A 57,671-nucleotide genomic window follows, 5' to 3' on the forward strand; every position below is an offset into this window, starting at 1 on the left:
GCGTGCTCGGGAGCGAAGAGCGTAGCGGTCACTACGGTCGAGCGAGCATGGATGGGCTGAGGGGAAAAGGACAAGACAGGGCATGCCCAGCGCCGTGTGTCACCGCAAGGCATCCCAATCGGGGGAACGAGTTCCAGAAAATAAATGGCCTTTCATCATGACTCCGGCGACCTGGTGAGAAATGCGGGTTACCGAATGCCGGCGGAATGGGAGCCTCACGAGGCAACCTGGATCGCCTGGCCGCACTATCGGGCCGATTGGCCCGGGAAATTCGCGGCCGTCCCCTGGGTCTTCGGCGAGGTGGTGCGCCACCTGCACCGCCACGAGCGGGTCAGGATCCTGGTGGAGAACGGGTGGCTGGAAAGACGGGCCCGCCGGCTGCTTTTGCAGGCCCAGGTGGATTTGGCTGCCGTTGAGTTCCACCAAGTGGCCACCAACCGCAGCTGGCTGCGCGACACCGGTCCGATTTTTGTCCGGGGGGGCGATTCCGGGCCGGCCGAGATGGGGATTCTGGACTGGCAATTCAACGGCTGGGCCAGGTACTCCAATTGGCGGCGGGACGATGTTGTTCCCGCCGCCATCGCTCGTCTGCTCGGCTTGAAATGCCGTCAGCCAAGGATCTCACCAGGCGGACGCAGGATCGTACTGGAAGGAGGCGGCATCGACGTGAACGGCCGGGGAACCCTGGTCACCACCGAGGAGTGCCTGCTCAGCCCCATCCAAGCCCGCAACCCGGGAGTTTCCAGGCCGGAGATGGAGGATATCTTCCGGCACTACCTTGGGGTCGCCAAAGTCATCTGGCTGGGTCGAGGGATTGCCGGCGACGATACCCACGGCCACGTGGACGACATCGCCCGCTTCGTGAACCCGACCACCCTGGTGGTTTCCGTGGAATCCGATCGGCGGGACGCCAACTACGAGGCGCTACGGGAAAACCGGAGGCGGCTGGCCGAGGCCACCGACCAGGACGGCCGGCCCCTTCGGATGGTTGAGCTTCCCATGCCGCGGCCCCTGATTTTCAGAGGGCAGCGCCTGCCCGCCAGCTATGCCAACTTCTACATCGCCAACCGGACGGTGCTGGTCCCCACCTTCAACGACCCCAACGACCGCCTGGCGCTGAGCCGGCTCAGCCGGCTATTCCCGGAGCGGTCCGTGGTCGGCATCCACAGCGTCGATCTGGCATGGGGTTTCGGGACCCTTCACTGCCTCACCCTGCAGCAGCCCCTCCATGGATCATCTGGCGGGCGGCCTGCGAGATGGCCTTGACCCCGATCTGGTAGTGGTCGTAGAGCTCCTCGGCCTGACCCGACTGACCGAATTCATCCACGCCCAGACACAGCGCCTGGCTGCCGAACACGCTCCCGATGAAGGAAAGAGCATGCGAGTGGCCGTCCAGTACGGTGACAACGGGGACCCGGCGCTCGGCGGGTGGAATCAGGCCCTCCAGGTGGAAGGTGAACCGGTTTCCGGGGTTCTTCATCTTGAGCTTGCCGGCCTGCTGCCAACCGCGGAAGAGCAGGTCCGGACTGGTGACCGCGATCACGTTGGCGAAGATGCCTTCTCGAGCGAGGCTTCGGCTGGCCTCCAGGGCGTCGACCGCCATCACCCCGCAGGTGAAGAGGTTGAGGACGTTCCTGCCGGGAGAGTACCCGGGGGCGGACCGGTGATCCAGGAGTCGATATCCGCCCCGCAGGACGTCCCGGCGCAACTGCTCCATCCGCTGGGGAGCCGTTCTCCGGTCGGCCGGAAAGAGACTCTGCGGCACCGGACGGGTGGAGAGCCGCAGGTATAGAATCTGACCCCGCTTGCGGTCCAGCAGGTTCCGCAGGCCGGCCAGGAAGATCCATTCCAGTTCCTGGGCGAAGGTGGGTTCGTAGTAGACCAGGTTGGGCATTTCCATGCCGATGGAGGGCGTGATCAGGGATTGATGAGCGCCCCCCTCGGGACTCAGGGTGATTCCCGACGGGGTGCCGGCAAAAATGAACTTGGATTCGGTGTAAGCCGCGTAGGTCAGCGCATCCAGCCCCCGTCCGATAAAGGGGTCATAGACCGTTCCGAAGGGAAGCAGCACCTCCCCGGAGAATTCCTGCGACAGTCCGAGCATGTTCAGCAGGAGAAACAGGTTGTTTTCCGAGATTCCCAGCTCGATGTGGTGTCCCTTGGGGGACTGCTCCCAGTTGAGCATGGAGGCCACGGCATTCTCGCGAAAGAAATTGATCTTCTCCTCGGGGCTGTAGACCCGCATCTTGTGAATCCATCCCCCCAGGTTGGTCGAAATGGAAACGTCGGGGGAAGTGGTTACCATGCGGGCCGCCACCTCCGGGATGCGGCTCAAGGCGGTGAGCAGGCTGCCCAGGGCTTGTTGGGTGGAGAGGTCGCCCCGGTAGCCGGACCCCAGGCTGGCGGGAATCGAGAGGGGAGCGGGCGCAGGTGCGGTGTCGGCCTTGGCGTTGCCGTTGAGAAGCTTGAGGCGTGACTGGATGAACCGGTCTTCGGGGCTGCCGGGCGGGAATGGGGCGAATTCTTCTCCGGAAACAATCCCCAGCCGGGACTGAAGCTCCGCCATCTGATCCGATGTCAGGAGCTTGGCGTGGTTCAGGGGGTCTCCGGCGATCGGCAGTTCCCAACCCTTGATGGTGTAGGCGATGATGACGACCGGCTGGTCGGTAATCCGGTCGGCCTCGTCCAGTCCCTCCAGAATCTTGCGCAGGTCATGGCCTCCCAGATCGGCCAGCAGAGGCTTGACTTCGTCGGTGGAGTAATCGCTCAACAATTCCAGCAGCTCTTTGTCCTGACCCTCGGGAGTGTTGACCAGGCGACGCCGGATCCTCTCGCCGTCCTCGATACGCAACAGGCTCTGATACTCGTCGTTGCTCATCAGGTCGATGCATTGTCTCAGTTTCTCGCCGTGGGGACGCCTGAAGACCTCTTCCAGCTTCCTGCCATACTTCAACTCGAGCACTCGCCAGCCGTTGATGCGGAACATCTCCTCGATCTTCTGGGCCTTGCCGCTGGGGACGACGCGGTCCAGGCTTTGACGATTGAGATCGACGATCCAGAGAACCTGCCCCAACTCCTGCAGCGTTTCTTCGCCCAGGGCTTCCCAAACGTTTCCCTCATCCAGCTCCGCGTCCCCCATGAGGGCGATGAAGCGGTTGCGCCGTGGATGCCCGAAATGGTCGCGCACGAACTGTCGGGTCAGCCGGGCAAAGTTGGGAACCACGGCTCCCAGACCCACCGACCCAGTGGAAAAGTCGACCTGGTCCACGTCCTTGGTGCGGCTGGGATAGGATTGCAGTCCCTTGAAACTGCGGAACTGGCGGAGCTTCTCCTCGGGCAGATTGCCCAGGAGATACTGGATGGCGTGGTACACCGGAGAGCCGTGGGGCTTGACGGAGACCCGGTCTCCGAATCGCAGCGAGTGGAAATAGAGGGCCGTCATCAAGCTGACCATGGAGGAGCAACTGGCCTGGTGACCCCCCACTTTGGCGCTGGCGCCGCTGCCGTTTTCCCGCAGGGAATTGGCGTAGTGCACAATCTGCATGCTCAGCCAAAGAACCCGATTTTGAATCTGCTCCAGGATGGCGACCTCGGAATCCGCGAGGTTCTCGGCAAGCTCGACGCCGAGCTTGGCCCCCTGGTCGTTGCTGGTGAGTTCCGGGGAATTTCCGGTCATGCCTGCACCCGTTCGCCCTGAAACAGGCTTCTATTCGCCGACTCGCTGGATTGCTCCGACGCAATCCCCCTGTGGCCGGTCAGTGGTAGGGTTTCAATCGCTCTACGCAGTGAGCAATTTGCTGCAGGATCGGTGGCGGAGGCGGGGCGTTGAACGGCCCTCCTTCTCCCAGGTCGATGTCCTGGAATCCACCCAGTTGGCTGGCGGCAACCACCGCGGAGTAGTTGTAGATTCGATCCTCCATGAAGCGAATCTCTTCGAGACCTGAGACCACTTGCTCCAACTCGGCGCAGGCCTCGAAGTCCTGGCGCCGGCAGGCGTTGTTGATGGCATCGCAGAGGCTCGGGCAGATCAGGGTCAATCCGGAGGTGTGGCCCCGTGCGCCCAGCCGGGCGGCCGCCGTCACCCGGTCACCCACTCCCCAGAGGACCCGTTTGGAGGGGGGCACCGATGCCTGCAGCACCTCCACATCTCCGGGATGGGTGCCCACTTTAATGCCGGCAATGTTGGCAAGTCTGGAGGCGAGTCTAGCATAGGCGGCGTTCAGGCGACCAGTACGCAGGTATAGGACAAAGCGCCCCGCCCCTTGCTTTTCGAAGAATTCCGACAACGCGGAAAGCTCGGCTTCAACACCCTCGGGATTGAACAGACCGGGAATGGGCATGAGCAGAAAGTAGTCGGGAGGCCTCTTCAGTTCCAGGCATTCCTGGATGAATTGCCTGGCTTCGGACGGGGGCGTAGGAATGACCCCCGCCATGAAAAGCGCCTCGGAGCCCAACTGCCGGCCGGTCGACTGGACCAGTTTCAACTGGGTCTCCCGGTCGAGGTGGTGAATCAGGCTGGTCCCGCCGATTCCCATGACCCGCCGGCGCCCTTCGTCGAGAAAACAGTTGCCCAGCAGGTAATCCACGTTTCTGGCATGTGCCCGCCCGTCCAGCCGCCCTCCACGGAAGGGCATCGGCATCAGAACGGTGACGGTGTCGAGTTCGCCGAAGGGGCCCGGATCGGTCCCCGTCTCAAGACTCTGCTTGGATTGTGTCTCCATAGCCAGTTCCTCCCAGGTTGACCAGTTGTTTTGCCTCGCGCCCGAGGCTTTCTCCCCTGAATCAGTCGGCTTCTCGGCTACTGTAGGGCCAAATCAGCCACCTTGCCTTGGACCAGGAACGCGAAATCAGGAAAATCAGCGTCGAGCAAAACACAAACAGGCCCGCCACCGTAAAAATCCAGAGGTACCCCCATTGGTTCCCTACGTATCCCCAAACCGGAGACCCCAGAAACATCCCCAGACTGAACGCGGACATGTACAGACTCATGGCGTTTCCGGTGTGAAGAGGATGGAAACGCGCGGCGGCAAAGGAGCTCAGGGCGGGGTAATAGAGGCCATGGCTCACCCCGCAGCCGATCCCAATCATACCCAAATGCCAGGCATGATCCGCATGTGGAATCAAGGCAAGCCCCACCCCGTAGAGGGTCAGGCTGGAGATGGCGATCAGGCGCCGCTTGCCTCTGTCCAGCTTTTGACTCAGGCCGAGGCGACTCACCAGGGCTCCTGAACCGTAGCCGAGGCCGAAGGCCGAGATGGCGCCGCTTCCGATCTCGCTCACCGCGGGGGCCAGGAAGCTGTTCCAGGCGGACAGGCCGAAACCGAAGCAAAAGGCGAAGAAGATGACAGGCCTCAAGTTGGGGAAGCTCTTTCTGAAGGCCCGGCTGAACGGTTCCCGTCGAGTGCCCTTGGGGGCCAGGGGGCGCGGCAGGCAGCGGAGGAGGACGCCAACCGCCACGAAGTTGACCAGAATGAGCGTGAACACCCCGGCCATCCCCCAGGAATGACGCAAACTCTCGGCAATCCAGGGCCCCACGCCCATCATCACGAACCCGGGCAGGCCGAAATAACCCATCACCCGCCCTTTGAGGTTCTGGGGCACCGATCTCACCAAGTGGAAGAGAGCGCCGGCGCCGACCATGGCAGCCCCGGCACCGTGAAGGGCGCGAGCCCCAAAGATGGCATCCGGCCACCTGAGGGCGACCCAATAGCAGATACATCCGCTCAAGGCGATGCCGGTGCCGATCAGGGCCGTGGGAACGTTCCCGATGCGGTCGGCCAGATGGCCTGAAGAAATCTGAGAGATGAGAGCAACAACGAAAAACAGGCCCATGGCCCAGCCGATCTTCTGCGCCGACCAGCCCTGGTGAGCCAGGTAATCCGGGACCAGGATCATGGTCCAGACGGTGAAGCTCAGCAAAGCGCTGATGCTCAGATAGGCGAATAGCTTGAATCCGTCTCGACTCAATAACATGCCGTCTGCATTATAGTGCGAGCCCTTTGCAAAATTCCGCAGATAGGGGCCGCGAATAGGGGACGTTGTTGAATTACTGGAATAACTTGCAAAGAGCGCGTAGGAGACGAGATTGAATCAAAGCGATTCAGGAGCGGCTGATCGAAGTTATTCCAGTAATTCAACAACATCCCCAGCGCCGCACGACGAATTTTGCAAGAGGCTCGTTCAGCGTTCAGTTTCCGAGCCTCTGTTCCGGCAGCCGGCCGGCTTCTTCGCCTTGCCGTCCAAAACCATTGAAGAGCCGGTTGGGCAGGGATAAACTATCGCAGCATAAGACCTCGATGGGCGAATCGGCCGCGGGCTCCGTGGCGGCTCGAGCAGGATGGTTTCAGTCGGAGCCGGAAACGAAGAGGTCTCGGCGATGAGGCGCTGTTCCAAGGGGAGGATCATGAACATGAAACTGTCCCGATTCGTTGTCATCACCCATCTGCTGCTATTGACGGCGACGGCCCCGGTCATTGTCTGTAGAAATTCCAAGAACCTGACCAGCAAGGACGTCGACCGGATGATGACCTCGCTTTCCAACTGGGGTCGTTGGGGGGCGGACGACCAGTTGGGGACGATCAACCTGATTACGGCCGAAAAGCGCAAGCAGGCGGCTGCCCTGGTGAAGGAGGGCTTCTCCGTTTCGATGGCGCACGACGCTGTCAAGGTTGAGCAGGACGGCTCGCCTCCCTTCGAGCACGAGATGTTGCCGGAGAGCTTCAAGCCCGACTCCGTGGGGGCAAACGACAGGTTCGCGGTGAGCTACCACGGATTTACCACCACCCATGTGGATGCCCTGTGCCACTTCTTCTATGAAGGGAAGATGTACAACGGTTTCTCCAGGGACGAAGTCACCCGGAGTGGGGCCGACAAGCTTTCGGTCCTCACCCTGAAGGACGGTATCTTTACCCGGGCTGTCCTTATGGATATGCCCCGCCTGTGGGGCTTGGACTATCTACCGGGAGACAAGGCGATCTATCCTGAAGACCTGGAAGCCTGGGAAAAGAAGGCCGGCGTCCGGGTGGGCTCGGGAGATGCCCTTCTGCTCCGGACCGGCCGTTGGGCCAGGCGGCGCGCCGAGGGGGGGTGGGACATCATGCAGAATTCGGCGGGTCTGCACGCGTCCTGCCTGCCCTGGCTGAAAGAGCGCGACGTGGCCATCGTGGGCAGCGACCTGGCCACCGACGTCATGCCCTCACAAGTGAAGGACTCCTTCCTGCCGGTTCACATGGTCCTGATCGTGGGCATGGGGACGCCCATCCTGGATGTCCTTGATCTGGAAGCTGTTGGCGAGGCCGCCCAGGCCCGCCAGCGTTGGGAGTTCCTCATGACCATGGCCCCGCTGCCGGTACCGGGGGCCACCGGCTCCCCTCTGAATCCCATTGCTACTTTTTAGACACCCGGAGCTTCGTCGTGAAGGCCATGGTTCTGGAAACTCCGGGGCGGCCCCTGGTTGAACGGGATCTGCCCAGACCCCGGATCGGGCCGGGCCAGGTGCTCCTGCGGGTGAGTGCCTGCGCGGTCTGCCGCACCGATCTCCACATCCTGGACGGCGAGCTGCCGGATGCCAGGCTACCGCTGGTTCCCGGACACCAGATCGTGGGAACGGTGGACGGCTGCGGTCCAGGGGTCAGCCGTCTGAGACCGGGCGACCGGGTGGGGGTCCCCTGGTTGGGCTGGACCTGCAACCGATGCGGCTACTGCCGGTCCTCCAGAGAGAACCTGTGCGATCGGGCCCGGTTCACGGGGTATCATCGGGACGGAGGCTATGCCGAATACGCGGCGGCTGACGAGCGCTACTGTTTTCCCATTCCCCCCAACTATTCCGATGTTCAGGCGGCCCCGCTCTTGTGCGCAGGCCTGATCGGCTTCCGATCTTTGAGGATGACGGGCGAGGCCCGGCGGGTCGGCTTTTACGGCTTCGGGTCTTCGGCGCACCTGCTGGTTCAGGCGGCTCTCCACCAGGGCCGGCAGGTCTATGCCTTCACACGGGCCGGAGACAGGGCGGGCCAAGAGTTTGCTCTCCGCTCAGGGGCGGTCTGGTCGGGTGAATCAGGGCAGGCGCCGCCGGTACCTCTGGATGCCGCCATTATCTTCGCCCCTGTGGGCGAGTTGGTTCCAGCCGCCCTGAAGGCGGTGGCCAAGGGGGGCTCGGTGATCTGTGCCGGAATCCACATGAGCGATATTCCAGCCTTTCCCTACTCGATTCTATGGGGAGAGCGTGTGGTGCGCTCGGTCGCCAATCTCACCCGGGGCGATGGAGAGGAGTTTCTGCAGCTGGCGAGCCGGGTCACCATTGGAACTCACGTCAATCCCTTTGCTCTGAGCGACGCCAACCAGGCCCTGTCGGCGCTGCGGTCGGGAACGATTCAGGGCACGGCCGTTCTGGTGGTCGATTGACCTGAAGCACCGACGTTTCGCCCTGTATCAGCCGCGCCGTCCCACGGTCCGGAGCCGAGACTTGGCCCCCACCGCATCAGCCTTCGCCTGCGGCTCGGCTTCTGCGACTCCCCCCTTGAGGGGGAGTCGGTGAGACAAGGGCTCCGCCCGCAGTCGAACCGGTGGGGGACCCCAGTCTCGGAGGTTGGTAACAGGCCCCTGTTTCACTCTCGGATGATCTGCCCGGCAGGCAAGGGGCGGCACTTTTCTGAAGCACTCCTGTTTCAGCCCATACGATCCGCACGGCAGGGCGATGTCGGGGCCAATCACCTACTGGGCGCAGGCCATTGGAAGCGGTAAATATGTGTTATGATGGAGCTAATCGAGTTCGATGGTGTTAGGCTGGAATGGATGGAAGATGCAGGGTTTGAAGCCATGAGCGTAGAGTTGACCCTACGCGAGACCAAAATTCGGCACCTGCAGCTGAAGGAGATGGTTTGTGTGGCCCCGGATACAAGTCTGGGGGACACGATCTCAACCATGCAGCGACGGCGCAACGGTTGCGCCTTGGTGGCGGTGGGCTCCAACCTCCTGGGAATATTTACCGAAAGAGACCTGATTCGCAAGGTGGTCGGACGCAGCCAGCCGGGTCTGGAACGGCCGATTCGCGACCTCATGACGCCGGAGCCGGCGGTCCTGAGTCCTGACGATTCTCTTCTGGATGCGGTTCGTTTGATGAACGAGGGCGGTTACCGCCATATTCCGCTGGTCGATTCGGCCAATCGGGTCTGTGATTGTCTCTCCGTGATCAATATCGTCGACTATCTCTTGGAGTGCTATCCTCAGGAGGTACTGGCCCTTCCTCCCACGCCCGATCAGAATTTCAGCGAGCCGGACGGAGCCTGAAGAGGAATTCCGCCAGTATCGGGGTCCTATTGGGAAGTTGAGCTTCTAAGGAGCGAAAATCTCAACCACCGTGCCTGCCACAACCACCGAAAAAGACCACAAGCCGGACCGGGCCATCGTCGAGATCGAGAACGCAACCATCCGGTTTGCCGGAGACTCCGGCGACGGCATGCAGTTGACCGGAACCCAGTTCACCAACACCTCGGCGATCTTCGGGAACGACATCAGCACCCTCCCCGATTTCCCGGCCGAGATTCGCGCGCCTGCCGGGTCCCTGCCGGGTGTGAGCGGTTTCCAGATAAACTTCAGCAGTCGAGACATTCGGACTCCCGGTGATCAGCCCAACGTTCTGGTGGCCATGAACCCGGCGGCTCTCAGGGTGCACTTGTCGGATCTTGAGCCCGGGGGCATTGTCATTGCCAATTCCAATACCTTCTTGCCCTTGAATCTGAAAAAGGCGGGCTATGGGTCAAACCCCCTGGAGGACGGGAGCCTGTCGGGTTATCGCCTGATTGCGGTTCCCTTGAGCGAATTGAACGGCAAGGCGCTCCAGGAGTTGAATCTTCCCAGGAGGGATGCGGACCGGTGCAAGAACTTTTTTGCTCTCGGAATTACCTACTGGCTATACGATCGTCCCCTGGAGCCGACGCTCTCCTGGATCGAATCCAAGTTCAAAATGAGGCCGGAGATCCTGGCCGCAAACAGTCTGGCTTTGCGAAGCGGCTACAACTACGCCGACACCACCGAACTCTTCACCAACCACTACAGGGTTCGCACCGCCAAGTTGGCTCCAGGCAAGTACCGCAATATTACGGGCAACGAGGCCACGGCTTTCGGCTTCATCGCGGCTTCTCAGAAGTTGGGATGCCCCCTCTTTTATGCCAGCTATCCCATCACTCCGGCCAGCGATATTCTGCACGAGTTGGCCCGCCACAAGAATTTCGGAATCAAGACGTTTCAGGCGGAAGACGAGATTGCGGCTGTGGGCGCCGCCATTGGCGCTTCCTTTGCGGGTCACTTGGGACTGACCGGAACCAGTGGGCCGGGAGTCGCCCTGAAATCGGAGGCGATCGGGCTGGCCGTCATGACGGAACTGCCACTGGTGATCGCCAACATTCAGCGCGGCGGTCCCAGCACGGGTCTGCCCACCAAGACCGAACAGGCGGATCTGCTGCAGGCACTGTTCGGGCGGAACGGGGAGTGTCCCGTGGCCGTGGTCGCGCCAAGCACGCCATCCGGCTGCTTCCGCATGGCTTTCGAGGCTTTTCGATTGGCCACCCGGTTCATGACCCCGGTCTTCTTCCTCTCCGACGGCTACCTGGCCAACGGGTCGGAACCGTGGAAGATTCCTTCGGTGGAGGACCTTCCCGACATTGAAGTCCGTTTCCGGACCGACGCCGAGGGGTTTGAACCCTATCTGCGGGATGAGGAGACACTCTCCCGGCCTTGGGCCATCCCGGGCACTCCGGGGCTGGAGCATCGCATCGGAGGGTTGGAGAAGCAGAACATCACCGGGAACGTCAGCTACAACCCCGAAAACCACGACCGCATGGTGCGTCTGCGGGCCGAGAAAATTGCCCGGATAGCCGACGATATCCCCCCGGTCGAGGTGTTTGGGAGTCCGGAAGGAAAGGTTCTGGTGGTTGGCTGGGGTTCGACCTACGGGGCAATCACCTCGGCCGTGGAGGGTATGCAGGAGCAGAACCATCCCGTCTCCAGCCTACACTTGCAGTACCTGAATCCTCTCCCCAGGAACCTGGGAGAGGTTCTCTCTCGATTTGACAAGGTTCTGGTGCCCGAGCTTAATCTGGGCCAGTTGCTGATGATCTTGCGGTCGCGCTACCTGGTGGATGCCATCGGTTTCAACCGGGTGCGGGGCCTGCCCTTTAAGATTTCCGAACTGCGGGAAACTATTGGAGAGATGCTCTGATTCCAGAGGGTTGACAGTGGGCAAGTCCCTCTGGAGAAACCAGCCAGGAGCAGTCAGCCATGAGCCATGACGGCGACAGAGGACAGAAGGGGTCGGCAGTGCTTCCCTTGAGACGGCGGGATTTCGTTAGCGACCAGGAGGTGAGATGGTGTCCGGGTTGCGGGGACTACTCCATTCTGGCCCAGACTCAGAAGATGCTGCCCGATCTGAATATCCCCAGGGAGAACTTTGTCTTTGTTTCAGGCATCGGTTGCTCCAGCCGCTTCCCCTACTATGTGAACACCTATGGTTTTCATGGAATTCACGGCCGGGCTCCGACCCTGGCGACCGGCATCAAGGCCTCCCGCCCCGAGCTGTCGGTCTGGGTGATTACCGGAGATGGCGATGCCCTGAGCATCGGGGGCAACCATTTCATGCATGTGGTTCGCAGAAATCTGGACGTGAACATCATTCTCTTCAATAACAGGATTTACGGCTTGACCAAGGGCCAGTATTCTCCGACTTCCGAGTTCGGCAAGAAGACCAAGTCCACTCCGCTCGGGTCCATCGACTACCCGATCAACCCCTTGTGCATTGCGATCTCCAACGAGGCCACCTTCGTGGCCCGGTCCATCGACGTGGATGTCAAGCACCTCTCTTCGGTCCTTACCCAGGCTGCCCACCACAAGGGAGTTTCCTTCGTGGAAGTATTTCAGAATTGCAACATCTTCAACGACGGGGCCTTCAATCATTTCTCGGAGCGGGGGTTTCGAGACGATCGCACCATCCGGCTGGAGCACGGGAAGCCGCTGGTATTCGGCAGGGACCGGGACAAGGGAATTCGACTGAACGGCCTCAAACTGGAAGTCGTCGATCTTCGCCGGGGCGATTCCGAAAAGGATCTGCTGATCCACGATATTCATGCCCCGGAACCCAATCTGGCGAACCTGCTGGCCCGCATGGATTATCCTGACTTTCCCGTGCCTCTGGGAGTTTTCCGCTCGGTGGCCAAACCGACCTACGACGAGCTGATGGAGGCCCAGGTGCAGGACGCAATCAGCCGTTCGGGAGATGGAGACCTGGAGCGACTGCTCAACAGCGGGGATGTCTGGGTGGTGAACTGAATCCCCTCTTCCGATCGAACCGCCGTTAGGGCTTTGCCGGCCTTCGGCAAGAGTGTCAGCGGGGGTAAGCCACAGACCTGCCTTCTTGCGAGGAATCTCATGATCTGTCCTGCTTGCGGCTCGGTCAATCTTCCCGGGGCGGACCGATGCGAAGACTGCCTGTTTCCTTTCAGCAAGCTGGACATCCCCTTGCCGATCGAGGGGCTGCAGAAGCGGCTCATGGAGGACACCATTGCCGACCTGAAGCCCACACCCGCGGTCACCGTTTCGCCCGGGGCTCCGGTCGAGAACGCGGTCCAACTCCTGAAGGACAAGAGCGTGGGGTGCGTCCTGGTCATGGAAGAGGAGATCGTGGTCGGAATCTTGTCAGAACGAGACGTGCTCTACAAGCTCGGGGGAATGGAAGGCTCCGTCAGCTCGGTCAAAGTCTCCGATATCATGACTCCCAATCCGGTGACCATGGAGGCAGAAGAATCCATTCGCTTTGTTCTCCACCAGATGTCGGTGGAGGGATTTCGCCACATCCCCATTGTCAGCCTCGACCAGCCCCCCAGGATCGTCTCCGTGCGGGCCGTGCTTGACTATCTCCACCAGTCCGCGGAAGATGCCTCTCCGGACCCGGCGTCCCGGTAGAACCAACCGCAGTTATCACCGCTTGGCTACTCTAGGTTTCAGCCGGGGCTTCGCGGTACTCGGTGGGGGCCCGGCAGCACATGCAAGGTCCTGGAGTGTAGGTGGTGATGTTGCAGATCTCGCAGAAGTAGTGAAAATCGTAGACTTTGCCGGCCCGGATCAATTGGGTCTTGACGATTTGAAAGGTCTTGCCGCCATCCAGGCTTCTCAAGGTCAGCCGGAATTGTCTTGTCTGCAGTCGTTTTTCCTGGAGGAGGGTGTTGGCGGCGTCGCCCGCGGCCAGAGTAAAGAGCTGTCCGGTATCCGCTTTGAGGGCTAACCGGGCGGGGGCGTCTTGGCAGGAGGTTTCCTTCAGGTCCGACCCCAGGCACACCAGGCGCCCGCTGGTCACCAGGTTCTTGTCTCCCGAAGTTGCCGGCGCGGAATGAGCCAGCAGCGCCAAGGCCACAAAGGCCACCCGGCTTGCCGCTGCCCCCAGACGCTTGCCGACCGCTTCGCTCATGGCGCCGAATTATACCATTGCGTGCGGTGCCTGCAGTGGGTGGACCGGCAGGCTCAGCGGCGGAGCCTTTCCGGCTGACGATGGATCGGTCCCCGCTGTAATGGTGAATTTAATTGAGGATTTTGGATTTGAGGCAGGATCAGGCATCAAGGACACTCGCCCATACAATCATGTAGTGCGGCTCGACGGGTAGCATTGTTCGCGGCAAATCCACAATCGAAAATCAGCAATCTGCAATTATCCGATCCCTTGAGGTGAAACGTGTCCGATCGGCAGGATAGCAACGAGCTTCCTCCCCATTCAAGGACCCTGGCGGTTGAGGTGGAAGACTTCTCCTATCAGACCGTAAAGCAGCAGAATGGGCGGGCCTCGGTAATCCGGTTCGAGCTCAGGAACCCTGAAGTCGAGCCGGGAGACGTGCTGGTGGTGCTTTCCGGAAGCGACATCCTCTTCCATGGTCTCATTATGAAAGTCGATCAGGGCTGGGCCACCTGCGGCGACCGCACCAGCCTGCTGCTGCCGGGCACGGTCCATTAAGTCCATTGGCCCACCGCCGGAAACTGAATATTTCGTTTGTATCCCGGGTTTTCAGGGGTGTCGGATCTCCGCTGCAGGGAGTGTTTCTCCTCCGGTTGCCCCCCTTTACAGGCGAAGCGATTTCCTTATAATTATCTGTTCGAGCGCCCCTCGGACTCACGCCAATGCCGGTTTCGGCGGCGATTGCGCGGGGCTCGCTCAGGATCGCGTCTTTGAACTCGGAAAGGGAGAGCTCTTGTGATTGAAGTCGATCGACTGACCAAGAGATACGGGAACCTGAAGGCTGTCGATGACGTGTCCTTTCAGGTGGAAAAGGGAGAAATTCTGGGGTTCCTGGGACCAAACGGAGCCGGCAAGACCACGACCATGCGCATTCTGACCTGTTTCCTGCCCGCCACTGAAGGCACGGCTCGGGTAGCCGGGTTTGATGTTTTCGAAAATGCCATGGAAGTGAAACGTCGCATCGGCTACCTTCCCGAACACCCTCCCCTCTATGACGAGATGACGGTGGATGGCTACCTTAAATTCGTAGCCAGGATCAAGAGCGTAGCTCCTGAAGACCTCAAGAGGCGCCTTCAGGAGGTCAAGGAGACCGTGCGTATCGAGGGCTACGGGAGCAAGCTGATCAAGCACCTGTCCAAGGGCTTCAAGCAGCGGCTCGGCTTGGCCCAGGCATTGATCCACGACCCGGAGGTGTTGATCCTGGACGAACCCACGGTCGGCTTGGACCCCAATCAGATCAAGGAGGTGCGAGAGCTTATCAAGAGCCTCTCCGGGAGCCACACCATTATTCTTTCAACCCATATCCTGCCGGAGGTCAGCATGACCTGCCAGCGCGTGGTCATTATCTCCGACGGGAAGATCGTAGCCGTGGACACCCCCGAGAACCTGACCCGGCAGCAGCAGGGGGCCGCCCATATTTACATGGAAGCCAGGGGCTCAGATGTCGAGATGCAGCAGCGGTTGCACCAGATCGAGGGAGTGCTGAGCGTCGAATCCAAACCGCTGGGGGAAGGGGAGGTATCCTCCTACCGCATAGAAACGGAGCTGAAGCAGGATGTCAGAGGCCGGATAGCCCAGAGTGTCATCGAGGGAGGCTTTGAGCTACGGGAGTTTCGGTCGCTGCAGTTGAGCCTGGAGGAAGTCTTCACCCAACTCACGACTCAGGAGGAGGTGCGTAGTCAATGAGAAACCTTTTGGCTGTGATTGACAAGGAGATGAAGGTCTATTTCGCCTCTCCGGTCGCTTACGGCGTGCTGACGGTATTCCTCCTGGTGAGCGGTTACTTTTTCTACAATATCCTGTCGGTCTTTATCCAGCGGTCCATGATGATGGCCGTCCAGGCCCAGCAGTTCGGCGGCGGCGCCCCGGCCATGGATGTTCCTGCGCTGGTGGAAAGAAATTTCTTCGGCATCGTCAGCACCATCATCCTGTTCATGGTGCCGATGATCACCATGGCGACCTTTGCCGACGAAAGACGCCGGGCCACCATCGAGCTTCTCCTGACCTCTCCTTTAACCCATTTCCAGCTCATCCTGGGAAAGTTTCTGGCAGCCATGGGTTTTTTCGTGGTCATGCTGTTGCCGACCCTGGTCTACCATGCCTTCCTCTATCTCTACAGTTCTCCCAAGATGGCTCTGGAACCGGTCCTTTCCGGATATCTGGGACTGCTGCTGCTGGGAGCCGCCCTGATTTCCCTGGGCATTTTCATTTCCACCCTTACCGAAAGTCAGATGGTCGCCGCCAGCGTCACCTTTGGCGTCCTCCTGATTCTCTGGGTGATCGACCTCTCGGCCCAGGCTGCCGGCCCCCTGGTGCAGGAGATCCTCGGTTACGTTTCCATTCTCAACCACTTTGACGACTTTTCGAAAGGAGTGGTCGACAGCTCGAGCCTGGTCGTTTACCTGAGCTTCGTCTTTCTCGGACTCTTCCTGACCTATCGATCCATTGAATCCTGGCGGTGGAGGACATAACGGGATGAACATTCTGAAGAACATCGCCTCCTTTGGTCCGGTACTGATCATACTGGCCTATGTCTGGTACTCCATTCAGGGGGTCTGGGACTACCGGGTGCAGATCGCCCTCTACGGAGGACTGGTTCTTACACTGGCCATGATTGCCTGGAGCTTCGAGCAACTCAAGGCCGGCTTTCGGCGGCGGTCTGCCCAGTATGGGGCCAACACGGTCTTGATGGTGGTGATGGTGGTGGGCCTCCTGGGGATGATCAACTTTCTGGCCAGGAAATACCAGGAGCGTTGGGACCTCACCAGCAACAAGCTCTACAGTCTGTCCGACCAGACGGAGAAACTTGTCAGCGGGTTGGAAGTGGACGTGGAAGTCATCCACTTCGACAAGGACCCCAATCCAAGTCTGGACGACCTGATGAAGGAGTATGTGGCGCTCAACCCCTCGGCCCTCAGCTACCGCAAGGTGGACCCCCAGGCCGAGCCGGGTCTGGCCCGGAAGTACGAGGTGAACCGCTTTGGAGAAATCGTGGTGGTTTCGGGGGAAAAGCGGGAGAGCGTGGAGGCTGCCCAGGAAGAAGACATTACCAACACGATCCTGAAGGTCACGCGGGAGCAGGACAAGGTCATCTACTTCACCAAGGGGCACAACGAGGCTGACATCGAAAACAGCCAGGAGGAGAGAGGATACGCGGCCGCCAAGCAGGCCATCGAGAGTCAGAACTACCGGGTGCAAAGCATCAACCTGGCCGAGGCCGGAAACATCCCCCAAGACTGCTCCGCCCTGGTGATCGCCGGTCCGGCCGTGGCCTTGCTCCCAACGGAGACGGCGCTCATCGATGGATATGTCGACGCCGGGGGGAAAGTTCTCCTGTTGCTGGACCCCGACCTCGACTCCGGCTTGAAGGAACTTCTTGAGAAGTGGAAGATCGGAGTGGAGGACGACATCGTGGTCGACTCCAGCGGGTTGGGGCAACTGTTCGGGATGGGCCCCGCGGCTCCTCTGGTGACCTCCTACGAGTCGCACCCCATCACCGAAGATCTCGACAATACCATGACCGTGTTCCCTGAGGCTCGCTCGCTGAAGGCGGTCGACCACGAGGATTCTTCCTTCACCTCCAGGGAGCTGTTTCGCACCTCGGAGCGAAGCTGGGGAGAAAAGAATCTGGTGGACGGATCGGCGGAATTCAATCCGGACGTGGATATCGAGGGCCCGGTGGTTCTTGGGGTGGTCAGCACCCTTTCGGTGAGTTCGGCGGCTGCCGATTCCAACGGACTTCAAGACGAGAACGAGGGCGATGATTCGGGTGAGAAGGAAGCGCAGAAGGATGGATCCTTCGGCAAGGAAGCCCGGGTGGTGGTGATCGGCGATTCCGATTTTGCCAACAACGCCTTTCTGCGGCTCCAGCGAAACGGGGACCTGTTTCTGAACGCGGTGAGCTGGCTGGCCGAGGATGAGGACCTGATTTCGGTTCGACCCAAGGATTCGGAAAACCGCGGTGTCCACATGACTGCTGCCGACTCCAGGATGCTGTTCTGGGTGACCATGGTCGTGTTGCCGGGGGCGGCGCTGGGCCTGGGTGTCCTGGTTTGGTCAAGGAGGCGCAAGTCATGATCTGGAGAAACCTGGGCGTCGTGGCTGTTCTCTTCGTCGGCTTGGGGACCTTCGTCTACTTCTATGAGATCGAGGGCGGGAAAAAACGCGAAGAGGCCGCCGAAGAGGCCAAGAAGCTCTTCCAGTTCGAAAAGGAGGAGGTGACTTCCATCTCCCTGGTCCGCGGCGACGGTTCCATCGTCCTGAAAAAGGAGAACGGCGGCTGGAAGTTGGTCGCTCCGATCAAAGCCGAGGCCGACGAGGCGGCGGTGGATGGGCTGGCTTCCGAGTTGAGTTCCACCCAGGTGGAGAGATCTCTGGAGCCGGATTCGGTGGACTGGAAAGACTATGGCCTGGAAGATCCCAACCTGAAAATCACCGTGGGTTTGGAGGATGGCCGCAGGCTGGATCTGGAGCTTGGAGACAAGGACTTCAACCAGGCCTCGGTTTTCGGCAGGATTCCGGACCTGGGCAAGGTGCTGGTGTTGCCCACGTTGCTCCATACCACTGTCGACAAGGAGCTGTTCGATTTCAGGGACAAGTCGGTGCTGGATTTTGACAGGGAACAGGTCCGTGAAGTCCATATCCGGGCCAGGCGCAAGACCTATCGCTTGCAGAAGGAGGGGAACGAATGGTCTATCCAGGAGCCGATTCAGGCCAGGGCCGACCGCTCCGAGGTGCGATCCCTCCTCAGTGACCTGGAGTTCGCCCGAGTGGAGGAATTCCTGGAAGGGGGACCCGGCGGACTCAGGACCTACGGACTGAACGCTCCATCCTCCCGCGTTGATCTCTATTTGGGCGACAATCGGGCCAGAAAAACACTGCTGGTCGGCAAGCAGGTCGGCGCCCAATTCTACGCCAAGGATGACTCCGGGGGGGATGTCTTCAAGATCAAGGAAGACCTGGTAGAGAAATTGAAACTGGACCTGTCCAAGCTCCGCGATCGGAAGATGGCCCGCTTTGAGCGAGATGAGGTGAAACGGGTCGAAGTCAAGCTGCCCGACAGGGAGTTCGAGTTCTCCAGGGACAGCGAAGACCAATGGCGGTTGCAGTCCCCGGCCGGTCACGAGGAGGAATCGGTCCTGGAGTACAAGCTCTTCTGGCCGTTGGAGGATCTGGAGGGGAAGGAGATCGTCGACCGGGCCAATCTGGATGACCCCAAGTATGGCTTCAGTGAACCTTCGGCCGAGGTCAAGGTGGTGAGAAAGGACGATCGGGTGATCGAAGTGGTACTTGGGAAGACGGAGGATGAGGTCGTTTTCGGCAAAGCCACCGCCGACCCGACCCTGTACAAGGTGGACAAGAAGGTTCTCGAGGACCTCGATTTCAAGGTCGAAGACCTCCTGGAGAAAAGCGACTAGCGGTGACGCCGGCATCGCCCCCTGCCAGGATGCCGGTCGCCAAGCCAACTGCCCCTGGCTTGGGTTGGCCCGGACGAGGGGGCTCCACAAACTGTCGGGCTTGCCCGACCGGGTGGCTGCAGGAGAAACAATCCATGCCTCTTAGCCCCGAGCTCCTGGAAATTCTGGTCTGTCCCCTCTGCAAGGATTCGGTCCGTCCGACCCCCAACGGCGACGGCCTGAGATGTCACCGGTGCAAGCGGGTCTTTCCCGTCAGGGATGACATCCCGATCATGCTGATGGATGAGTCCAAAGTCGAGGAGTAGGAAGAGAATTACACTCGAAGTTTCCCGGTTGCCGGAGGCCTTCGCAATCGGTCGCTCCAAACGATTCCCTGTTGATTTTCACGCCTGATTCTCCGGCGTTGACCCTTGCTTCCTGGCGATTTCAAAGTGACCTCCTGAAGGGATTCAACGGCAGATGGAAGGTCCGGGTAGTGGCAGGTCCGTGCCCGGTGGATCCTTTTTGACAAGCACCTGCGCAAATCTTATTTATTTCCCGTACGGAAACTCGCAAGGGGAAGAGAACAATGCGCCATGACAAGCTCACACTGAAGGCCCAGGAAGCCCTGCTGGAATCGGAACGGCTGGCCAGTGAGCATTCCCATCCTCAAATCGAACCCGAGCACCTGTTGCGAGTGCTCCTGGAACAGGCTGAAGGCGTCATACCTCCAGTCCTGAGCAAGCTGGGGGTTGGCCGGGAGGTGCTGTCCGGGGAAATCGAGAAATCCCTGGCCAGGCTGCCCAAGGTACAGGGCATTGGCAACCGGCCGATTTCCGGGGTGCTGAACACCGTCCTGGAAGCCGCCTTTCGCCAGGCCGACCGTCTCAAGGACGAGTATGTCAGCACCGAGCACCTGCTGCTGGCCCTGGCCGAGACCAAGGGGGCGGAGGCTCAACGGATCTTGGCTGCTCAGGGTGTCACTCCCGACAATGTCCTGCAGGCACTGGTGGATGTTCGCGGTTCACAGCGGGTCACCGATGCCAATCCCGAGGACAAGTACCAGACGCTGCAGCGCTATGCTCGCGACCTCACCGACCTGGCGAGAAAGGGCAAGCTGGATCCGGTCATCGGCCGGGACGAAGAAGTCCGCCGGGTGATTCAGGTCCTGTCCCGGCGGACCAAGAACAATCCTGTACTGATGGGTGAGCCGGGGGTGGGCAAGACGGCCATTGTAGAAGGCTTGGCTCAGCGCATCGTCTCCGGGGACGTTCCGGAGAGCCTGAAGCACAAGCGACTGGTGGCCCTGGATCTGGGCGCCATGGTTGCCGGCGCCAAGTATCGGGGCGAGTTTGAGGATCGGTTGAAGGCGCTGCTGCGGGAGGTGACTGAAGCCGAGGGGCAGGTGGTCCTGTTTATCGATGAACTGCACACGCTGGTCGGAGCCGGCGCCGCCGAGGGGGCCGTGGACGCCTCCAACATGCTGAAGCCTTCCCTGGCCCGGGGGGAGCTGCGCTGCATCGGCGCCACCACGCTGAACGAATACAAGAAAACTATCGAAAAGGACGCCGCCCTGGAGCGCCGGTTTCAGCAAGTGTTCGTGGGGGAACCCACCGTCGCCGACACCATTGGGATTTTGCGTGGCCTCAAGGAACGCTATGAAGTCCACCATGGAGTCCGGATCAAGGATTCGGCCATCGTGGCCGCGGCGACCCTCTCCGACCGCTATATCAGCGACCGCTTCCTGCCCGACAAGGCCATCGACCTTGTGGACGAATCGGCGGCCTCTCTAAGGATGGAGATCGACTCCTTGCCGGTCGAGATCGATGAAGTGGAGCGCCGAATTCGCCAACTGGAAATCGAACGACAAGCCCTCAGGAAGGAAGAGGACCAGGTTTCGAAGGAGCGGCTGGCTTCACTGGAACGTGAGCTGGCCGACCTCAAGGAGACGTCGGCCGAGAAGAAGGCCCGCTGGCAGAACGAGCGCGTCCTGATCTCCGGTATCCGGGACCTGAAAGAGAGAATCGAGCAGGCGAGAATCGAGGAGCAGAAGCGGGAGCGGGCCGGCGACCTGGGCAGGGTCGCGGAAATCCGCTACGGATCTCTGGTCGATCTGCAAAAGGAACTGGATGCGGCCAACCGGAAGCTGGAACAGGTGCAGCAGTCCAGTCGGATGCTCAAGGAAGAGGTCGATGAGGAAGACATTGCCCAGGTGGTGTCCAAATGGACCGGAATTCCGGTTGCCAAGATGCTGGAAGGAGAGGTCGGCAAGCTGGTTCACATGGAAGAGAGGCTGGGCTGTCGCGTCATCGGCCAGGAAAAGGCTCTGGCCTCGGTTTCCAACGCGATTCGCAGGAGCCGTGCCGGGCTTCAGGACCAGGACCGCCCCATTGGTTCCTTCATTTTTATGGGCCCTACGGGGGTGGGCAAGACGGAGCTGGCACGAGCCCTGGCCGAGTTTCTGTTCGACAATCAGAAGGCCATGGTGCGTCTGGACATGTCGGAGTTCATGGAGAAGCACTCGGTGGCGCGGCTCATTGGCGCCCCCCCGGGCTACGTGGGTTACGAGGAGGGCGGATTCCTGACCGAGGCCGTCAAGCGGAGACCCTATTCGGTAATCCTGTTCGACGAGATCGAGAAAGCCCACCCGGAGGTGTTCAATCTGCTGCTTCAGATCCTGGAAGACGGGCGCTTGACAGACGGGAAGGGACGAACGATAGACTTCAAGAATACACTGATCGTCATGACCTCCAACCTGGGCGGATCGACGATTCGGGAGATGACCGGGCGGGATCCCAAGGAGATTCACACTCAAGTCTTCGAGGTGCTGCGCGCCTCCTTCAAGCCGGAGTTTCTCAACCGCATTGATGACATCATCGTTTTCAATGCCCTGGGACGCAAGGAAATCTGCCGGATCGTGGATCTTCAACTGGAGCGGCTCAGGTCCCGGCTGGCGGAGCGCAAGATCGACCTGGACCTCACCGGGCAGGCCAGGGAGGTTCTCTTCAACGAGGGGTACGATCCGGACTATGGAGCCCGCCCGCTCAAGCGCGCCATCCAGCGGCTCATCCAGGATCCGCTGGCACTCAAGCTCCTCAACGGAGAGGTTCATTCAGGCGATCGACTTCGGGTGGACGCGGACGCTGAACGAAAGGCAATGGTCTTCCAGCCAGCGGCGGTCGCCGAGAAAGCCTGAGGAGAAAAGAGGTATCCACGATGGCGCACGAAGGACGACAAAGGGCCACCGAGAGATTGGAGAAGGCCCGAGAGGGGTTCGCCAAGGGTCTTGTCGTGATTATCCTGTCCATCCTTTATATTCATGTTCCCTGATGCAGCAAATCAGCTTAGCGGACAACGTTCCCTGATCGCGAACGGCCAAGGAGTTCCAACGGTCTTCGTGTCCATTGGTGGTTCATATTCATTGACGATCCGCTGTTTTCCCTCGGATGATGTTCCGGCCCGGGCGGGCGCTTGCCTACACTGACGATCCCAAAGGAGGAGGCAGTCCCTCATGCAGAAGTCCAAGAAATCCAAGTCGTTGCCAACCAATGAACAGGACGCGCCCAGGGTTTCCGAAACCGAAGACCAGGACCAGGCAGTCAAGATCCGCGTCACCGACAAACGCTTTTGGGTTCAGGACGGTGAGGATACGCCGGCAAGAGAGTCCTCCGCATCGCTCAAGCCCACCTACGTGGAGGAACTGGAGAAGATGCGGGCTGAGGCAGAGAAGAAAGTCGAACAGGTTCTCGCTTCTTATCGCGATTTTCGAGACAAGGCCGAGGCGGAAAACCGGCAGGCCCGAGAACGCATTCGAAACGAGTACGAGAAACGGCTTCAGCAGGCACGGGGAGAGACCGTCGAGAAGTTCATCGACATTTTCGAGAACTTCGAGAGGGCCTTGATGCACGCCCGGAAAAGCCCCGACCGCGAGGGGTTTCTGAAGGGGGTTGAACTGATCCACACTCAGTTCGGCGGTATTCTGGCCCAGTTGGGATTGGAAGAAGTGGCCGGGGTGGGAGAGTCTTACGATCCCGAACTGGCCGAGGCGGTTGTTGTGACCGAGGTTTCGGAGCAGGAAAACGATAACCTGATTCTGGAAGTGGTCCGAAAGGGGTATCGATTGAACGGTAAGCTGGTGCGCCCGGCCAGAGTCAGAGTCGGACAGGTTAGGGATGGTGGTGAGACGGATTCGCCTCAGACCTGCCAGCAATGACGAGAAAATACAGTATTTTTTATCATTAAGTAATAATTGAAAAAATGAATCGATAAATATTATACTTCTAAATACAAAGTTTGATGGCTGTTGAGGAGGCCTAATGGAAGATTCATTGATAACCGTCAAGGAGGTAGCCGAGTACCTGAAGTTGAAGGAACAGACGGTCTATCTCCTGGCACGGCAGAACAAGATTCCCTCCTTGAAGGTGGGGGGCAGTCTTCGTTTCAAGAAGTCCCGGATCGATGGTTGGCTACTGGCCGAGCCGAACAGGAGCAGTTCGAAGAACGGACCCGGGAAAGTGCTCATCGTGGAGGACGAGAAAGCGGTTAGAGAAAGTCTTCAGGGGATCGTGCAACTCCACGGCATTTCAGCAGTGGCCGTGCCGGACGGGCCCGGGGCCCTGGATGCTGCCAGGCGGGAATCTTTCCGCATGGTATTCCTGGACCTTAACCTGCCTGGAATGGATAGCGTGGAGACACTGCGGGAGCTCCGAAGGCTGGACCGCAAGCTGGTGTTTGTGGTGGTCACGGATTTGGCCGGAGAGAACCCCTTGTTCCAAAGCGCCGTTGAATCGGCTCCGGTTTCGGTCGTTCCCAAAGAGTTCACCCCCAAACAGATCGGCGATATTCTGGAACTGCATTTCGACGACCTGATTGGTTCGGATTCCACCTCGCCTCAGGCATAACCCCCCGGACTTCTCTTTTCGGCCGGCAGGGCCAAACCGGCATTCACCGGTTAGCCCGCATTTCTCACCAGTGGGCAAGATCATGGCGCAGGACTTTTCCCTTCAGCGCGTGCTCGCGACCGAAGAGCGTAGCGGTCACTACGGTCGAGGGAGCCTGTGCGCGCTGAAGGGAAAAAGACCAGCCAAGGCATGCCCAGCGCCGTCTGTTATCCGCAAGCCCTTTACATGGAGCCAATCACTGTACTGAAAGATACACTACCCTTCGTCATGCCATCAGCGGCCTGGTGAGAAATGCGGGCTAGACTATTGGCTTTTGGCGCTTGCGATGAACTCGCGGAAGCTGTCGGCCCAGTGGTCGATGGTTTTTTCGGGCCCGACCAACTTGAAGAACCAGGGTCCCTGCGGGCCCTCCAGAACGGCTCCCAGCAACCGATAGCCCTGGCGGGCGGGCCGCTGAGGAGCGCCCGGCATGTTGGATGCCTTCAGTGTTCCGCTCACGTCCACTTCAGTCATCCGGAATCCCGAGACCTGGCTCTGCCTGATTTTGGCCTTGTCTCTGGAAGAGGAACCGTCGGGTTGGCCCACTTGTCCGATCCAGCGGCTGATGTTTGCATCGGTGGACCCGCCTTGTCCCCTGCCGAAATAGAATACGGTCAACTCACCATCTTCGGAGTCGCCTCCTTCTCTGGGAAGGGCAAATTGGGCTCGCCTCATGCGGGAGCGCGGCGTCTGCTCGACCCAGCCCGGGGGGACTTCCAGAGTGAAGGGTCCCAGGACCTTCTGGCGATCAGAGGCAGGGGCGGCCGCGCCCACGGTTGGGGGCGAAGCCGGAGCGTTTCCGGCATTGGAAACGCTTTCGCCGGCACAACCGGACAGGAGCAGGCACAACCCTACCAAGGCCCAACAGGCCCGATTGATTTCATTGCCGGGCTCGCGGCGGGTCTTTCCCATGGCCGCCGGTCTTCGACGATTTGACTTGTCCATTCTCATTCTCCTTTGCTGCACAGCGGGAGGGCTGGGCCGTCCTGGAATGGATCAGGCTGGATCCCGAAAAGGGAAGCAGTTTCTTCTCTTCCGCAGCCTGACTCCGGAAGGTCAGTTCCTCACATTCCCATGATGTTGTATCCGCAATCCACGTAAAGCACCTCGCCGGTAACCCCGGCGGAGAGATCGCTTCCCAGGTAGAGCCCTGTGTTTCCCAGTTCTCCGGGGTGAACGTTCCGCTTGAGGGGAGCCTGCTCCGCATGGTGCTTGAGCATGCTGCCCAGACCGCGGATCCCGCGTGCGGCCAGGGTGTTCATGGGGCCGGCACTGATCGCGTTCACGCGAATATTGTGGGGTCCGAGATCGTGGGCGAGGTAGCGGACGCTTGCTTCCAGGGAAGCCTTGGCGACTCCCATGACGTTATAGTGAGGCACCACTTTTTCCGACCCGTAATAGGTCATGGTCACGATGCTTCCGCCTTCCGTCATCAAGGGAAGGGCAGCCCGGGCTATGCCCACCAGGGAGTAGGCGCTGACATCCTGAGCCATTGCGAAAGCCTGGCGGGTGGTATCGACGAAGCGCCCCTCCAGGGCTTCCCTGGGAGCAAAAGCAACGCTGTGCAGGACCAGGTGGATTTTGCCGAAATCCCGGGTGAGACAACGGAAAACGTCTTGGATTTCATCATCCCTGGTGACGTCGCAAGGGTAGAGGGGAGCCTCGTCACCGAAGCGCGCGGCCAACTGGGTGACGTTCCGCTGCAACCGCTCTCCCTGATAGGTCAAGGCCAGCCGGGCTCCGGCCTTGTGCCAGGCTTCGGCAATGCTCCAGGCGATGCTGCGCTTGTTGGCTACTCCGAAGACAACTCCAAATTTGCCCTCCAACATGGAAAACCTCCCGCGCGATGCGGAGATGAGACTAGCAGATTTTCAGGCGAAAAAACAGAGAGGCGCACTGGCTGCCAAAGACATCATGTACAATTCGAGCCCGGTGAGAAATACGGGCTAAAATCGGTAGCGGCACGCCGTGACCGAATCCAAGAGGGGAGAAGGAGTTACTATGGCTTACACGTTCGGCGATCTGAGACACAAGACCGTGGCCCAGCTTCGCCAGATTGCCGGTGAAATCGAGCACGACGCCGTCAAGGGCTATACCCAGATGACCAAGGAGCCCTTGTTGAAGGCGATCTGTGACGCCCTGGGCGTCGATATGCACGAGCACCACGATGTGGTGGGCATCGACAAGCGAGCCATCAAGCTGGAAATCAAGGAACTCAAGAAGCGGCGGGACCAGGCCTTGGAGGCCAAGGATCGTGCGGGGCTGAAGTCGATTCGCCGCCAGATCCACGCATTGAAGAGAAAGATCCATCGGGCAACTGTTTGACCCGCATGGCGCAACGGGGCGACGCATTGCCCGCTATGCTGTTCGGTCGCGAGTGCCCGAGGGAGAGTAGGGCCCTGCGCCACCATCATGCCCCGCGGTGAGGAGTGCAGGGTCAATCCGCGTGTCGTCGGTCTGGGGTGACCGCCAATTGTCCAGCACGCCGACTTGCTGGACGCAGGAGACCGTGCAGTAAGGGGCGCAGGTCTTGCGAAGGCTGAATTCCCGGCGGATGTGTTCTCGGGTGTAGTCCTGCAGCGGAATGGCAGGGTAGCCCCGTTGCTGCGAGCAGTAGTGAACCAGGCCGTCCTCGCAGACGTAGAGGTACCGGCCGCCGGCTCGGCAGCGCCAATGGTTGGGTTTCCCCAGAGAGATGTTCTCCTGAAATCTGTTGAAGCGCGCAAAGGACTTCTTGCCAAGCTTCTGGATCTCACGATAGACGGACCGTTCTCTCTCGTTCAGGGCTCGCAGCTGGCCGTCCCCATCGTGAATGATGCCCAGGGTGCTGGAGAAGCCCAGGGAGACAGCCCGGCGGGCCACCTGCAAGGCGTCCTCGGGGAAGCGGATGCCGGAACCGATGACCGAGTTGATGTTGACGGCGAAGTCGGCGTACTCGGCCAGCATCACCAGCTTCCGGTCCAGAACCTTGAGGCTCTTCTTGGAGACATCGTCCGGGTTGACGTTGTCGATGCTTATCTGCAGATGCTCCAGGCCCGCCTGGTTGAGCTGTTGGATGCGCTTGACACTGAGCAGATAACCGTTGGTTATCAGCCCCGCCATCATTTTTCGCAGCCGTATCCGCTTCAATACGGCGTCCAGTTCGGGGTGCAACATCGGTTCCCCTCCGCTGATCGTGATCACGGTGGTGCCGAGGCGGGCCAAATGGTCGACCCGCCGCAGCATTTCCTCGATGGGCACCGGCGCCGAGACCTTGTCGAACTCATTGCAGTAGGTACAGGAAAGGTTGCAGCGGCGGATGGGGATGAGGTGGGCCAGCACCGGATGCCTGGTTGAAAGCAGGGCTTTGGCAACCATGCGCCATTCCCTGACGCGTCGATGCGCCGCCAGCAGTGTCCTGCGAAATCCTGTTCCGTTAACAGTATTCATCCTGTTTGGTCACGGCTCAATGCGAGTCGTTTCGAGGTCGAGCGGTTTCCGAAAGTGAGCCGATTGCGCGGCAGCCGGGGCATCACTATATGCAAACGAATCCCCGCCGGCCAAACGAAATCTACCGGGTGGGTGCCTCCCCGGTCAAATCCACCGGTGCCTCTTCGGGCGCTTCTCCCGGCGTTTCCTCTGTTTGCTCGTAGCGGCTGTCCCGGTGCTGAATGACGGCTCCGCTGGCCAGCTTGAACTTGAGCTTGATCCCGCCGGCCTCCCCGGACAGCGGTCTCACCCACTCGAACGTTCCTTCCAAGCCGGCTTCCAGGCTCTGGGGAGTCAATGGCACATCCTCCTCCACGGGCAACTCGAGAGAGGTGATCAGGGTCAAGGTGGCAATGAGATCGTCGAGATTCCCTTCAGTGCGGTTCAGGACTTTCCCCGTCACCGTAATGCTGTCCTCGCCTCGTTCCTGGTTGAACTCAAGCAGCGCAATGGGTTCGCCCCCGTCGGGCACCGGCGGGACCTTTCTCTGAGCGTATTCCTGCGTCCAGGGAAGCCAGGCGTCCATCACCCCGGAAGAGGAGATCACCGAACCGACCAGGAAGAGAACGGCTGCGATCACCACTCCCGCCAGGATCCAGGCTCGCTTTCTGGAAGGTCCGACCATCTCGACTCGAAAACCTTCCGGCTCCCCCTCGGAAGGAGGCTGGGGAGCCTCATCATTGGCGTTTCGATTCTCGTTCTCCATCCCGGTTCACCCTCTTGTTAGTGGATAGTGGCTAGTGATTAGTGGATAGTCTCGGAAGTAAGGTAGCGACTCGTGACCTCGTTAAGCTCGTATGGGGAGTTAATCGCAAGGCAGCCACCAATGGTTAATGCCCGGCCCGCTGATTAAATCGCTCTCCCCTCTCCACTCTTCACTAACCACTCCGTTCCATTGCCAGGGCTCGCATGGATTCCTCCACGACTTCGAGAAAGACGATACAAGCCCGTGATTGATAGCGATTTTTCCGATAAATGAGCCCCAGCTTGCGAATCAGATTCAGATTTCTCAGAGGCAACAGGCACAAGGTTCCCTGCCTGCTTTCCTCTTCAGCGTAGCTCTTTGGAACAATCGAAATGCCCATGCCGATGGACACGAATTTCTTGATGGTCTCGATGCTGGCGAGCTCCATCGAGATGTGCAAGCGGTCCCACTGGCTTCCGAAGTGTTTCCTCAGGCGTTCGCGAGTGGTTCCGGCAGTATGGAAAATGAAGGGATAGGAGACGACCTCCTCCAGGTCCGGCGAGGTTTGTAGAGTCAGCGGGTGATCCGGACTTGTAATCAGCCACAATGCGTCCTCGGCGATAGGCAGGATGTTCAGTTCCTGTTCTGGAACGGGGAGGGTGACGATTCCAAAGTCCAGTTGGTTTCCGCGTACCTTGTCCAGAACCTTCCTTGAAAAGTTGCGGTAGATGCTGATTTGAACTTCCGGGTATTTCTCCTTGAAGAGCGCGAAGATCTGGGGCAGCACGTAGAGGCAGGTGGACTCGTTGGCGCCAATCAGTATTTTCCCCTTGGGAACGTTGTTCACCTCGGTGACCGCCAGCTTGGCTTCATCGTGCAGATTCAGCAACCTCTCGGCGTAGTCGAACAGCACGTCGCCCGCCCGGGTCAGGAAAACCTTCTTGCCGATGCGATCGAAGAGCCTGGCTCCCAACTCTTCTTCCAGCATACGGACTTGGGTACTGATTGCCGGCTGGGTGCGGAAGAGCTTTTCGGCAGCCATGGTAAAGCTCCGGTGGACCGCCACGGCGTGGAAGTTGCGAATCTGGTCGAGGTTCATATCGCAGTGGAAGGGGCACCATACCCGATTTCCAGGTATTCAAACCGGGTTGGCGAGCACTATTCACGAACCATAAGTTTTTCTTATGCGGATCATATATCGGATAAGAGGGATTAGCCAACCGGCGGCGCGGTGATTTCCCGCTGAAGGTCGGCCAAGCCGACTTTCGGCCACGGGTGTTGCTTCAGCCGACGCTCCTTCTTCGTGGCAAGCTCGACGTCCGAACCTTGCAGCGTTTCGCGGCTGTACTCACGGATTTTCTCCAATGGTATCGGCCTCCTCGGTGATTCCAAAGAGGGCGCCTACTTCTTTGCCTTGATGAAAGTACAAAGCAGGAAAAGCAACGCCCCTCGTTGGCCGTTTGGCAATTTTCCATTGCGTCCGCTGTAAGCTGACGTTCGACAGTTTGCCGCAGTAGATGTCGTTCCCCTGCTCGATGTCACGGAGACCAATCGGGAGCGACCGGAAATCCCTTCGGGAGATTGTTGAGTAGCACGCTCAAACGGACCCGATCAGCTTCGCTTCGGTCCAAAACGGTGAGTAAATCTTCACGCTTGGGCACGTCGCTTCTCCACCTTCCCTCATTGATCCTGGCTGCAATCTCGCCGAGGTAGTGCACAAACCAGATCGTGACCCGCACAGCCACCATTCGAGCCTCGAATAATCGCTGCCTGTGAGTGTTCTGCTTGAACTTGCGTCCGTGCAACCATTTGCTGCGAAGATCGTAGAGGTGCTTGAAGTCCTTTTTGCAATTCTCCCTTTCCCTCTTGGTTGTACCGAGAATGGCGGCACGTCTTCTGGCACGCGACTCTGTAAGGCCCGGTCCCCGTTCACCCAACATTGCCTCTAAATCGGTGATGTGCCACAAGAGTTGGTCAAGCCCATCAGTGAAAAATGCCTTGTTCAAGTTGTCTGCCGCCACCTTGAGGAAGGGCCAATGAGTATCTTTGGTTTCCAGTCTCAGATGACCAAGGCACTCGTCTGCGCGCTGGATGCACTGCTCGAACGCGGCAATACGAGACTCGTTCAGATTGAAGATGATGTGGTGGCCGTTATATTCTTTCCCGGTATATGGATCCTCGCCCTTTGGAACAAAGGACTTCAGCGTTGCACAGTCCGGCGCCCTATTCGGTCGTTCCAGGTCGCAATCGTCCACGAGAATAACGAACGGAGTTTCGAAGCCGAACGGTAACCCATAGGGCCAGCAAGCCTTACGTGGCTTCTGCTCCTTCTGGTGTTTCTCCTCTTGTGGCTTTTCGAGCCAATCGAAGAGCACCAACCGCTTCGGTGCGGGCTCAATTGCCGGTGGAAAACGGGTGTACGTTGGCGAAACCATACCCACGGCTTCTTTTGAAATGGTAAGTGTCCCCCAACGCCGTACCTCTTCTTCAGCCCTTACCACGATGAACCAGTATTCTTGCAAGATGCACGTATCGACCTCAGCGTTTGGATAGAAGACGCGGTTGACTTCATTGCCAACGATCTTGTCGAATTCCTCCTTTTTGAACCTGCGGATTTCGAATCCTGAGAATTTCAGCTCCTGCTTCGGAAATTTCACAAATTCCATCGGTGACAGGTAAGTTGTCTCAACATGACGACGTTGGAATGCCTTCTCATACCTCTTGACCAAGGTGCGCGGCGTATCCAAGCCGTTGAAGAAGGTGTCGGTGTAATAGCCTGTGCGCCGAAAAAACTGGCAGATCGCATCCCTCCAGGACGATTCACTCCTACTGCTGTGCCAGTCGTCACTGCGGAACGCCGAGCGTGTTGCTTCCAGCAACGCACTGAATTCGCGGCCCTCTTCGAGTTGCTTGACCAGGGTGCGTAGGTGATCGTCCTTATTGAGCCACTCCACCCAGCCTGCTTTCCTTGCGTGCCTTGTAGGCGGACGTTGGCTGGCCTCGACAGTCTTGGTGTAGGCGTGGAAGGCTTGTTCAATCATGACCATGGGTTCCCCTTTGCCATGATTCAGTAAAGCGGAATTCCTTGCGTGCCGACAAACTCTTCCTCAGGCATCGGTTCACCATCTTCCAGGAGCATTTCCACTACTTCGCGAAGGTTCGTGTTGAGCGCATCCAGCGGTTCGGCTTGGGAATGGGCTCCGGGGAATCCGGGGATGTAGGCCACGAAGAGAGCAGTCTCGGGATCGTGTTCGACACCGGCCGTGTATTCCTTACATGGTATGGATACCCTTACTCTTTGGATTTGAACCAGACCGAGAGGTTAACTTGGGGTGAGCCGCTGGAGGAGGCACGCAACCAGGAATGAGATCGAGAAATGCCCCTTGCCGGAATAGGGCTAATTTCTATATGTTGAGGTGTAGCCTCCGAAGTGTGCAACGTGGGGAGAAGCAACAATGACGACATTTAAGGTAGGGCAATATGTCAACGTCCCCTGCAACATTTACCCAGGGGCGTTTCCCAGCGAATACTTGGTGATTCTTGAGGCACAGGACGGTGAATACTCAGGATTTGTCCAAGTGGAACATGTCACTCCCTCACCAACCGATAAGAACCAAGGCTCGATTAAAGGCATTGTCAGGGCGATAGAAGGCGGCAGAATTACTGTCCAGCTACCTGGCTCATTTTTTACTACTGCCATGGGCTTGACGACGTTCCCCGCAAGTTGGGCGAACGAAAATATTAGGGCAGAGGCGGTATAGCTGCAGCATTGCATGGTACTCTCCCAACCCGACATCCGAAAAGCTGTTAGGGAAGGACGCATTGTTTTCTCTCCCGCCTTGGAAGAAGAGCAGTGGAGCGAAGCCTCGGTTGATCTCCGGCTCGGGTTCAGTTTTACCGTTTTACGGAAGGATCTGGCCAGCGTAAGAATTTCCGTCGCGGACGGCTTAAAAGCGCTTGCCTCTGCTGATTTCTGGCGAACCCGAAAACTGAAACCGCACGATGACTTGGGTAAGGTGGAGACGTTTACCCTTGAGCCCAACGAGTTCGTCCTTGCAATGACCTACGAGCGCGTCAAGATTCCGCTCGATTTGATTGCTCGAATCGAAGGACGGAGTACGTATGCGCGCGTTGGCCTGACCATGCATCAGACAGCACCGTGGATTCAGCCAGGATGGGATGGACCGATCGTTCTGGAGATCATTAATCACGGCCCATTCAAAATGGATCTGACGCCGCTCAAAGATCGGCCCTGCCAACTTGCTTTTTTTAATCTGAGTACTCCTCTACCTGAGAACAGGGCATATGGAACACGCGAAACTAATGTCTACCAAAGACAGACCCACCCCATAAGGCAAGATCAATACTGACCGCTACTTTTCAACTCACATGATGAAGTCGGCTATCACAACCGTTTTCCCACCGCATTCTTGAACACGAGCTCCACGGTCCCAAGCAAATCACTTGGGCTACGGCAGGCATTCAAGCTCAGGTCGAATGGGAAGTGTCGACGAACGATCAGGCCTGGACGCCCACCGTGGATGCCGCCTGGACGATGGTCTCCCAGATGTCGTCGGCGATGGGAATACCGTCGCGTTGGCGGGTCTGCTGGGTTCGGTCCTCGGGCACCCCGGGCAGCAGGACTTCCTTGAAGCCGGGGGCGGGTGGAATGGCCAGGGCCCGGCGGGCCAGCTCGTCGGCGCGCCGGCTGTATTGGGACAGCGGCTGGAACAGGTCGGCCCGGAAGACGATCAGGGTGGTGCCGTGGCGTCGAAAGAGGGGATCGGAATAGTCGAGTTCGGCTCCGTCGTCGGCCCCGCTGAAGGTTCTGCCCAGCATCTCGGTGAACAGCATCAGGGCATAGCCCTTGTGGCCGCCGAAAGGCAGGTGGGCGCCGCCATCCATGAACTTGCGAGGGTCGGTGGTGGGATTCCCGTCCTTGTCCACAACCGAATCGGGGGGAAGCTGCTGATTGCGGTTGAAGGCGTTGACCACTTTGACGCCGGCGGTGGTGGAAGTGGCGAAATCGATGATGACGGGGGCCTGGCTTCCCGCGGGCAAGCCCATGGCGATGGGGTTGGTGTGGAAAAGCGCCTTGCGGCCGCCATAGGGAACCGCAGCCGGTTTCTCGGCCCCCTGGCCTCCGGCCCAGACCATGGAAACCATGTCCTCGGCCGCGGCCATTTCCGCGTAGTGACCCAGTCGGCCGATATGGTGGGTTTGCACCAGGGAGACGACTGACAGGCCCTGGTTGGTGGCCTTTTCAATGGCCGTCTGCATGGCGAAACGCCCCACCACGTGTCCGAAGGCCCAATCCCCCTGGACCAGTGCGGTGGCCGGGGTTTCCCGGGCGATCTTCGGCTGCGCCGCGACGCGGATGTGTCCGTCCCGGATGGCCTGCACATAGCCCTCGATGTGCCAGACCCCATGGGAGTCCACCCCACGCAGGTTGGCCAGGACCAAGTGCTCGGCCACGATTTCGGCCTGGTCCGGGACGGCGCCGGCTGCTTCCAGAATCTGCCGGGTCAACCGGCGAAGCTCATCGGCTGTCTTGGTAATCATGAATGGGCGTCCCCGGATCGATGGCTGACAGAGTTGGTGAAGATCGTCACTGAAAGGGAGCGCAAAAGCCGGCCTATAGTACGCATCTGCCGGAGCCTCTAGGCGAAGTCCTCGACGACCAAATCACGGGTCTCGGGATGCTTCCGCAGGATCTCGGCGATACCTGCCCGGTCAGCAGGATCTACCTGAGTGCCGGGCGGACGCACAGGTCCCCCGGCCCTTCCCAAGGCTTCCATGGCCACCTTGATGCCGCTGATGCCGTACCCCGGCTTGTAGCCGCGGATCTTGAGAATGGGATCCAACTCGGTTTGCAGCACCTTCTCCATTTTGGCGGTCTCTCCGGCCACTCCGTGTTTCCAGAAGCGCCTGGAGGCCTCGGGAACCAGCGCGGCCGCCGCCGTGGAGTAGGCGCGGCTTCCCCGGGAAAATGAGTGGGAGGCGGCCGGTTCATTCTCCGCCATGAACAGCAGGGGCTTGGCAACGGCCTCCAGAATCTGTCCTCCGGTTCGGGGATAATAGTCCTCATCCGGGCCCAAAGAAGGGAAGAATCCCATCATGTTGGGGATCTCGGCCAATCGAATGAGCACCTCCGGCCAGAAATCGTGTTGGCCACTGGGGAGAACGACAGCGCCGATGGAGACCGAAGTAATGATGTCCTTGTAGAATTCGTAGTAGTTTTCAGCGCGCCAGTGCTGTCCTCGGGGAGGGAATATCACCAGCGCATCCGCGCCGGCCTTTTCGGCATTTCCGGCCATCTCGATGGATATCTTGTAGCCGCCGATCACTCCCGCCATCACCGGCATCTGCTGCCGGGCTCCGGCCACGGCGGCGGCGACCACCTCACGGTGCTCATCCAGGCCCAGCTTCCAGCCTTCGCCATAGCCGCCTCCGACCACCACCGTCAGACGATCCCTTTCGGCGTGGAAGGCCACGTTGCGGCGAAGGCCTTCGAGATCCACCGAGTAGTCGGCGTTAAATGGAGTGGGCAGGTAGTTGTGGGGACCGTCCAGGGCCTTGATCAGTTCCTCCATGGAACTCCAGCGCCGGACGGGTGAGGGGGGTGGCGTTCGGCAGCCCCAGGGAAGAGCAAGGCTCCCGAGGGCCAGTGCCCCCATTTTGCAAAGACTTCTTCGGGAAGCCTGCCGATTTGAAGCCGGCTTGGACTCTGTTGGCTCGCTCTTCAATACTTGTTCCGTTGGATTGGGTGAATAGAGGACGCCCGGGCTTGTGGGATTGAAAGAGATTTCACCGGTCAGGCCAGAATCGGTTTCACCACCTTGCCGTGCACGTCCGTCAGTCGGAAATGACGCCCCTGGAACTTGAAGGTCAAACGGGTGTGGTCGATTCCCAGGCAGTGCAGAATGGTGGCATGGAGGTCGTGGATGTGGACGGGATCGCGGACGATGTTGTAGCTGTAGTCGTCGGTTTCGCCGTAAGTGGTCCCCGGCTTGATGCCTCCACCCGCCATCCAGATGGTGAAGCAGCGTGGGTGGTGATCGCGCCCGTAGTCGTCGGCCGTGAGCTTTCCCTGGCAGTAGACGGTGCGACCGAACTCGCCGCCCCAGATCACCAGCGTGTCCTCGAGCAATCCGCGTTCCTTCAGATCCTGGATCAGGGCCGCCGAGGGCTGGTCGGTATCCATGGCCTGCCCCTTGATCTGCTCGGGGAGCTTGGAGTGCTGGTCCCAGCCGCGATGGAAAAGCTGAACGAAACGCACGCCGCGCTCCACCAGCCTTCTGGCCAGCAGGCAGTTGGCGGCGTAAGTGCCCGGCTTTCGGGACGCCGGGCCGTAGAGCTCGAAGGTTCTCTCCGGTTCACTCGATAGATCCATCAAGCCCGGCACCGAGGTCTGCATCCGATAGGCCATCTCGTACTGGGAGATGCGGGTGGAGATTTCCGGATCGCCGAAATCCTTCAGCTTCAACTGGTTGAGTCGGGAAAGGTCATCCAGGAAGCGGCGGCGTCCGGCGGACGAGAGTCCCGGAGGATTGGAGAGGTAGAGCACCGGGTCACCCACCGAGCGAAACTTGACCCCCTGGTACTTGGTGGGAAGGAAACCGCTGCCCCACAAGCGATCGTAGAGGGGCTGGCTGTCGGACTTGCCGGTTCCTTGCGAGATCATGGCCACAAAGGTGGGCAGGTCCCGGTTCTGACTTCCCAGTCCATAGGAGAGCCAGGCTCCGATACTGGGGCGGCCGGCCAACTGGGCGCCGGTCTGGAAAAAGGTAATGGCCGGATCGTGGTTGATGGCCTCGGTATGCATGGTCCGAATGAAGCACAGCTCGTCGGCCACCTTGGCGGTATGGGACATGATTTCGCTGACCCAGGCTCCCGATTGGCCGTTCTGCTTGAATTTGAAGATCGAGGGGGCGATGGGCAGGCTATCCTGGGTGGCGGTCATTCCGGTGAGCCGCTGGCCCTTGCGCACCGAATCGGGCAGTTGCTGGGCGTGTCGCTCCCTCAGCCCGGGCTTGTGGTCGAACAGGTCCATTTGAGCGGGAGCTCCCGACTGGAACAGGTAGATCACTCTCTTGGCCTTGGGGGCAAAGTGAGGAAGCTCCGGAAGCCCTGCCTCACCGGGGAGCGGCTGGAGAGCGGACCGGTCCGGTCCGGCTGCGGCCGCGTCTCCCTCCAGCAGCGATGCCAGGGCGGCTGTCCCCAGTCCCCAACTGGAGAGACCGAAAAAGTGGCGACGGGTGAGCAGAAGCTGGCTTTCCAGGAAGGGATTCATGGCTCACTCCTTGGTAATGGTTTCATCGAGATTCAAAATCAGGCTGGCGACGGCCGTATAGGCAGCCACCTCGCGAGGGTCCAAACCTTTGGGGGCCGGGGTTTCTCCGGTGTTCAACAGTTCCCTGGCCGCCTTGCGGTTGGAACGATAGGAATCGAGGTGGGCTTCCAGGCTTTCCAGCAGGATCCTTCCTTCCTCGGCAGTCGGCGGGCGAGCGGTGGCCAGGCGAAAGGCCCGGACAATCCGGTCCGAGTGGGAGTGACTCTCCGGCTCGGCCAGCACCCGCTGAGCCAGCCCGCGCGCGGCCTCTACAAAGGTAACGTCGTTCATCAGGTTGAGCGCCTGCAAGGGGGTGTTGGTCCGGCTGACTCGCACGGTGCACATCTCGCGGGCGGCGGCGTCGAAATTCAGCATGGAGGGCGGTGCGATGGTGCGCTTCCAGAAGGTGTAGAGACTCCTACGGTAGAGATCTTCCCCGGTGCTCTGGTTGTAGGCAATGTCCCCGGCCAGTTCCTCCCAGAGCCCCGCCGGCTGATAGGGCTTGACCGAGGGGCCACCCAGCTTTTCCACCAGCAGTCCCCCCACGAACAGGGCCTGGTCCCGAATGGCCTGGGCCGAGAGCCGCTGGCGGGAACCTCGCGCCAGCAGGAGATTTTCCGGATCCCTGGCCAGCAGTTCCGCGGCGGCCCGGGAGGACTGGCGATAAGTGGCGCTCATGACCATGGTCTTCTGCAGAGCCTTGAGGTCCCAACCGGAACTCACGAACTCGGTGGCCAGCCAGTCCAGCAGGGCGGGGTGAGTGGGCCGCTCGCCCTGGGACCCGAAGTCCTCGACGGTTCGAACCAGTCCCTGGCCGAAGAGCCTCTGCCAGTAGCGATTGACCACCACGCGGGGGGTCAGGGGGTTGCCGGGATGCACCAACCAGCGCGCAAGGTCCAGGCGATTGCGGATCTTTCCGTTGGCTCCGCCGCTGAGGACTTCCGGAACGCCGGGACTCACCCTCTCGCCGGGCTGGTCGTAGGCGCCTCGCAGCAGCATGAAGGTTTCCCGCGGCTCTTCCCGCTCCTGCATCACCATGGTGGTGGGAACCGTCTCCAATAGAGCGGTTATCCGCCCCTCGAGGTCCAGAATCCGCCGGTGAGCCCGGCGCACCTGCTTGGGCGCGTGTTTTTGCAGGAAGTAGGCGCGGAGCTTGTCGGTCTCGGCCCGGCTTCTCCGCTCCGACGGCTTTTTTGCGATGTCGTTGATTGCCGTGGGTGTGGCAACCACCATCACCTCGTGCGGCGGGAGGGCCCGATCGTAGACTCTCACCTCGTCGATCATCCCCTGGAAACGACTTTCGGCTCCTCCCCCGGACCCGATGCGAAAAGGTTCCTGGTTCTCGAAGGAGAGATTCAGGTCATCCACCAGCACCTTGAATTTCTCCGGCTTGCCGTCGACGTAGATCCTGATCGCCTTCGAGGTGCGAGACCCGTCGTAGGTCACCATGACGTGGTGCCACCGGTTGGGGGCCAGAGTCCTCTCCGTCTCGACTCGAATGGAGTCGTCCAGCCAGCGCACCACCAGGTTGACGTGGATCTTGCCTTCCAGCAGAGCCACCCGGTAGCCCTTTTCCTTCTCCAGCTCCAGCGTCCGCGAGACGATGGCGCCGCCCTGCTCGCCCTCGGGATAGATCCAGGCCCCCAGTGAGAAACGATCGTAGAAGCCGAAGTTGCCGAGGTCTCCGGCATCGATGAAGCGGCGGCCGTCGAAACTTCCGGCCTGACCGATCTTCCCCTGGGTGAATTCCGGCCGGCCGTCCTTGAATCCGGACTTGGCCTTTTTCCCTTTGGCGGATGCCGGGAGGGGGCGCCGCCAACCGCGAGCCTTTCCGTCCAGCGGGAAGTGCCCCAACAGTCCTTCCGCAATGGACCAGTGGAGCGGCCGGCGCTTCCTGAAGGAGGCCTCCCACTGCTGTTGGGCCCGGTCCAGCTCCGGTTCCAGAGCCTTGAAGTCCCGCTCGGCCTGCTCCAGTTTCCCTTGCAGGTCGGCAAGCTGCTTCTGTTGCGGGCGGGTGGGCGCCTTGATCATCGGAGGGGAATTGCCGTACTTGTAGACCTTGCCGCGCTCGGGGATGTTGTTGAAGAAGGCGAAGGTTCGATAAAACTCCTTCTGGCTGAAGGGGTCGTACTTGTGGTCGTGGCAGCGGGCGCAGCCCAACGTCAGGCCCAGCCAGACGGTGGCGGTGGTCTCCACCCGGTCCACCACGTACTCGACGGCAAACTCGTCGGCGATGATGCCGCCCTCTCCGTTGCCGCGATGGTTGCGGTTGAAACCGGTGGCGATCTGCTGTTCCAGGGTGGGTTGGGGGAGCATGTCCCCGGCCAGTTGCTCCACCGTGAATCGATCGAAGGGCATGTTGGCGTTAAAGGCCTCGATCACCCAATCCCGCCAGCGCCACATGGTCCGTTCCCCGTCGGTCTGGTAGCCGTTGCTGTCGGCATAGCGCGCCGCGTCCAGCCAGCCCAGGGCCATGTGCTCGCCGTAGCGCGGGGACCGCAGCAGGCGCTCCACCACCTTCTCGTAGGCTTGGGGAGAATCGTCGGCCAGAAAGGCATCCACCTCTTCCGGTGTGGGGGGCAGCCCGGTAAGGTCGAGCGTGACCCGGCGAATGAGAACCGTCTTGTCGGCCGGGGCAGAGGGGTCCAACTGCTCCTTGCGCAGTCGGTCCAGCACGAAGAAATCGATCGGGTTGCGGGTCCAGCCTTCATCGGCAACCTCCGGCAGCGGAGGACGCTCGGGGGGAATAAAGGACCAGTGACGTTGCCATTGGGCCCCCTGCTCGATCCACAGGCGGATGAGCTCGATCTCCTTCTCGTTCAGCTCGAGCCCCGAGTAGACCGGGGGCATGCGGAGGGCCTCCTCCCCGGCGGTGATTCGCTTGAACATCTCGCTCCGCTCCGGATCGCCGGGGGCGATGGCCCGGTATCCACCCAGGTCGGCGAAGGCTCCCTCCTTGGTGTCGAAGCGCAGCTCGGTGAGTCGGGCCGCCTCGTCGGGCCCGTGGCAGGCGTAGCAGCGGTCGGTCAGGAGAGGGCGAATGTCGCGGTCGAACTCCACCGCCGGCTGCGCGGGACCTTGCGCCCAGGCGGACGCTCCCGCCCCCAGGACCAGGCCCGACACCATCCCGCAAAACCATCCCAGCCTCAAGCTAGCCTTCCTTCTCATGGACTGACCTCTCTGGAAGCATTCCGTCCGTCCGGGCTATGCGTTTTCTTCCGTCTGCCCTACCGGCACGCGCGCGCCCATAGTCGCATCCTGGCGCCGGTAAGGTGAACAAGCCCCTGACGTTGATCCTTAAGTCTAGCGCTCTCGCTGGGCTCCCTCAACCCCAAATTGGGGTTGGATGACACCCCGTGGCCGCCGCGGTTGACTCGCCCCGGCAAGCGTGCTAGGTTCACAGCGCCTTTCCGGAAGCTGGCGCGCATCGCTGCAAAGGTCAGTCTCGCCGTCCACCCGCAACGGGGGATCCATGCCGACTCTGGGCGCCACCGCCCTCCGAGCCTACTCCACCCGAATCTTCCAGGCGTGCAACGCCCCGGCTGAAGAAGCCGCCACCGTCTCCGACCACCTGGTGACCGCCAATCTGATGGGTTTCGACTCCCACGGGGTCATCCGCATTCCGGAGTATCTGGGTTACGTGCGGGACGGGATGATTCAACCCGGGGCTCCCACCTCCATCGTCAAGGAGACGGCCACCACGGCCACGGTGGACTGCGGCTGGAATTTCGGCCAGGTGGGGGGCTTGCGGGCCATGGAGATCGCGATCGAAAAGGCCCGAGGCCAGCATGTTTCGACCGTGGCCACCATCCGCTGCTGCCACGCCGGCCGAATCGGGACCTACACCCAGATGGCCGCCGAGCAGGGATTCGTGGCCATAGCCCTGGCCAATTCGCTGCACGCCGGTCGCTGGGTGCTTCCCTGGGGCGGCCGGGAAGGGAGACTGGCCACCAATCCCATCTCATTTGCCGTGCCCTGCCCGGGCAGCGAGCCCATTCTTTCGGACTTCTCGACCGCCGAGACGGCCGAGGGCAAGATCCGTCTCTACCGCAATCGCGGTGATCAGGTCCCGGCAGGTTGGATCGTGGATGCCGAGGGAAACCCCAGCCGGGACCCCAAGGACTTCTACGGCCCTCCTCGAGGCGCCATCCTGCCCTTTGGAGGGGACCGGGGCTACCGGGGCTATGCCTTGTCCCTGCTGGTGGACGTGCTGGGAGGCGTTCTGGCGGAATCCACCTCGCTGGCGGACCGGGACGGCAACGGCATCTGCTTCATCGTGGTGGATGTCGAGGCCTTCCAGAGCCGGGAGCGCTTCGGCGAACTGATGGAAGATATGAAGAGCTTCATCAAGTCATCCCCTCCCGCGGAGGGCTTCAGGGAAGTGGCCCTGCCCGGGGAGCTGGACTTTCGCTTGATGAGACATCGTCTGGCGGACGGGATTCCGCTGGACGACAGGACCTGGAAAGCTATCGGGGAGGCCGCCCGAGGGGTAGGAGTGGCGGAACCTCCGGACGCGGATCTGCAACCATAGTGAATCAAGAGGAGAGTGCCAAACCATGGAAAATGCCAACAAGCTGAAGCGGAAGCTGCAGGAGGGTCAGTTCTGCCTGGGAGCGGGGATCAGCTTCAACGACGGGGCCATCACCGAAGCCCTCTGTCAGGTTTACGATTTTGCCTGGATCGACACCGAGCACAACGGCATGACGTTGGAGAGAGTCGAAGGCCATATCGTGGCTACCCGGGTCACCGGAGCCACCGCGCTGGTGCGGGTCCCCTGGAACGATCCGGTGCTGGTCAAGCCGGTTCTGGACCTGGGGGCCGACGGGATCATCTTTCCCATGATTCGAACCGCCGAGGACGTACGCAATGCGGTGGCGGCCTGCCGTTACCCGCCCGAAGGGATTCGAGGCTACGGTCCCCGCCGCCCCACCAACTACACCCGGACCGGCGGACCCGACTATTGCCGGAGAGCCAATCAATCGGTGTTGACGGTGGTTCAGATCGAGACGGCCGAGGCGGTCGAGAATCTGGATGAAATCGTGGCCGTCCCCGGTCTGACCAGCGTGGTGATCGGCCCCAATGACCTTTCGGGGTCCCTGGGGCATATGGCCGATCCCGGCCATCCGGAGGTGGTGGCAGTGATCGAGTCCATCATCGAAAGGGTTCGTCGCAGCTCGGTCTACGTTGGGATTGCCATCGGCTCGGATCCGGAGCAGGCCATCCGGTGGATGGAGAAAGGGGTTCACTGGCTGCAGTTTGGAGTGGACTTCGGCCTGTTGGTAGAGAGAGCCGACCTGGTTTGCGGCGTGGTTCGGGATCACGCCAAGGCGAGACGAAAGGCATAGCGCCGGTAAAGCCCGGACGCGAGGCGGCAGTCAATGAAAGTCGATCTGAACGGCCACGTCGCCCTGGTCACCGGCGGAGCCCAGGGCATCGGCCGGGCCATTGCGGAATCCTTGGTGAACAACGGCGCCAGGGTGGCCAGCGTGGACGTTGACCGGGAAACCAATGAGCGCACCGCCCGTGAACTGACCCGATCGGGCGGGACCTGCCTGGCCCTGGAAGGGGACGTTTCCGATCGTAAGCAGATGGACCGGGCAGTCGCAGAAATCGAAGACCGGCTGGGCGGTTTGCAGATCCTGGTCAACAACGCCGGCATCAACACCCTGAGCGACCGGGTTCCCATCCACCGTTTTTCCAGCCGGGACTGGGAACGGATCCTGAATATCGATCTGAACGGTGTCTTCGTGGCCAGTCAGGCCGCCATCCCGGCGATTCTCAGGCACTCCGGGGGAAGGATAGTCAATATCAGCTCGATAGCGGGCCTGGTTCCGCTGCGGCTGCAAAGCGCCTTCGTGGCCGCCAAGGCCGGAGTGATCAACCTGACCCGCTCCATGGCCCTGGAACTGGGACCGCAGGGCATCCTGGTGAATGCGGTGGCGCCCGGATCCACACTGACTCAAGGAACCAGGGCCCTCTTCTACGGTCCCGACGGCGCCTACTCGGAAAACGCCGCCAGTCTCGTCTCTCACATTCCCCTGGGGCGGCCGGCCCGAGTCGAGGAGATCGCCCATGCCGTCCTCTTCCTGGTGGCCCCGGAAGCCAGCTACGTTAACGGAACCGTGCTGGTGGTCGACGGCGGATGGACGGCCGGCTACCACCGGGAGTGGTGAATGGCGGGACCGGGCGGCGGCCTGGCGGAAGAACCGGCGATTCTAACCCTCGGAGGCATCGGCCATGGCTGGTGATTGGGTGCTGGGTCTGGAGCAGAATGCCGATCGCAAGGTCGTTTCAGGCTCCCCGGGAGAACTGGCAGCCGCGGTCCGGCGGGGCGCCGATCTTCGGCTTTACCTCACCACCGAGCACTACGAAGAAACCCTCTACTTTCAACAAACCTATGCCGGCAGCGGCGACGCCTTCGCCGGCCTCATGACCCATCACCACTCCCTGACGCATCGCGGCGAGGTCGCCGGGCAACCCTACTTCTGCCTGTTCAAGTACGATCTCTCGGGGCGTTTCTCCCTCCTCAAGTGGATGCTGGACAACCGCACTCTCGACGAGAGCGCCGACTATCCGTATGGAGTCTACCGGTGGTTTTATTGCGACCGCTGGAGGCTGGTCTACGAGCACAACGCCGGGGGACAGTCGCTGTTCGGCGATCTGGAAGAACTGAAGGAGCTGGTCAGGCGGGGACGGACGCTGCAGGTTGGCATCCGGCAACTCTTCGGATTGGGGAGCGATGATCTCCGCGGCCCCGAGCACATCTCGTTCGTGAGCACCATGCAACCGGTGATCCAGGATGGACAGGTGCTCTCCAACTGCGATCTGGTACTGGCTGGACCACCCCGGTGGCCCTTCACCTGGAAGGACGGCCTCCATCTCTGCGTCATGCGCCCGTCGACTTCAGGCGAGATCGAGTGCTATCTCACCGAGCCCGGCAGGGTTCCCTTTCGCTGGAAGGCTCCCCGCCGGGGGATGCAGTGGATGGTGGCCGAGCGGGTGTGACGATGCGAGATCCCACGCCTGGGTCACACGCCGATGGATGACACCGAGTGGATTCAGGGCAGCCCCGTTTCGACGGGTGGGGGATTCTCCATCGGGGGTTCCTCCCACTCCTCGATTGGAAGAGCCGGGGGCTGCGAGGCAACAAAGAGGCGGGTCTGGCTAGCCAGGAACCAGAGCTTGAGAATCCACCGGCCCACCAGGAAGGCCTGACCGAGCGAGAAAGCCAGCAGGACCGATGTCCAGGTGGACTGGTTGGGCCCCGGGGCCAGCCAGGCATAGGCAAGGAACCAGAGGAGGGCGGCGGTGGCCAACAGCAGGTAGAGGCCCAGCACGGTGCGGTGGTGGTCCTTGACGAAACCCAGGGCTCGAATCAGCGCCAGCAGGACGCTACGGCGCTCTTCCACCACCAGAGAGATCCTGGCGTAGTCCAGCACCAGTTGGGTCGCCAGGAACAGCAATCCCACCAAGGCGTAAGCCAGGACGGTGTAGATCAGAACCGTCCGCTCCACGGTGGTGTCCCGGGTGGCGGTTTCGATCCAGCCGTGCAGGGGCTGGCCGATGCCCCGGAAGATCCCCCAGTAGAGCAGTCCCGAGATCACCGACAGGCGCAGGAACCTCCAGAAGAACAGGCCTCCCTGCGCCAGGAAACCGCTGCGCGAGTGCGGGGCCTCCTCATGGGCGAAACGGCTGAGGATACCCCCCAGCAGCAGGGACCAGGCCAGCACCATCACAATGCCGGCACCGACCACCGCGGGGCCGACCTGGTGCAGCTCTCCGTCCAACAGTCGCTCCAGGTTGCTCAGCACCGGAAGGATTCCCACCACCCAGGGCCCAAAGGTCTTTCCCAGTCCGGAACCGCCGGCGGCGAATTCCTCGTACCAGGACAGGTCGAAGCCCTGGCGCAGGTTGTCTTCCACCAGGCTGCCTTCAAAGGACCCCTGCAGCAGGTGCTTCATGGCCAGCGTCAGGGGAAGCGCCACCACCAGAGTGGTGAAATAGACCCAGGCCAGCAGCGAAGGCGTATGCAACACCAGTCTCAAGCCGGCAAGGAATTGAGTGCGCGGGTGCATGAGCGCGGTCTCCTACAGCAGGGCCAACACGGTCTGGAGGTAGTCCTGGAGCCAGATCAGCCACTTGAGGGCCCATTTGGTGGCCGGCAGGTTGGCCTGAGGCTCCAGGCGGCGGCTGTTGTTGGTGAAGTCGATGTCCAGCGGGTTGGTCAACCCGGGGTCCACGGCGGCGTAATCGAGCCTGGACGGCTTGACCAGCCGGTAGAGCTTCCAGGGGTGCTTGCCGTCCCACTGCGTTCTGAACTCCTCGCCGTCCTCGAATCGCAGCAGCACGTCTTGAGGAAGGATGCCGTCCCCGAGTCGCCGGAACAGAACGGTAGTTTCGTAGAGTACGGAAGTTTCTTCCGAGTTGGGGGAGTCGGGTGCTTCCGCCAGCAGAAGGAACTGCCCGTCCTTGTCGACGTAGCCCCTGGTTTCCACTTTCACGCTGGAAACCGACTCGACGCTGTAGTCGAAAACCCTGTCCTTGTGAAAGACCTGCTCGAAGAAGGGGCCGAGGTCCTGGCCTGAAACCTGATTGGCCACCCGGAAGAAGTCACCCGGACCAGGGTGGCGGAAACGGGAGTTCTCGAAGAAGGTGGCGAGGATCTGTTTCAGGACATCCCATCCCAGGCGACGCTCCAGAGCCAGCAGCCACAGCGCGGTCTTGGTGTAACTGGTGGCTCCGGCGGTGGAGGGATGGTAGAGGTAGGTCGGCCGGGCCTGGATTTCGCCTCGGGGTACTGTCAGGAAGCGGTGGCGACGACTGTTCTGAATACGCCCCGCCTGGATCTCGGGGATCATGACCGGGAAAAAGCCCCGAAAGAAGCGGTACACAGGGGACCTTTTGCCGTAGGTCACCTCGAAGACCCTGGCCGTGGCAAAGGTGTTGATGCCTTCGTCCAGCCAGGCGTGCTCGAATTCATTGTTTCCCACCAGGCCGTACCAGAACTGGTGACCGGCCTCGTGGATGGTAACGCCTTCCGGAGCCCCGCCGCCCAAAGGGTTGAAATAGCGGGTTCCGCAGGTGTAGAGGGTGGGGTACTCCATGCCCCGAGCCCCGCTCCTCCATGCCGGATCCACCACCGTGAGGTGACCGTAGGGATACTCCCCGAACCAGAGGCCGTAGAGCTTCAAGGACTCCTCGGTGGCCCGAAAGTGGCGGTCCACTTGGCCCTGGTGCTCGGGTTGATAGAGCAGGCGAATATCGACCGATTTGAGGCCGGGATGGTCGAAGCGGCGGCGAACCTCTCGATAGTCCGGGCTGGTCGTCCAGACGAAGTCGTGGACATCATCCTGCTGGTAGCGGTGTGTGGAGGTGCCGTCGGCGTTGTCGATCACCCCGAGCTCCACGCCGGTGGCGCCGACTTTCCATTCGGTCGGGACGGTCATGCGGACGTCATAATTCCCGTAGTCGGAAAAGAACTCGGTGGCGGCGTGGAACTGGTGACAGTTCCAGGAACCGTCGGCTTGAAAAACTCCCAGCTTGGGAAACCAGTGGGCAATGAAGAAGAAATCGCCGCGGAATCCGGTTCGAGCGAAGGTGCGGGGGATCTTGGCCTTCCAGCCGATGGAGACCCTGATGCTCTCGCCGGGCTGCACCGGCCGCTCCAGGGGAACCACCAGCACGGTTCGATCGTCCTTGTTGCCGTCGTCCGGGGAGGCGAAGTACATGGCGGCGGTGCGGTCCGATTCCCGGAAGGGCCCGGCGGTCTCCACCTTCACAGATTCCACCCGGCTGTAGCTCCAGTCTCCCGGACGCGGGTTTCGCAGGGAGGAACGAGGCCTGGAGCGCAGGGAATCCTCCCGCAGCCAGGTGCTGCGGTTGTTCAGCCAGGCGTTCCAGTAGAGATGGAACCACAGCTCGCCGGCCGGCTTCCCGGTGGCGTTGCGCCATTCCACCACCTGGTTTCCTTCAAGGAGGCGCTCCTCGGGCAGGAGCCTGACCTGGATGGTGTAGCTGGAGGTCTTGGTTTCCGGAGGAGCTTCCTGTCCCTGGGCGTTTGAAAAGGGCAGGACGGCCAGCGCGAGCCAGGCCGCAAGTCGGTAGATCCTGATGGTCCTCCGGAACCCGGGGCCGGAGGAGCCGTCTCTCAACCCTGAGGGATGCAGGCGGACGGGAACCGATCTCACTGAACCAGTCAGTTGCGGATCATTCATGTTCTGCATATTTACCGGTTAGTCCCCAGCCGCACGCGACGCGGAGATCCATCGAGAAGGACTACAAATTGAACATGGATGCACAGGATGCACAGGATAAACAGGATGGGAGGCGGTTGCACGAGAGGCTGACTCCGGCGATGATCGAGTGCGGATTTGCGGATGTCCAGGACGACAAGCCAACCGTCTCCAGAAAAAATCCTGTGCATCCTGTGCATCCATGTAAATAAACCATATACCCATACGTGGCTTGGGACCGGTTTCCCGCTACCCGGCACAAGGCGCTTGTTTCAGGTCAGTCCCGCCCCCGCCCTGCTGGGCGAATCATACGGGGTGAAAGCGGGGTGTTTCGGGCCGCCGGGGAGCCCCTCAGCCGGTCGGAGCGGCGACCCGGCTTTCCTCCAGAAACCGGGGGAAGACTCTCAGGCAGATCTGCAGGAACCGGTCCACGTCATTCCGGGTGGCCGCACGGTAGGGAGGACGGCTGGAAAGCAGCTCCCCGGTCAGGAATCCGGTCGCCGCCGCGAAGGTGCGGTCGAAAGCGGTATCGGTGAAGCCCTCCTGCAGGAGAGGGGCCACGAACTCCCTGAAGAGGCGCTGCAGCCCCTTGCCGATCTCTACCGCCTCGGGATGGCCCTCTTCGCAGAGCCGAAAGTAGCGCAGCATCAGCTTGGGGCAGGCATAGATCAGGGAGCTGTAGGAGCCTCGCACGCCGGCATGCCACCAATCGGCCAGTATGTCTTCACCCACGAAGATCCTGAGCCCGGGAGCCAGATCCAGGAAGGCGGCGGCCTCTTCCTGACTGCTGACTCCCTTGCACCCGATCAAGGGGAGGTCCTCATCCAGCAGGCGCTTGAGCAGGTCGGGGGTCAAGGGCTTCTTGGAACGCCCGGTATTGTAGAGAATTATCGGCATCCCGGGCGCCTGGCGGGTGATCTCCTTGAGAAATCGGGCAGCCTCGGCGTCGGATACAGCCAGCCAGAAGGGGAAGGCTATCTGTACCCCGCCGGTTCCGATCTCCTGAGCGAACCGGACGCGGCGAACGACCTCGGCCGTCCAGAGGGCGGTGCATCCGACCTGGGTGGGGGTTCCGAACGGCCGGCACTCCTCGACCGTGACCCGCGCCACCTGCCGCCACTCCTCCGGCGTCTGAGCATAGAACTCTCCGGTGGTTCCATGGGTGTATACCCCGTGGGCGCCGGCCCGGCACATCCGCCGGACGTTCTCCCGCAAGGCCTCCTCGTCCACCTGATCCTGCGCGGTCCAGGGAACCGGCATCCCGGCCCACAGGCCTTTCAAAGTGTCACTGGTCAAGGGCACTGAAAACCTCCTGTTCCTGGCGGCAACGAAAGGCTCCATTTTAAGGAGATTGGAATCGGGAGGCCAGCGTGAAGTCGATTGCTCCCTCCAAATTGAGTTTCCTGACGGCACTCTGTTACAATTTCTCGCCTTTGGCCCAAGGAGGTTCACTTCGACCATGTACTTCAAGGAAAACGATTCGACCGGGATTCGGCTGGTGGAGGGGGTCCACGAAGGCCGGGGCGCCATTCGGATTCGGTCCTTTTTTGACAACGAGAGCCGCGTGGGGACCCGCTTCCACGTCTGGGAACTCGATCCGGGGACCAGCGAAGGCGCCCATACCCACGAGGGAGAAGGAGCTCTGGAGGAGATTTACTACTTCACGCGGGGCCAGGGAAGGATGTGGATCGGAGACGACCACGTGGACGTCGCCGCCGGGGATGCCATCCTGGTGCCTGCGGGGGTGCCCCACGGCTTCGAGAACAACGGGACTTCACCCCTGAGAGTCGTCCTCTTCTTCGGCAAGCCGCAGGCAGATTAGTGTTCTGTCTCAGAAATAGGGTTGCCATGTTTCGGAGCGCAACGGCGCCGGATTCTAGGAGCGACGACGATGCAATGCTCTTTCATTGTGAGGAGGAGCGACGACGAAGACGGTGCCGTTCCGCCCGAACCCGGAGGGCCGATGGAGGTTCCCAATGGGGAGAGCACAACGGTGCCTGTTGGCTGAAACCCAGCGAGCTTCTCCTAACGACCGTTTCCCGGTGGAACCTCCATCGGAGATGGTAATCCTATTTCTGAGACAGGACACTTACCCCCTTCCTAGAAGCAGTCCCGGAACGCTGCCGGGACTTGAGATCGCGGCCGGCCATGAGACTTCGCAAGCTGGGAAAAACCGGGTTGACGGCCTCCGAGGTGTCTCTGGGGACGGCTGAGATCGGCCTGGACTACGGGTTCAAGGGCTCGCCGCAGTATTCCCGGCCTGCTGTTCGGGACTCGATCCGTTTGATTCGCCGGTGTGTGGATCGGGGGATCAATTGGCTGGATACGGCTCGGGCCTATGGCGACAGCGAGGAGGTGATCGGACGAGCTCTGAAGGACCTGTCTCCCAGACCTCGGATTTCCAGCAAGGTGATCTTCGATGGTCCGGTCGTCGACATGGACGCTGCTGCGCAGCGGGGCCATGTGTTCGGTTCGATTGAATCCAGTCTGCGGGCTCTTCAGGCGGATTCCATCGACCTGCTCTATATCCACAACGCGACCGAGAAGATGTTGAGAGAGTCCGCCATCCGGGATTCGCTGGAGGAAGCCCGGTCCCAGGGGAAAATCAGGCTGGCGGGAGCCACCTGCTATGGGGAGGAGGACGCCCTGGCGGTCCTGAAAGACCCGCTGTTCCAGGTGTTGCAGGTTCCCTTCAGTCTGCTCAATCAGGAAATGAGGCGGCGAGTCTTTCCGGAAGCTGCCCGCAAGGGAGTGGGCATTTTTGTGCGGTCCGTATTCTTGAGGGGGGTACTCACGCCTCAGATCGATTTCCTGCCCGAACGGCTGGCTCCGCTTCGGGAGCAGGCCTCGAAGATCCTGCATGTCCTGGGTCCCGAGGTGGACGGTCTGGCCGAGGCCGCCTTGCGATTTTGCCTTTCCCTTCCGGAGATCTCGTCGGTCCTGATGGGACTGAAGAATGAGGCCGAGCTGGAGTCCAATGTTTCCTGCCTTTCCCGAGGCTCGCTGCCGGAGGCGGTGATGCCGGCCATGGCGGGGATGGCTTTGTCCGACCGGACGCTGGTGGACCCCACCTGCTGGCAGGACCTGATCTGATGGAGGTCGCTCCACCTAGGGTGATGCTGCATGGAGTCACAAGAGAATTCCAAGGACCGTTTCCGAAAGGGCCGTGACAGAGGCTGCCGCTTTCTGATGCGACAGTTGAGGCCGGACGGGGGCTTCGGTTCGCCTGAACGCGGGCTGGCGGACTACTACAAGGTCCCCTTGGCCTTGATGGTCAGCGGGGCCAGCGCCGAGGCCAACCGCCTGCTGGACTGGATTCGCCGGCACGGGCAGGGCCGGGACGGAGACTTCGGGCCCCGCTTGCCGGAAACCAACGGGTACTACTACATTTACTACAACATCTGGGTCATCATCGCGGCCCACCGCCAGGGGCACTTCGACCTGTCTCAAAGGGGCATGGACTTCGTGCTGCGCTTCTACGATGAGGAGAGCGGCGGATTCTATTCCAGCCCCATCCAGAGGACCGCTCGGGTCCTGCAGGACCTCTGGGTGGTGAGTGGAGGCGGCCAGGCCGCCCTCTACACCGGCCGGATGCGGGAGAGCCTCGGGGTCGGCCGCTGGATGAAGCGATTGATGGGGCTGCAGCCCAACTACCCGGAGCAGCTCTATTCGGTCTACAGCCGCGCGGGCGGTCTCCAATCCAACTTCGATCCGGAGGAAGAGATCCGTTTCGTTCTGAACGCCTCTGCCGAGCGGGACGAGTACTTCTTTCATCCCGGTATCGCCGCCGGCTTTCTGGCGAACCTCTACAAGGCGACCGGGCAGGGGGAGTGGCTCCGCCTGGCGAAGGACTTCCTGAGGCTGGCCGAGATTGCCAGCGATTTCAACTACAAGAGTCTGCGTGCCGGAAAGGTGGCCTGGGCCGCCTCCAACCTCTACACCCTGACCGGCGAGAGGAAATACGCGGAGATGGCAACCCGGGTGGGCGACAATCTGCTGGCCTCTCAGGCCGAGGACGGCTGCTGGAAATTCGGCGAGATGAGCAGCAACGACGCCACCGCCGAGATGGTGGTGTGGCTGGACGAGGTGCATCAGGCCCTGGGCGGCTGAGCAGTCATTGATTGGAGGTCAGCGCCGGTCGTGGAGCATCCCGTGTTGAGGACGACCGGTCGCCTTGGCCGCAATCTAACAACCTGACAAGAAGGAGAAGACGACATGCCCTTTATCGACATCAAGGAGCTTCCGGCCCTCGAGCTTCAGCCCGGAGTCCGCCTCCGAACCCCCTACGGCAAAAATCTCATGCTCTCCTACCTGGAGATCGAGGAAGGCGCCACGGTACCTCTGCACAACCATCCCCACGAGCAGGGGGGGATCGTGCTGGAGGGCAAGTTGAAGATGACGATCGGAAACCAGACCCGGGTCTGCGAGGCGGGGTCGATGTTCCTGGTTCCCCCCAACGTCTACCACAAGGCCGTGGCCGTGGGGGGACCTGTGCGGGCCTTGGACATTTTCAGTCCGGTCCGGGAGGACTACGCCAAGCTGTCCAATACCTATGTCGGCGACGTCGACGCCGAGACCGGCTAGGCCGCATTTCTCGGGAAAGGTGAAACATCATGTTGAATCGCAGGCGGTTTCTGCAGAGGGTGGGCGCCGCCGCACCCGCATCCATGGTTTCGGCCGCTGGAGGCCTGGCTGCCGCGCGCCAGGTTGACGGTGCGGCGCCGGACGAGCCTCGCGTGTTCCTGCGGGAGGACTTTCACCACATGTCGGGGATCGCGCCGCCCCTGACCAAGGCGGATGTGACCAAGACGGTGGACCTGGTTGCCGGAACCTCGGTGAACACCCTCATTTTCCAACTGGCCCCCCGCGGTGGGATGTGCATTTACGAAACCAGGGTCGGACAGATGCACGGCAGCAACGTGCGCAAATGGAACCATGCGGTGAACTATCGGGACGGACTGCATGTGCGCCAGTTGGTGCGTGAGGGTTGGGATCGACCCCAGCTGTTCTGCGACCGCTGCCATGAAAAGGGGATGTTGTTCTTCGCCAGCGCGCACCTCAACCTCGGGGCCGGGGCTGCCGAGCAGGCCCGAGGCACGGGCCGCCTCTCCGACTTCGTGCTCGACAGCGACCACCTGCGGGTGGGTGAGGATGACGACCCCCGAGCCCGGCATATCTCCCCGGTCCGGCTCAACTTTATCCATCCGGAAGTGCGGGAAGAGCGTCTCCGCATCTTCGAGGAACTGCTCTCCCGTTACACCACCGACGGCGTCGAGGTGCACTCCGAGGTGCTTCCCATCTGCCGCTTCGACCAGGTGAGCCGGTGCGCGCCCCTGCTCACCCGGTGGCTGCAGGACCTGAAGGCCATTGCCGGGAAGGCCGAGCGGGAACAGGGCCGGCGCAAGCGGGTCTACATGCGAATCCCGGCCAACCCCCGGGCCTGGAAAGCCGCGGGCCTGGAGGTGCCGGAATGGATTTCGGAGGGGCTGCTGGACGGACTGATCTGCGCCTCGACCGACCCGGAAGTCTTCGACCAGGACATCGATATTTCCGAGGTGGTTTCGCTGGCCCGGGGAACTTCCTGCCGGCTGCTGGTCGAGTGCGGGACCACCTTGAAGAAGCGGCGGGACGACAAGCCGACCGCCCGGCTGCTGTGGGCGGCCGCCGCCAACGCCTACCACCAGGGAGCGGCCGGATTCGGAATCAACGACATGGTCCGAAGCCAGCAACTGGCCTTTCTGAAACACATGGAGGACGCGCTGCGTCCGCTGGGGTCCCCGGAGTTGCTGGAAACCGCCGACAAGATCTACCACGTGCGCGACCAGCCCAGCAATCCCGGGAATTTCGGATCGGGCCTGCCGGGGTTCGATCCCGTGCTCCCCAAGCCGCTCGAAGTGGGGCAGCCCCAGGAAGTGCCGCTGCGGGTTGCCGACGATCTCCGCCGCTGGCACGCCCTGGACCGCCTGAGGTCTGCAAGGCTGAGGGTCCGCATCAACAACCTGGAGCCCTCCCTCAACCGGTTGAGGATCGAGCTCAACGGCAAGCCGCTGCCCGACTCCATGCTGCAAATCACCGACTTGAACTACCGCTTCATCAAGGAAGGTGTGGCCTACCAGGGCAGTCAGATCTACGAGTACCGGCTGTCCCCCGAGTATTTTCCGGAGCCCGGGGAAAACGTGGTGAAGGTGACCCTGCTTGAGAAAGACCCGGATGTGGATCTCCTGTTTGAAGTTCAGGACGTGGACTGCTCCATCGAATACCGGCTGCACCGGCATTTCGAGCCGCGGCCCATCGAATATTGACTTGAGAAAGGAGGAGTGGCCTTGACGGTTCCACGGAATCTGTCGGGCCGCGACCAACCATGAAGCGCAGACATTTCTTGCAAGCTCTGGGCATGGCGGCTCCCGGCGCCGCCCTGGCCCCGCCGGCCGCGTCCTCGGCCGCGAAGCACGACCAGGGAGCCTCAGCGGAGGGGAAGGACGGCGAACCCAGGGTCTTCTTCTATGACGACGGGCGCCACTACTCCGGGCTCTATCAGTTCGCCCCGCCGCTGGAGGCGGCCGATCTGACCTATGCCGTGGATCAACTGGTCGACAGTGGCGTCGATACCCTGCTCTATTCGGCGGGACTGGAAGGCGGCGCCGTCCAGTACGGCAGCCAGGTGGCCGGCATGTGGGGCGACAACGTGGACGTCTGGGTCCACCCGATCTTCTACCGCGCCTCCCGCAATCTCCAGCAACTGGTGGCCGACGGCAACGACCCCATGCGGATCCTGGCCGAGCGCTGCCACCAGAAGGGGATCTGGTTTATTCCCACCTGTCCGGTCTGCATCATCGGGGGAGGCGAGGAGTCGGAGCGGGGATACGGCAGAAAATCCGAATTCGTGTTCGACAACCCCCAGTTCTACGTGGGCGAGGACGATCATCCCCGGGCGAAGTTCCTGGGACGCATGTTCGGCACCGGGCGGCTCAACTTTCTCCACGCCGAGGTGCGCCAAGAGCGGTTCCGGATTTTCGAGGAGTTGCTGACCCGTTACGAGTCCGACGGGATCGAGCTGGATCTCTCACTGGACAACGAATTCGGCCCCTTCTGCCGTTTCGGCGAAGTGGCTCAACTGGCTCCTGTCCTGACGCAGTGGATCCGGGACATCAGGCAGGCGGCCCAAAAGGCCGAGCAGTCTCAGGGCCGGCGCAAGCGGGTCTATATTCGGATCCCCGCGGGTCCCCCTTCCATGTGGAGGATTCCCGGGTTTGAAGTGGAGACCTGGGTGTCGGAAAAACTGGTGGACGGACTGGTCTGCATGAGTCCCTACAAGAAGGAGACTCCCAGGAACAACGTGCTCCTGTTCGATCAGGATCTGGACCTGTCCGCGGCCGTGAAGCTGACCCGGGGAACCGGTTGCCGGGTGCTGGCGGGGATCGCCAGCTACCTGGGCCGTCAACTGGAGAGCACGGCGACGGCACCCATGCTCTGGGGCGCGGCATCCCTGGCTTACGACAAGGGAGCCGACGGGTTCGGGCTGAGCACCGGGGGATGGGTGCCGAACGGTTGGCCCTGGACGGCGGCGGAGTACGAAACGCTCCGCTTGCTGGGGCACCCGGAGCTACTGGCCACCGCCGACAAGAACTATCGGGTCCGTTCTCTGGCCCGTAGCACGGGGGACCCCGAGCCGCTGTTCCCGATTCAGGATCCGATCCTTCCCCAGAGATTGCCCGAGGGGAAGCCCGTAAACCTGCCCCTGGCCGTGGCCGACGACCTGTCCCGCTGGCAGGCGTTGGGAAGGGTCAAATCGGTGCGGCTGCGGGTCCGGGTCACCTCCATCGAGCCCTCCCTGGATCAGATGGCCGTCAGCCTCAATGGCCGGACCCTGCCGGATGCCATCAGAAACGACGTCGATCTGCACTTCAGGGTTCTGAAGAACATGGCCATCGGGCCTTACGGCTACATCCTGGAATACCATCTGCCTCCCGAACACTACCCCAGGAAGGGAACCAACCAGGTCGGTGTGACCCTGGTCAAGCGGGATCCCAAGATCAGTGGACCTGTCAACGTGGTGGATGTGGACTGCCACATCGACTACCGTCACCATCGGAATTTCGAAGACTCGCCCATCCAGTACTGAGCGGACAGTTGGACTTTAGAGCTCAGTTTGCAACCTTGGTATCAGGTCGTGCCCGTCGCGGTTAACCTAAACGCCTTAGTGGCCCTTCGTCGTTCTTCGTGTTCCTTCGTGGATTCCTCTGTTTGATCCTTGGCGGATCGTCGCCCGGTCGTATCAGCCTTTCGGCTTGGCGGGTCTGATGATGGGCAGCCGGAAAACCAGCCAGAGCGCCGCCAGGATGGTGGCGATGGCAAAGCCGAAGCTGGCGGGGAATCCGAACCCGTCGGTGAGGGCTCCGTGGGTGGCGGGAGCCACGCTGGATGCCAGCGGAGCCAGGGCCATGACCGACATGTTGCGGGCTCCCTCCGCCGCCGGCGACATACTGACAACGTAATTGGGAAGATAGGCTCCCCCCAGCTCTCCCGCTCCCAGCAACCCGAAGGAAAGCAGGTAGCCGTAGCCCGGCACCAGCCAGGCCCAGGCGATCCCGGCTCCCACCAGCAAAACCGTGGTGGTCACCGGAGAGCGGATTCCCCTGCGAAGCGCCAGGAATCCCAGCAGGAACCCGGCCACCGACTTGAATCCGAAGCGAAGGGCCATCACCAGTCCCGAAAACTCCCTCGGTTCCCTCCCCATGGCTACCTTGGTGTAGAGCGATAGGTTGGGCATGGAGGAAAGCGAGAAGTACCAGAGCACGTAGGCGATCCAGGTCAGGGCCAGGGGGCGGGAGGAGAAGAAGGCCCCGACGCTGCGGCGGAGATAGGGCAGCAAGGGCGGGCGCTGTTCCTTTTCCTTGACCGGAACCAGTTGGTAGCGGCTGCTGAGAAAGGAGACCGTGGCCATGCAGGGCACGCCGATTCCGTAAAGAAAGGCGAAGTCCAGGGGATATTCCAGGAAGGGAAGTCCCCGGTTCAGAACGAACTGGGCGCCCAGGGAACCGACCACCGCGGCCAGGGGAGTGAACCCGAAGGCGATGCCGAAGATTCTGGCTCTTCCGGGAGTGGTGGTCCCGCGGCGCAGGCACTGGAAGCCGAAGGCGTGGGCCACCGAGTTGGAAACCCCCTGGATGAGGCCCTGGGCCAGTAGAGCCGCGATGCGGACCGCGTTGGAGAGGGGCAGCAGCAGCGTGGTCCCCACCGCGGCCAACACGGCGGTGCTGATGCCGTAGGACCAGACCACTGTGGCCCGTTCCAGGCGGTAGGGGATGAGCCAGGAACAGACCAGCGGCCCCAGTCCGCCCAGCAGATGGAGGGATGCGGGCAGGCTGGCAACCGCGTAGCTGGCGCCCAGCTTGTCGCACAGGGCCGCCTGGACGATGCCGATATAGGTCACCGGGGCGGCCAGGTAGATCAGCACGTAGGAACAGAAGAAGAGGATGCCGTTACGGCGCTCCATGGCCGGCGTCAGCTCTCCCAGTTCCTGCTGCTCGGGGAGATTGTCGGTGGTGCCAGGAGTCGTTTCCGAGTAATCGGAAGGGTCGGTTGTTTGAAACACCCCTGTTTCGTCCCTTATGAGCCGCCCCGTCGCATGGGACGGCGGCGCGGCTAGCCCCTCACCGCATCAGCCTTCGCCATTCGGCTCGGCTTCTGCGACTCCCCCTCAAGGGGGGAGTGATTCTTTCCAGCACAAGGCTTCCAGTAGAACACTATCACTCCCCCCTTGAGGGGGAGTCGGCGAGGCAAACGCGGCGTCCCTTCGACCGGGCCGCAGCCTGCAGCCGAGCCGGAGGGGGGCCAACGCGGCGCCCCGAAAGCTCCGACCGCAGTCGAACCGGTGGGGGGGCAGTCTCCCGGGTTCGTAAGAGGCCCCTGTTTCTCCCTGTAAGATCCGCCAGGCAGGGCGGGGGAACTGCCAATCACTGGCCACTGACCACTAATCACGGCTTGGGCAGCACGAAGCCTCCGTCCACCCGGAGGCAGCTTCCGGTCATGTAGGAGGAATCCGCTTCCGAAACCATGAACAGGACGGCCTTGGCCATCTCCTCGGAGGTGCCCAGGCGACCCATCAGCAACTTGCTGCCCCGTTCCCTGATTAGCTGGTCCGAGGCGTAGGCGCGTTCTCCGGGAGTATCGATCCAGCCCGGCTCCAGAACGTTCACCCGGATCCTGTATTGGGCCAGCTCGGCCGCCCAGGTCGCCGCCATGTGGTTGATGGCGGCTTTGGCGCCGTTGTAGGCGGTGGAAAGGGCGTAGGGTCGAAAGGCGTGCACCGAGCTTACGATGGCGATGCTGCCGCCGTCTCCCTGCTTCACCATCTGGCGGGCGGCCAGTTGGCAGCAGTGGAAGACGCCCCACAGCGTCACGCCCCAGGTCTTCTCCACCTCCTCGACCTCCATTTCGAGGAAGGGCTTGCGGATGCTGTAGGCCGCGTTGGCGACCATGATGTCCAGCCGTCCCAGCCTCTCCACCGTCTCCCGGACCATGGCTTCGTCCTGGGCCCGATCGGCCACGCTTCCCTGAAACAGGAAGGAGCGGCGTCCCAGCGCCTGGATTTCCCGAACCACTTCCTGCCCCTCCTCCGGATGGCTGTAGGCATTCACGGCGACGTCGGCGCCGTTCCTGGCCAGCTCGATGGCTGTGGCGCGGCCGATACCGCGGGATGAACCGGTGACAATGGCGACTTTGTTCTTGAGTTTCATTGGCGCTCGACCTCGTTTCGCAATTTGTTCCACCCGCTGAGGGATCCCAATTCTGACACAAGCCCCGTCACCCGCCAACGGCATTCGAGCACGTCTCGGGTCTCAAGGGACGGAGACCTCCGAGCTTCCCGATTCCTTGAGGGCCAGGTAGGTGGAGCTGATAAAGATCAGGGTCCCTCCAAGCCATACCCAGCGGTCGGGCACTTCTCCGAAGACCAGGAAACCCAGCAATGCGGCCCAGATCAACTGCAGAAAGTCGAAGGGAAGCACCGACGAGGCCTCGGCCATCTTGAAGGCCTGGGCCAGGCAGATCTGTCCCGCGGATCCCAGCAGACCCACCAGCAGCATCCAGAAGAGTTGCTCGCCGCCGGGCCATTGCCACACCGG

Annotated in this window: 51 protein-coding genes (1 of these 51 running past the window's edge); 29 read left to right on the forward strand and 22 right to left on the reverse strand. The window is 61.1% G+C overall.

The window, feature by feature from the left end:
- Positions 1–144: 144 nt before the first annotated feature.
- A complete protein-coding gene (locus OXI69_00585) occupies positions 145–1,266 on the forward strand; it encodes an agmatine deiminase family protein (GenBank protein ID MDE2664625.1) in 1,122 nt (373 codons plus the stop codon).
- Here the strand turns inward: OXI69_00585 and OXI69_00590 are convergent.
- The 3 genes from OXI69_00590 to OXI69_00600 form a co-directional block, all read right to left on the reverse strand.
- On the reverse strand, positions 1,208–3,676 hold the full coding sequence (locus OXI69_00590) for a pyruvate dehydrogenase (protein MDE2664626.1): 2,469 nt from the start codon (positions 3,674–3,676) through the stop codon (positions 1,208–1,210). The genes OXI69_00585 and OXI69_00590 overlap by 59 nt on opposite strands.
- Positions 3,677–3,755: 79 nt before the next feature.
- The gene (locus OXI69_00595; GenBank protein MDE2664627.1) at positions 3,756–4,721 is read right to left on the reverse strand and encodes a dihydrodipicolinate synthase family protein; all 966 of its coding nucleotides are present in this window, start codon (positions 4,719–4,721) and stop codon (positions 3,756–3,758) included.
- Between the two features lie 61 nt (positions 4,722–4,782).
- Positions 4,783–5,973 carry an MFS transporter gene (locus tag OXI69_00600; GenBank protein MDE2664628.1) on the reverse strand — a complete coding sequence of 397 codons (1,191 nt, stop codon included), beginning with the start codon at positions 5,971–5,973 and terminating at the stop codon, positions 4,783–4,785.
- Between the two features lie 436 nt (positions 5,974–6,409).
- Here OXI69_00600 and OXI69_00605 point away from each other — a divergent pair, with 436 nt between their 5' ends.
- The 6 genes from OXI69_00605 (at position 6,410) to OXI69_00630 (ending at position 12,951) form a co-directional block, all read left to right on the forward strand.
- Positions 6,410–7,396 carry a cyclase family protein gene (locus OXI69_00605; protein ID MDE2664629.1) on the forward strand — a complete coding sequence of 329 codons (987 nt, stop codon included), beginning with the start codon at positions 6,410–6,412 and terminating at the stop codon, positions 7,394–7,396.
- A gap of 17 nt (positions 7,397–7,413) precedes the next feature.
- Positions 7,414–8,400, forward strand: coding sequence for a zinc-dependent alcohol dehydrogenase family protein (locus tag OXI69_00610; GenBank protein ID MDE2664630.1), 987 nt, complete (start codon positions 7,414–7,416; stop codon positions 8,398–8,400).
- Between the two features lie 348 nt (positions 8,401–8,748).
- Positions 8,749–9,285 (forward strand): CBS domain-containing protein, encoded by a 537-nt coding sequence (locus OXI69_00615; GenBank protein ID MDE2664631.1) that lies wholly within the window; start codon positions 8,749–8,751, stop codon positions 9,283–9,285.
- Between the two features lie 70 nt (positions 9,286–9,355).
- Positions 9,356–11,215 carry a 2-oxoacid:acceptor oxidoreductase subunit alpha gene (locus tag OXI69_00620; GenBank protein ID MDE2664632.1) on the forward strand — a complete coding sequence of 620 codons (1,860 nt, stop codon included), beginning with the start codon at positions 9,356–9,358 and terminating at the stop codon, positions 11,213–11,215.
- Positions 11,216–11,274: 59 nt separating this feature from the next.
- Entirely contained in the window at positions 11,275–12,318 is a 1,044-nt protein-coding gene (locus OXI69_00625; GenBank protein ID MDE2664633.1) for a 2-oxoacid:ferredoxin oxidoreductase subunit beta, read from the forward strand.
- 99 nt (positions 12,319–12,417) lie between these two features.
- On the forward strand, positions 12,418–12,951 hold the full coding sequence (locus OXI69_00630; GenBank protein MDE2664634.1) for a CBS domain-containing protein: 534 nt from the start codon (positions 12,418–12,420) through the stop codon (positions 12,949–12,951).
- A 31-nt stretch (positions 12,952–12,982) separates the two neighbouring features.
- Here the strand turns inward: OXI69_00630 and OXI69_00635 are convergent, their stop codons facing one another.
- Positions 12,983–13,453, reverse strand: a complete 471-nt coding sequence (locus OXI69_00635; GenBank protein ID MDE2664635.1) for a hypothetical protein — start codon at positions 13,451–13,453, stop codon at positions 12,983–12,985.
- A gap of 261 nt (positions 13,454–13,714) precedes the next feature.
- On the opposite strand from OXI69_00635, the gene OXI69_00640 reads away from it, so the two are divergent.
- From OXI69_00640 to OXI69_00680, 9 genes are all read left to right on the forward strand, one after another.
- Positions 13,715–13,990 (forward strand): hypothetical protein, encoded by a 276-nt coding sequence (locus tag OXI69_00640; GenBank protein MDE2664636.1) that lies wholly within the window; start codon positions 13,715–13,717, stop codon positions 13,988–13,990.
- Positions 13,991–14,227: 237 nt separating this feature from the next.
- Complete coding sequence (locus tag OXI69_00645; GenBank protein ID MDE2664637.1) at positions 14,228–15,178, forward strand: ABC transporter ATP-binding protein; 951 nt, start codon at positions 14,228–14,230, stop codon at positions 15,176–15,178.
- On the forward strand, positions 15,175–15,963 hold the full coding sequence (locus OXI69_00650; GenBank protein MDE2664638.1) for an ABC transporter permease subunit: 789 nt from the start codon (positions 15,175–15,177) through the stop codon (positions 15,961–15,963). Before OXI69_00645 ends, OXI69_00650 begins: the two co-directional genes overlap by 4 nt.
- A gap of 4 nt (positions 15,964–15,967) precedes the next feature.
- Positions 15,968–17,569, forward strand: coding sequence for a Gldg family protein (locus tag OXI69_00655; GenBank protein MDE2664639.1), 1,602 nt, complete (start codon positions 15,968–15,970; stop codon positions 17,567–17,569).
- A complete protein-coding gene (locus OXI69_00660) occupies positions 17,566–18,909 on the forward strand; it encodes a DUF4340 domain-containing protein (GenBank protein ID MDE2664640.1) in 1,344 nt (447 codons plus the stop codon). Before OXI69_00655 ends, OXI69_00660 begins: the two co-directional genes overlap by 4 nt.
- A 134-nt stretch (positions 18,910–19,043) precedes the next feature.
- A complete protein-coding gene (locus OXI69_00665) occupies positions 19,044–19,214 on the forward strand; it encodes a Trm112 family protein (protein ID MDE2664641.1) in 171 nt (56 codons plus the stop codon).
- A gap of 263 nt (positions 19,215–19,477) precedes the next feature.
- Positions 19,478–22,084, forward strand: coding sequence for an ATP-dependent chaperone ClpB (clpB, locus tag OXI69_00670; GenBank protein MDE2664642.1), 2,607 nt, complete (start codon positions 19,478–19,480; stop codon positions 22,082–22,084).
- A gap of 315 nt (positions 22,085–22,399) precedes the next feature.
- Complete coding sequence (locus OXI69_00675) at positions 22,400–23,101, forward strand: nucleotide exchange factor GrpE (protein MDE2664643.1); 702 nt, start codon at positions 22,400–22,402, stop codon at positions 23,099–23,101.
- A gap of 103 nt (positions 23,102–23,204) precedes the next feature.
- Positions 23,205–23,789: a response regulator gene (locus OXI69_00680; GenBank protein ID MDE2664644.1), complete on the forward strand. Its 585-nt coding sequence runs from the start codon at positions 23,205–23,207 to the stop codon at positions 23,787–23,789.
- Positions 23,790–24,092: 303 nt separating this feature from the next.
- Here the strand turns inward: OXI69_00680 and OXI69_00685 are convergent, their stop codons facing one another.
- Both OXI69_00685 and OXI69_00690 read right to left on the reverse strand, forming a co-directional pair.
- Positions 24,093–24,773, reverse strand: coding sequence for a hypothetical protein (locus OXI69_00685; protein MDE2664645.1), 681 nt, complete (start codon positions 24,771–24,773; stop codon positions 24,093–24,095).
- Positions 24,774–24,892: 119 nt separating this feature from the next.
- Positions 24,893–25,657, reverse strand: a complete 765-nt coding sequence (locus OXI69_00690; protein ID MDE2664646.1) for an enoyl-ACP reductase — start codon at positions 25,655–25,657, stop codon at positions 24,893–24,895.
- A gap of 172 nt (positions 25,658–25,829) precedes the next feature.
- Here OXI69_00690 and OXI69_00695 point away from each other — a divergent pair, with 172 nt between their 5' ends.
- Positions 25,830–26,153 carry a hypothetical protein gene (locus OXI69_00695; GenBank protein ID MDE2664647.1) on the forward strand — a complete coding sequence of 108 codons (324 nt, stop codon included), beginning with the start codon at positions 25,830–25,832 and terminating at the stop codon, positions 26,151–26,153.
- Positions 26,154–26,186: 33 nt separating this feature from the next.
- Here OXI69_00695 and OXI69_00700 read toward each other — a convergent pair whose 3' ends face one another.
- The 6 genes from OXI69_00700 to OXI69_00725 all read right to left on the reverse strand — a co-directional run bounded on the left by OXI69_00700 (position 26,187) and on the right by OXI69_00725 (position 31,264).
- Positions 26,187–27,257: a radical SAM protein gene (locus OXI69_00700; protein MDE2664648.1), complete on the reverse strand. Its 1,071-nt coding sequence runs from the start codon at positions 27,255–27,257 to the stop codon at positions 26,187–26,189.
- 121 nt (positions 27,258–27,378) lie between these two features.
- A complete protein-coding gene (locus OXI69_00705) occupies positions 27,379–28,002 on the reverse strand; it encodes a hypothetical protein (GenBank protein ID MDE2664649.1) in 624 nt (207 codons plus the stop codon).
- A 172-nt stretch (positions 28,003–28,174) separates the two neighbouring features.
- Entirely contained in the window at positions 28,175–29,080 is a 906-nt protein-coding gene (locus OXI69_00710) for a LysR family transcriptional regulator (protein ID MDE2664650.1), read from the reverse strand.
- A gap of 113 nt (positions 29,081–29,193) precedes the next feature.
- Positions 29,194–29,346 carry a hypothetical protein gene (locus OXI69_00715; protein ID MDE2664651.1) on the reverse strand — a complete coding sequence of 51 codons (153 nt, stop codon included), beginning with the start codon at positions 29,344–29,346 and terminating at the stop codon, positions 29,194–29,196.
- 173 nt (positions 29,347–29,519) lie between these two features.
- Positions 29,520–31,022 carry a HEPN domain-containing protein gene (locus OXI69_00720; protein ID MDE2664652.1) on the reverse strand — a complete coding sequence of 501 codons (1,503 nt, stop codon included), beginning with the start codon at positions 31,020–31,022 and terminating at the stop codon, positions 29,520–29,522.
- Between the two features lie 26 nt (positions 31,023–31,048).
- A complete protein-coding gene (locus OXI69_00725) occupies positions 31,049–31,264 on the reverse strand; it encodes a type II toxin-antitoxin system HicB family antitoxin (GenBank protein MDE2664653.1) in 216 nt (71 codons plus the stop codon).
- Positions 31,265–31,436: 172 nt separating this feature from the next.
- Here OXI69_00725 and OXI69_00730 point away from each other — a divergent pair, with 172 nt between their 5' ends.
- The gene (locus OXI69_00730) at positions 31,437–31,742 is read left to right on the forward strand and encodes a hypothetical protein (protein ID MDE2664654.1); all 306 of its coding nucleotides are present in this window, start codon (positions 31,437–31,439) and stop codon (positions 31,740–31,742) included.
- Positions 31,743–31,754: 12 nt separating this feature from the next.
- Positions 31,755–32,351: a dCTP deaminase gene (gene dcd, locus OXI69_00735; protein ID MDE2664655.1), complete on the forward strand. Its 597-nt coding sequence runs from the start codon at positions 31,755–31,757 to the stop codon at positions 32,349–32,351.
- Positions 32,352–32,499: 148 nt separating this feature from the next.
- Here dcd and OXI69_00740 read toward each other — a convergent pair whose 3' ends face one another.
- The 4 genes from OXI69_00740 to OXI69_00755 all read right to left on the reverse strand — a co-directional run bounded on the left by OXI69_00740 (position 32,500) and on the right by OXI69_00755 (position 39,481).
- Complete coding sequence (locus OXI69_00740; GenBank protein MDE2664656.1) at positions 32,500–33,543, reverse strand: Ldh family oxidoreductase; 1,044 nt, start codon at positions 33,541–33,543, stop codon at positions 32,500–32,502.
- 98 nt (positions 33,544–33,641) lie between these two features.
- Positions 33,642–34,574: a dihydrodipicolinate synthase family protein gene (locus OXI69_00745; GenBank protein ID MDE2664657.1), complete on the reverse strand. Its 933-nt coding sequence runs from the start codon at positions 34,572–34,574 to the stop codon at positions 33,642–33,644.
- A 221-nt stretch (positions 34,575–34,795) separates the two neighbouring features.
- Positions 34,796–36,274: a DUF1501 domain-containing protein gene (locus tag OXI69_00750; GenBank protein MDE2664658.1), complete on the reverse strand. Its 1,479-nt coding sequence runs from the start codon at positions 36,272–36,274 to the stop codon at positions 34,796–34,798.
- Positions 36,275–36,277: 3 nt separating this feature from the next.
- The gene (locus OXI69_00755; protein MDE2664659.1) at positions 36,278–39,481 is read right to left on the reverse strand and encodes a DUF1553 domain-containing protein; all 3,204 of its coding nucleotides are present in this window, start codon (positions 39,479–39,481) and stop codon (positions 36,278–36,280) included.
- Positions 39,482–39,785: 304 nt separating this feature from the next.
- On the opposite strand from OXI69_00755, the gene OXI69_00760 reads away from it, so the two are divergent.
- The 4 genes from OXI69_00760 to OXI69_00775 all read left to right on the forward strand — a co-directional run bounded on the left by OXI69_00760 (position 39,786) and on the right by OXI69_00775 (position 43,318).
- Positions 39,786–40,844, forward strand: a complete 1,059-nt coding sequence (locus OXI69_00760; GenBank protein MDE2664660.1) for an Ldh family oxidoreductase — start codon at positions 39,786–39,788, stop codon at positions 40,842–40,844.
- Between the two features lie 25 nt (positions 40,845–40,869).
- On the forward strand, positions 40,870–41,658 hold the full coding sequence (locus OXI69_00765) for an aldolase/citrate lyase family protein (protein ID MDE2664661.1): 789 nt from the start codon (positions 40,870–40,872) through the stop codon (positions 41,656–41,658).
- A 33-nt stretch (positions 41,659–41,691) separates the two neighbouring features.
- Positions 41,692–42,486, forward strand: coding sequence for an SDR family NAD(P)-dependent oxidoreductase (locus OXI69_00770; protein MDE2664662.1), 795 nt, complete (start codon positions 41,692–41,694; stop codon positions 42,484–42,486).
- 64 nt (positions 42,487–42,550) lie between these two features.
- Positions 42,551–43,318 carry a hypothetical protein gene (locus OXI69_00775; GenBank protein ID MDE2664663.1) on the forward strand — a complete coding sequence of 256 codons (768 nt, stop codon included), beginning with the start codon at positions 42,551–42,553 and terminating at the stop codon, positions 43,316–43,318.
- A gap of 53 nt (positions 43,319–43,371) precedes the next feature.
- Here OXI69_00775 and OXI69_00780 read toward each other — a convergent pair whose 3' ends face one another.
- The 3 genes from OXI69_00780 to OXI69_00790 all read right to left on the reverse strand — a co-directional run bounded on the left by OXI69_00780 (position 43,372) and on the right by OXI69_00790 (position 47,841).
- Positions 43,372–44,388, reverse strand: coding sequence for a hypothetical protein (locus tag OXI69_00780; protein ID MDE2664664.1), 1,017 nt, complete (start codon positions 44,386–44,388; stop codon positions 43,372–43,374).
- Positions 44,389–44,400: 12 nt separating this feature from the next.
- Positions 44,401–46,527: a M1 family metallopeptidase gene (locus OXI69_00785; GenBank protein MDE2664665.1), complete on the reverse strand. Its 2,127-nt coding sequence runs from the start codon at positions 46,525–46,527 to the stop codon at positions 44,401–44,403.
- 369 nt (positions 46,528–46,896) lie between these two features.
- Complete coding sequence (locus OXI69_00790) at positions 46,897–47,841, reverse strand: dihydrodipicolinate synthase family protein (protein MDE2664666.1); 945 nt, start codon at positions 47,839–47,841, stop codon at positions 46,897–46,899.
- 163 nt (positions 47,842–48,004) lie between these two features.
- On the opposite strand from OXI69_00790, the gene OXI69_00795 reads away from it, so the two are divergent.
- From OXI69_00795 to OXI69_00820, 6 genes are all read left to right on the forward strand, one after another.
- Positions 48,005–48,367 carry a cupin domain-containing protein gene (locus tag OXI69_00795; GenBank protein MDE2664667.1) on the forward strand — a complete coding sequence of 121 codons (363 nt, stop codon included), beginning with the start codon at positions 48,005–48,007 and terminating at the stop codon, positions 48,365–48,367.
- 326 nt (positions 48,368–48,693) lie between these two features.
- Positions 48,694–49,638, forward strand: a complete 945-nt coding sequence (locus OXI69_00800) for an aldo/keto reductase (GenBank protein ID MDE2664668.1) — start codon at positions 48,694–48,696, stop codon at positions 49,636–49,638.
- Between the two features lie 30 nt (positions 49,639–49,668).
- Positions 49,669–50,655: a hypothetical protein gene (locus OXI69_00805; GenBank protein ID MDE2664669.1), complete on the forward strand. Its 987-nt coding sequence runs from the start codon at positions 49,669–49,671 to the stop codon at positions 50,653–50,655.
- A gap of 105 nt (positions 50,656–50,760) precedes the next feature.
- A complete protein-coding gene (locus OXI69_00810) occupies positions 50,761–51,129 on the forward strand; it encodes a cupin domain-containing protein (GenBank protein MDE2664670.1) in 369 nt (122 codons plus the stop codon).
- 29 nt (positions 51,130–51,158) lie between these two features.
- Positions 51,159–52,847, forward strand: coding sequence for a hypothetical protein (locus tag OXI69_00815; protein MDE2664671.1), 1,689 nt, complete (start codon positions 51,159–51,161; stop codon positions 52,845–52,847).
- Between the two features lie 59 nt (positions 52,848–52,906).
- A complete protein-coding gene (locus OXI69_00820; GenBank protein ID MDE2664672.1) occupies positions 52,907–54,667 on the forward strand; it encodes a hypothetical protein in 1,761 nt (586 codons plus the stop codon).
- Between the two features lie 153 nt (positions 54,668–54,820).
- Here OXI69_00820 and OXI69_00825 read toward each other — a convergent pair whose 3' ends face one another.
- From OXI69_00825 to OXI69_00835, 3 genes are all read right to left on the reverse strand, one after another.
- Positions 54,821–56,140 carry a hypothetical protein gene (locus OXI69_00825; protein MDE2664673.1) on the reverse strand — a complete coding sequence of 440 codons (1,320 nt, stop codon included), beginning with the start codon at positions 56,138–56,140 and terminating at the stop codon, positions 54,821–54,823.
- A 382-nt stretch (positions 56,141–56,522) separates the two neighbouring features.
- Positions 56,523–57,284, reverse strand: coding sequence for an SDR family NAD(P)-dependent oxidoreductase (locus tag OXI69_00830; protein ID MDE2664674.1), 762 nt, complete (start codon positions 57,282–57,284; stop codon positions 56,523–56,525).
- A gap of 102 nt (positions 57,285–57,386) precedes the next feature.
- Positions 57,387–57,671, reverse strand: the end of a protein-coding gene (locus OXI69_00835; GenBank protein ID MDE2664675.1) for a DMT family transporter. The gene runs 597 nt beyond the window's last position; the window shows 285 of its 882 coding nt (coding positions 598–882); its start codon lies off the right edge, out of view; the stop codon is at positions 57,387–57,389.

The sequence above is a fragment of the Acidobacteriota bacterium genome, assembly GCA_028875575.1.
GTDB lineage: Bacteria > Acidobacteriota > Terriglobia > Versatilivoradales > Versatilivoraceae > Versatilivorator.

Excerpts from the sequence above, each read along its gene's own strand:
- OXI69_00585 (MDE2664625.1), top strand. The coding sequence starts at position 145 with ATGGCCTTTCATCATGACTCCGGCGACCTGGTGAGAAATGCGGGTTAC.
- OXI69_00590 (MDE2664626.1), bottom strand. The coding sequence starts at position 3,676 with ATGACCGGAAATTCCCCGGAACTCACCAGCAACGACCAGGGGGCCAAG.
- OXI69_00595 (MDE2664627.1), bottom strand. The coding sequence starts at position 4,721 with ATGGAGACACAATCCAAGCAGAGTCTTGAGACGGGGACCGATCCGGGC.
- OXI69_00600 (MDE2664628.1), bottom strand. The coding sequence starts at position 5,973 with ATGTTATTGAGTCGAGACGGATTCAAGCTATTCGCCTATCTGAGCATC.
- OXI69_00605 (MDE2664629.1), top strand. The coding sequence starts at position 6,410 with ATGAAACTGTCCCGATTCGTTGTCATCACCCATCTGCTGCTATTGACG.
- OXI69_00615 (MDE2664631.1), top strand. The coding sequence starts at position 8,749 with ATGATGGAGCTAATCGAGTTCGATGGTGTTAGGCTGGAATGGATGGAA.
- OXI69_00625 (MDE2664633.1), top strand. The coding sequence starts at position 11,275 with ATGAGCCATGACGGCGACAGAGGACAGAAGGGGTCGGCAGTGCTTCCC.
- OXI69_00630 (MDE2664634.1), top strand. The coding sequence starts at position 12,418 with ATGATCTGTCCTGCTTGCGGCTCGGTCAATCTTCCCGGGGCGGACCGA.
- OXI69_00635 (MDE2664635.1), bottom strand. The coding sequence starts at position 13,453 with ATGAGCGAAGCGGTCGGCAAGCGTCTGGGGGCAGCGGCAAGCCGGGTG.
- OXI69_00650 (MDE2664638.1), top strand. The coding sequence starts at position 15,175 with ATGAGAAACCTTTTGGCTGTGATTGACAAGGAGATGAAGGTCTATTTC.
- OXI69_00655 (MDE2664639.1), top strand. The coding sequence starts at position 15,968 with ATGAACATTCTGAAGAACATCGCCTCCTTTGGTCCGGTACTGATCATA.
- OXI69_00660 (MDE2664640.1), top strand. The coding sequence starts at position 17,566 with ATGATCTGGAGAAACCTGGGCGTCGTGGCTGTTCTCTTCGTCGGCTTG.
- OXI69_00665 (MDE2664641.1), top strand. The coding sequence starts at position 19,044 with ATGCCTCTTAGCCCCGAGCTCCTGGAAATTCTGGTCTGTCCCCTCTGC.
- clpB (MDE2664642.1), top strand. The coding sequence starts at position 19,478 with ATGCGCCATGACAAGCTCACACTGAAGGCCCAGGAAGCCCTGCTGGAA.
- OXI69_00675 (MDE2664643.1), top strand. The coding sequence starts at position 22,400 with ATGCAGAAGTCCAAGAAATCCAAGTCGTTGCCAACCAATGAACAGGAC.
- OXI69_00680 (MDE2664644.1), top strand. The coding sequence starts at position 23,205 with ATGGAAGATTCATTGATAACCGTCAAGGAGGTAGCCGAGTACCTGAAG.
- OXI69_00685 (MDE2664645.1), bottom strand. The coding sequence starts at position 24,773 with ATGGACAAGTCAAATCGTCGAAGACCGGCGGCCATGGGAAAGACCCGC.
- OXI69_00690 (MDE2664646.1), bottom strand. The coding sequence starts at position 25,657 with ATGTTGGAGGGCAAATTTGGAGTTGTCTTCGGAGTAGCCAACAAGCGC.
- OXI69_00695 (MDE2664647.1), top strand. The coding sequence starts at position 25,830 with ATGGCTTACACGTTCGGCGATCTGAGACACAAGACCGTGGCCCAGCTT.
- OXI69_00700 (MDE2664648.1), bottom strand. The coding sequence starts at position 27,257 with ATGAATACTGTTAACGGAACAGGATTTCGCAGGACACTGCTGGCGGCG.
- OXI69_00705 (MDE2664649.1), bottom strand. The coding sequence starts at position 28,002 with ATGGAGAACGAGAATCGAAACGCCAATGATGAGGCTCCCCAGCCTCCT.
- OXI69_00710 (MDE2664650.1), bottom strand. The coding sequence starts at position 29,080 with ATGAACCTCGACCAGATTCGCAACTTCCACGCCGTGGCGGTCCACCGG.
- OXI69_00720 (MDE2664652.1), bottom strand. The coding sequence starts at position 31,022 with ATGATTGAACAAGCCTTCCACGCCTACACCAAGACTGTCGAGGCCAGC.
- OXI69_00730 (MDE2664654.1), top strand. The coding sequence starts at position 31,437 with ATGACGACATTTAAGGTAGGGCAATATGTCAACGTCCCCTGCAACATT.
- dcd (MDE2664655.1), top strand. The coding sequence starts at position 31,755 with ATGGTACTCTCCCAACCCGACATCCGAAAAGCTGTTAGGGAAGGACGC.
- OXI69_00740 (MDE2664656.1), bottom strand. The coding sequence starts at position 33,543 with ATGATTACCAAGACAGCCGATGAGCTTCGCCGGTTGACCCGGCAGATT.
- OXI69_00745 (MDE2664657.1), bottom strand. The coding sequence starts at position 34,574 with ATGGAGGAACTGATCAAGGCCCTGGACGGTCCCCACAACTACCTGCCC.
- OXI69_00750 (MDE2664658.1), bottom strand. The coding sequence starts at position 36,274 with ATGAATCCCTTCCTGGAAAGCCAGCTTCTGCTCACCCGTCGCCACTTT.
- OXI69_00755 (MDE2664659.1), bottom strand. The coding sequence starts at position 39,481 with ATGAGAAGGAAGGCTAGCTTGAGGCTGGGATGGTTTTGCGGGATGGTG.
- OXI69_00760 (MDE2664660.1), top strand. The coding sequence starts at position 39,786 with ATGCCGACTCTGGGCGCCACCGCCCTCCGAGCCTACTCCACCCGAATC.
- OXI69_00765 (MDE2664661.1), top strand. The coding sequence starts at position 40,870 with ATGGAAAATGCCAACAAGCTGAAGCGGAAGCTGCAGGAGGGTCAGTTC.
- OXI69_00770 (MDE2664662.1), top strand. The coding sequence starts at position 41,692 with ATGAAAGTCGATCTGAACGGCCACGTCGCCCTGGTCACCGGCGGAGCC.
- OXI69_00775 (MDE2664663.1), top strand. The coding sequence starts at position 42,551 with ATGGCTGGTGATTGGGTGCTGGGTCTGGAGCAGAATGCCGATCGCAAG.
- OXI69_00780 (MDE2664664.1), bottom strand. The coding sequence starts at position 44,388 with ATGCACCCGCGCACTCAATTCCTTGCCGGCTTGAGACTGGTGTTGCAT.
- OXI69_00785 (MDE2664665.1), bottom strand. The coding sequence starts at position 46,527 with ATGAATGATCCGCAACTGACTGGTTCAGTGAGATCGGTTCCCGTCCGC.
- OXI69_00795 (MDE2664667.1), top strand. The coding sequence starts at position 48,005 with ATGTACTTCAAGGAAAACGATTCGACCGGGATTCGGCTGGTGGAGGGG.
- OXI69_00800 (MDE2664668.1), top strand. The coding sequence starts at position 48,694 with ATGAGACTTCGCAAGCTGGGAAAAACCGGGTTGACGGCCTCCGAGGTG.
- OXI69_00805 (MDE2664669.1), top strand. The coding sequence starts at position 49,669 with ATGGAGTCACAAGAGAATTCCAAGGACCGTTTCCGAAAGGGCCGTGAC.
- OXI69_00810 (MDE2664670.1), top strand. The coding sequence starts at position 50,761 with ATGCCCTTTATCGACATCAAGGAGCTTCCGGCCCTCGAGCTTCAGCCC.
- OXI69_00815 (MDE2664671.1), top strand. The coding sequence starts at position 51,159 with ATGTTGAATCGCAGGCGGTTTCTGCAGAGGGTGGGCGCCGCCGCACCC.
- OXI69_00820 (MDE2664672.1), top strand. The coding sequence starts at position 52,907 with ATGAAGCGCAGACATTTCTTGCAAGCTCTGGGCATGGCGGCTCCCGGC.
- OXI69_00830 (MDE2664674.1), bottom strand. The coding sequence starts at position 57,284 with ATGAAACTCAAGAACAAAGTCGCCATTGTCACCGGTTCATCCCGCGGT.